Origin of the sequence: Chitinophaga japonensis (genome assembly GCF_007830125.1) — a bacterium.
GTDB classification, from domain to species: Bacteria; Bacteroidota; Bacteroidia; order Chitinophagales; family Chitinophagaceae; genus Chitinophaga; species Chitinophaga japonensis.
Window position 1 is genome coordinate 518,423 of the sequence record NZ_VLLG01000005.1, and the last position, 57,671, is coordinate 576,093.

Below are 57,671 nucleotides of genomic sequence, written 5' to 3' on the forward strand. Positions count from 1 at the left end.
TGCCAAAAAAGGCATTATACTTATAGACAGAAGCCCCGTTGAAAGTCTGCAGGTTTGCTGCAGAAGTAATGTCTTCTAATAGTAGCTCGGAAGAATAACCCATACCGGTGATAGAGCTGTAGCTAGTGGTATTCTGTTGAAATGTCGCACCAATTAATACATCTATGGAAGCACGCTTTAGTATTTTTTTATAGTTCAGTTGGGGCTCCGCTATCCAGGTGGAGATCATACCTGTAGAAAATGTTGACTGGTTTTGGCTATAAGGACGATTCTGAGGTGGATGCATACTTAAAGGCGCAGTCAATATTTCATCCGAGCGTAGGTTGGTATAACCGAAAGAGTTTCGTACATCCAGTCCAGGGAGTATCTGGTAACTTATGGTATTATTGAAGATTAAATTATTGGTTTTGTTCTTATAACGTTGTTGCAGATATGCGAGCGGGTTTCTCCAACTAGCGTCTCCATTGGGTAGCAATGCCCAGTTCAGGGAGCCATCTGAATGATATAGTTCCGGGGCATTGGGTGCCAGCGTAATTGCTATATCCGTAAGATCTGTCCCTATTAACCGGTTGTCATCCAACATATAGTTGCCGGAAAGCGTAACTTTAAACCGTTGGTTGGAAGAGCTATGACTCACATTAAAGTGCAGAGAGCCTTTCCTGTCTGCTAAATCCCCCGGAAATACTGTCGTTTCCTTTTGATACCCTACTCCCATTAAAAATTGCGTATTGGCATTACCACCACTCACACTGGCATTTGCTTTGGTGTATTCCGCGGTATTACCAATCAACACCTCCTGCCAGTCTGTATACCTGTTTTGATCATAATAGGTTAGATCTGCGTTACTTTGGTCTGATGGCGTAGTAGCATCTGGAACTGTCAGGCCGGCATTCTTATACGCTTCTTTTCTTAAATCCAAATACTGTGATGTATTTAAGAGCTTAAGTTTCTTTGGCACTACCCCCCACCCATGTTGAACATCAAAATTTACCTGAGTTTTGCCGGTCTTCCCCTTCTTTGTTGTGATCAGGATGGCGCCGTTAGCAGCCCTGCTCCCGTAAATAGCGGTAGCATCTGCGTCCTTCAATACATCTATACTTTCAATGTCAGCCGGATTTATAAAACTCAGTGGATTACCAGCCCCTGCGGGAACGTTGCCAAAGTCCTGCCCATTATCACCGGATGTACCTTGTATCAAACTAAGTGTATATAGCGTGCGGGAGGTATAGGGCACCCCATCTATCACATATAACGGATCGCCATTCTTTCTAAGACTGGTTGCCCCCTGTATCCGCACTGCGACTCCAGAACCGGGCAAACCAGTTGATTGTTCAATAATAACTCCTGGCACCCTCCCTTGTAAAGCCAACAAAGGATTACTAACCGGTTGCCTTTCAATATCTTTTGCCTTTATGGTACTGACATTACCTGTACTATATCTTCTGGTAGTGGTTCCATAAGCAATTACCACCGTTTCATCCAAATCACTCACCACCACATTCAGTTGCACCATAATCCGCTGGCCCTTTACCGCTATCTCTCTCGTTTCATAACCTACAGAACGAATGAGCATCGTTGCATTCTTGTTTACATTTGGTAAAGTAAAATTCCCCTCATTATCTGTTACAGTCCCATCATTTGTACCTTTTACCACTATTGTTGCGCCTATTAAAGGCGTACCTGCTGCGTCTGTTACTTTACCACTGATTGTTGTAGTGTTTATCGAACTATCTGTTTGATTTTTTTTTACAGGTGAATGTGGCTCTCTTTTCCGTATAATAATAACATTATCATTGAACTGAAAAGTATATCCCCTGCTTCCAAGTAATTGCTGTAAAATATGATCCACTCGTTCATTCCTTACATCCAGCGACACCTTTTCCTTTAAATCATCTACAGTTTGGCCTGTCATGAAAGGCGAAAGTCCGGTTAATCGCTTGATGATTTTAAGCACCTCATTAATGGACGTTTCCCTTACAGAAATAGAGACCGTTTTGCTGCCATTATTATCATCCTGATTCTTTGCAAAAGTTTGGGCGTTGGAAAAGTGACATAGGCATAGGCAGAAAAGGATACTTGTGGCTACAAGCCTGAAACAGGCCTGGTGCGCTAAGATTTTGGTCATTTGAACAATTTTGACGTTTGAAGATCGGAATATAACATTCACATTTTCAAAAAAACAGCATATCGAAATATGCATTATCTATAAGGGAAACGAACCTAAATTCAAAAAGTACCAGAAAAATTAACTATTTCTTTATCTACTTAACTGGCCAGGTTGGTTCCCCCTTTTCCATCTTGTTTATAATGGCAGTATACTTATCATAATAATCACCTTTGTCCCTCCCTCTCCTTCTCGCATTAACAATACCTTGTTCCCTTGCTTTTTTCTCCCATGCAATAGCTTCCGCTAACCTTCCCAACTTATATAACAAGTTGGCTTTGGTATCATATATCTGAATGTTAGGTGCGTCCCCTGTTAATTGGCACCCTTCATGGTCTAATTTGATAGCCAGATCGCTCCATAAAAGCCCTTTCTCTAACAAATCTCTATCATTGCTATTTACGAACAAGATCCAGGCATAAACGTTTAACCTCCAGGAATCAGACCGTGATCCTGTACCAGGCTTAGGCGGATATGCTTCCATCTGATTTTCTACGTATTTGACGAAATTTATATAGTCCTCTATACGCGCATAGAAACTTAATTGCGCATCCAATATCATTTTCCTGGTATCTACCTTTGTGTATTTTTTGCTGATAACATCATGCATTTTATCCCACTCAGGTGTCCGCGTCAGCGGTTGATCCCCTTTCCACAAATAGGCATCAATCTCCTCCCTGTTGATCGTCTGCGTCACCTGGAAGTCCGCCCATCCCTTATAATCTTTCACCTCATCTACCTTGCCAGGCTGTTCATAACATAATTTGAAGAACTTGTCCTTTGAATTAATCAACGTGAAATATTCTCCGATAAAATCCAGATGCTTCCTGGTACACAATTCATCCTCACTCAATTCATCAAGATAATGCTCCTTATAGTCCTTTGCCATATCCCTGGCCAGTTGTTCATCCTTTCCAATATCCCTTACTTTTTTTATCAGCTCCGGCATGGCAGTGTAATCTTTATGCCCTTGCTTGTACGCTTCCAACTGTTCATGAAACCTTGCTATAGGGTCTGTCAAAGCGGTTTTCACCATTGCAATAAAAGCGGGTACATCCTGAAATCCCAAACCACGGTGAACAAGTTCCCCTTCTGGCGAAAAGAACAAGTAGCTGGGCAAGGCCTCTACTTTATAAGTTTCACTAATAGCTTTGGCATCGGCATACCAGGATTTAACATAGGCATCATCCTTGTCCGTCTGGTCCTGCTGTACCTTTATCGCGATAAACTTATCATTTAATACTTTCCCAACGGCTTCATTAGGATAAACCTGCCGGTCCATCTGCTTGCAGGGACCGCACCAGGTAGCATACACATCCACAAAAATGTATTTGTTCTCCCTCCTGGCTTTTTCTTTTACCTGCTGCCAGGACGACAACTCTTCAAACTGAGTCCCTTGTGCATATGTAGATATACATGGAAAACCTAACCCCAGTATAACCAGGATGAAAAATCTTTTGGTCATTTGAACAAATTTGTTGTTTACAGATCGGAATAAAATATTCACATCTTTCAAAATGTATTAAGCCTTCATGTTAACATGAATGCTGTAAAAAGTAAAACGTATAAGCGAACAAAAAGTACCAATCAGGCTGGGATACACCATATTCAACATCCTATTAATCTAACCCAAATGACTCAAAAGAAATATTAGAACTGATAACTATCCCTTGTCTAGTTTGCACTACATTTGAATAAACAACGAAACCCCACATAAGCGCTGAATAAATATAATTATCATAGCCCTATGCACCCCTTTAATCAACATGTTCTTATACAAAGAATTTCTTATTTAGCTTTAGGAAATTGACAACCACAACTATCACCACTATAGTAATAATGCTGGGAGAAAGTCAAATATTAAAAATGGGGAAGCTGAAAACCATCAGAAAGAGTAGGCAATATAAGCATACATTAAAGTTTAGCTTTTTGATGCTAAAAAGCAGCATTACAGCATGAAAACCGCCAAAATTATGCTGACAGAAATAGGAATATTTACTATTATGGCTGGTATTCTTGCTTTTAAAGTTCATAGGGATCATGTCAGAGGTGTTGTCGCATATTGTCGGTCAACAGCACTCGGAACTGGTGTCTGTACAACTACCCATTTAAATCATTCATGTGTACCTACACCTAACGGCACTTGTTATTGTACTACCATACTAGGAGATCCTTGTACTATAGCAGCTACACTTATTCTCAGACAATAAATAATACGCTGGTTTCAATAAAGTATTTTATAATAGCAGCAAATAAATCGCTTTAAAAGAAGTGCCGGCCGGTATTTTCTTAAAATGATCTCACACGAAAAGAACAGACTGCAAAAATCAGCCTGTTCTTTTTTGCCATATAGCGGTATGCACCCCGCCCCATATTAATATCTGATTAACGTTTTATTCTATTACACTTTCGTAAATTCGAAGTAGCAAAAAACAAATGACAACTGTTATAGAATCAATTTGGTGAATATACTTTCGGCTCAGCTCAAGTGATCCGGAGATGATTTATGCATTTATGCAAGCTTCCTTTTCTCTCTCAATTACCATTGATAATGGATGTTGCAGCGATCATAAAAAAAATAAAAAAATATATTGCTGTTTTTATATCTTTCGCGCCAATATCCATTAGATACCCCGTTATAATACGCCAAAACAACACCGGATTGTCATAGCGAAAGAAATGTAATATGTCATGTGATTATTAGTAACCATCGTATAAACATTCGGGGGACTTATATATGCAACCAACATCTGATGAATTATTGGTGTCGGAGCTAAAAGCCGGAAGTCAATGGGCTTTTTCCGAGATTTACAACCGCTACTACACGCGGCTGCACCTGGAAGCCAATTACAAGCTGCGCGATAAAGAGGCAGCAGCAGATGCCGTGCATGATGTTTTTGCCACCATCTGGAGAAAAAAGGGAGAGCTTCCGGAACAGCTTTCCCTGAAAGGTTACCTGAGCTTTTGTATCAGGAATAAATGCATTGACATTATCAGGAGAGAGCTGCAGTTCCAGCATTATGCTAGTCAACATGAAGCAAAGGAACCCGTCGTACAGGCAGACCCTGCAGTTGCAAAAGAGCGCTCAATTGAGCTAAGAAATGCCATCGACAACCTGCCTACCGCCCAGCGCGCTGTAGTGCAACTGGTTCATAGCGGATTTAGCCACAAAGAGATTATGGCCCTAACCGGGAAATCCATCCAGACCATCAAAAACCTGCTAGGCACTGCCAAAAAGACCTTACGCGAAAAGCTGGTTCCCCATCATATCTAGTACCTTTCCTCCTGCTTTACGTTTAAAGATAACGATGGATTTCAACCCAGCCGAAATACATGACCTGACGATGGATGAAATTGCAGGGGTCATCACCAGAGAAGAAAAGGAACACCTTTACCGGGTAATCGCTGAAAACCAGGAAGCCTTTGCAATCTGGCGGGAACTGCATCACGCCCTCGGCCCTCAACAGATACAGGAGGCAAAGGAAAGTATGCGCGCTGATGACTCACTGGAGATCATCCGAGCAGTTAAACAGGATAAAAGAAAAACTTATGCCTTACGCCTTGTTGGTATAGCCGCAGCAGTGCTGCTGGTGGCCGTCGGCGCCCGCCAACTCTTTTTCCAGCCTGCTTTCAAACCTATTGAAAACAATATTGTTGCCAACGAACATAAGCAGATACAACTGAAACTATCCAATGGAAAGATCGTCAACCTGTCAAATGACGTACAGCAGGTACAGGTAGGCGACGTTACATTAACCAGCGCCAACAAAACCCTCCACTACACCGCCGGCGATCCCATAGCGGGACAAAGCACGCTTAGCGTACCTATAGGCAAAGACTACAACGTAGTATTATCCGATGGCACGGAAATACAGCTCAACTCCGCCACTACTCTTACCTTTCCCATGCAATATACTGGTAGTACACGCGAAGTGCACATCAACGGGGAAGCTTACCTGAAAGTAGCGCCTAACGGGGATAAACCTTTTATTGTGCACCTGCCGCATAGCAGTGTGCGGGTATTGGGTACCTCCTTTAATGTCAATACCTATGATTCGGGAGTAGTGAAAGTAGCCCTGGTAGAAGGAGCCATAAGCATGAAGACCGGAGAAGGCAACACCCTGCTGAAACCGGGCTATCAACTGGTCTCCACATCAGGTAAAGTGGCTGTAGTGAGCCGGTTTGATGCAGAACAGGTATTGGGCTGGCGCAAGGGTATCTACGAGTTTAACGATGCCACGCTGAAAGAGGTTTGCCGCATATTGCCGCGCTGGTATGGCGTTGATGTAGTGATGGATAATACAGCGGTAGGTAAAAGGAGCTTTATGGGAGCCATAGACCGCAACAAACCCCTAAAAGTATTCCTCGAAAACCTGAAAGCTTCCGATGACCAGGTTGACTATTATTTTGATAATAGTGGTACCTTGCACTTCAGGTAAATACCCCACAATTCCATTAATACAACCAATCACTAAAACAATGATACAGCTTACCAAAACCCTTTCCTCCCTTGCTTTAATCGGGTTGCTGCAGCTCAGCGCTCAGGCACAGGAAAACTGGCAGATGCAACCTGTGAATATACAGACCCGCTGGGCCAAAGAAGTAAATCCTGGCAATGCTTTAAAGGAATATCCACGCCCGCAGATGGTACGCAGTCAATGGCAGAACCTGAATGGCCTTTGGCAATATGCCATTACGCCCAGAGATGCGGCGGCACCCGCCAGCTATAACGGACAAATACTGGTGCCCTATCCTATTGAGTCCGCGCTGTCCGGCGTAAAAAAAACCGTACTCCCCCATCAAAACCTCTGGTATAAAAGAAATATTGCCCGCCCTGCTTTAAAGAAAGGGGAACGGGCGCTACTGCACTTGGGTGCGGTGGACTGGCAGGCCAGTGTATTCCTGAACGGTAAACCCGTTGGCGATCACACCGGCGGCTACCAGGAGTTTACCTGCGATATTACGGATGCCCTGCAGGCTGGAAATAATGAACTGACGGTAAAAGTGTACGATCCTACGGACCAGGGACCGAACCCGCACGGCAAGCAGGTACTAAGCCCCAAGGACATCTATTACACGCCCAGCACCGGCATCTGGCAAACGGTATGGATGGAAGTAGTGCCGGCTGCTGCTGTTGCAGATATCAGGCTTACGCCGGACATTGATAAAAGCGTACTGAACGTAACCGTAAAAGCACCGGAAGACTGTGAAATAGTGTTGACAGCTACCGCCGGCGGAAAAACCGTAAGCACCGCCAAAGGCATACCCGGCGCCAATATACAGCTACCGGTAAAAAACGCGAAACTGTGGTCCCCCGCCGATCCCTTTTTATATGACCTGCAGGTACAGCTCATTAAAAACAGTAAGATAATAGACGAAGTGAAAAGCTATTTCGGTATGCGGAAGGTAGCAATAAAGAAAGACGCTAATGGCTTTGACCGCATATTTTTAAACAATCACTATACCTATAATCTCGGCACGCTGGACCAGGGTTTCTGGCCGGAGGGTCTGCATACCGCTCCTACAGACGAAGCCCTGGCTTTTGATATCAAAGCCATCAAGGCAATGGGCTTTAATACCATCCGCAAGCATATCAAGGTAGAGCCGGCACGCTGGTACTATCATTGCGATAAACTGGGCATGCTGGTATGGCAGGATTTTGTAAACCCGCCCCACCATATGCCGGAAGGCGCCAGAGAGGAGTTTGAAAAGGAAGTGGCGGCCACGATGGAGCAACTGCATAATCATCCCTGTATTACCACCTGGGTGCTGTTCAATGAAAAATGGGGCGCTTATGATCAGCAGCGCCTTACAGAATGGGTAAAGCAAAAAGATCCCTCCCGGCTGATCAACGGCCATTCAGGCGAAATGTTGTGGGTAAATGAGCAACTGCGCAGCCCCTCTCCCAATGCCTGGGTGAGTGCCGATATGACAGATGTCCACTCCTACCCTGATCCTATGAACGCGCCGGCCCATCCCGGTAAGGCGCGCATCCTGGGTGAGTTTGGCGGTATCGGGGTATTTATACCGGACCACCAGTGGAACCCCATGAACGCCTGGGGATACATACAGGTGACACCGTCCAGTTTGAAAGGGAAATACACGATCATGAACCAGCACCTGCAATTGTTGGAACGGGAAGGGCTTAGCGGCTCCATTTATACCCAGCCTTTTGATGTGGAAGGTGAGCAGAACGGCCTGATGACCTATGACCGCGAAGTGATCAAAGTGCCTTTTGAAGAGCTGCGCAAGATCCATAGCCGCCTGGTAGCTGATATGGGCGCCATCCCGGCTGTTACTGCCAAAGCTGCCGATATTACGGACCCCGGCATCCAGTATAGCCGTTTATTGCAGCAATATATAGACGGTAAGAAAGATCCGGCCTTTTTGCGCAAGCTGGCCATGACCGCCCAACAGGCAGGCGATAAACCAGGAGCAAGAAGGGCTGCTGCCGGGTATATAGCCGGCCTGAAAAAGCCCTACTCCGCTGATGACCTTAGCTATATTATGCAGGTAACCGGCAGCACCCAGGACCCCGGCTTTGCCATCTTGCAGGAACATACTGATGAAATAGACCTGGCACTGGGCCAGCGCCAGGCATCCGTTAAGATGATGAACCTTATTTACCAGGATCATATCCACCCGGCCGTGTCCAGGCCTAATGCACAACCGGACTGGGAGCAACTGGCGGGCAACACCAGCAAATACGGAGCCCCGGGAGAAGAGATACTTCTGCGGGCAAAGACTATTTACTACCTGAACCGACAGGAATGGGACAGCTTTGCCAAAGCGGCCGCCGGATACGTCAGCAAATATGGCCAGTATATGAGAACCGATGAACTGAACCAGTTTGCCTGGACGGCCTTTGAACAGGTGAACGACACCTCCCTGCTGGAACCGGCGCTGGACTGGAGCCAACTTTCCTTAAAAGGCGGCGACCAGGCAGCCTACCTGGATACCTATGCCAACCTGCTGTACAAGCTGGGTAAAAAGGAAGAGGCCATCAAATACCAGGAAAAAGCGGTCAGTCTTACGGCTGATGCCTCCTTGAAGGAAAACCTGGAAAAAATGAAACGTGGGGAAAGGACCTGGAAATAAAAAATGTCCGGCTGGTACCTTTTCCGGGGCCATACGTTTAATATGTTAATCAAATGTATTTGGTACAAGATCAAATAAAACACTATATATAATGAAATGACAGTTGTGTTATCATTTTCATTTTTCACCAATAGATTCTAGCTTCCCGGGCCGCTTTCCAGCGGCTCTTTTTTAAATTGCCGAGCTATGCATCTATAAAACAGGTACCCCCATAAATCCGTTACCCTTGAAAACTACAATTCCTCTATTTCGAAACTACCGGCAAGAACCAGAAGAGTTTGATCATGAAGACTTTGTCCTTTTACTGATAAAGCAAAGGGAACGGATGACCTCCAGGAGAGAAAACGCGTTTATTAAGCGTATGCTCAAAGAAAGCGCCGAGGCCAGGCGAATCCTGTCAGAAATTGAGGAAGCCTCCACTGACGCACAGTGGACAGCTCCTCCCAGAAAAAGATTCCCTCTGTTTATAGCGGCCGGCGCCGCTTTATTGATTATTGCCGGCGCCGGTTATTTTCTCTATTCATACTATGGCCGCGCACCGGTCCAGTGGAATACTATCAAAGTAGCAAGTGGTCAGCACCAATCCGTTGAACTAGCGGATAGCACCCTGGTGCAGTTGAATGCAGCTACCACCTTCCGGTATCCGTCGCATTTTGCAGGAAACTACCGGGAGGTTTACCTGGACGGAGAGGCTTTCTTTAACGTGGCGGCCAGCCCTAAAAGACCTTTCATTGTACATACTACCCGTGCAGACATAAAAGTGCTGGGGACCCGGTTTAATGTGCGTACATACGATAGCAGCTTTAGTGCTGCCCTGGTATCGGGAGCGGTAATGATCATCACACCAGGTGGCCAGGTAGTGAAGTTACAGCCCGGCTACATGGCCTCTCTGAATACCAGTAGCCAGCAACTGCTGATTGCTTCATTTAGCAGCGATACGCTTTTAACCTGGAAGAATGGCATACATCGCTTTGAAAAGAAAACCCTGAAAGAGGTGTGCAGCATGGCGGAACGGGTTTACGGTATCAGGATACTGGTAGAGCGCAATGCGCCGGATACGCTACATTACTCGGGAGTAATAGATCGCCGGCAGCCCATAGAGACGCTAATGGAGGACCTGGCCTGTTCAGCAGGGGAAGATTATTATTTCGACCGGGAAGGGAGGTTGCATATTAAATGAAGGAGATTACTGACCAGCATCCGGCTTGAAAAAATAAGAAAAACTGAGCATAAAAAACCGCTGTAATACCTTGGTCTGTACATCTTCTATATAACTTTCCCCTACATTCCTGCTGATGCTTACATTACGATTCAGCAGATCAAATCCCTGTAGTTTGACCTGTGCCTTTTTCTGGAAAAGACTTTTGGATATAAAAGCATTTAACATAGTTACATCCTGGTTATAGCCGGCTGCCCGGCCGGTATTGAGCCAATAGTCCAGGTTGCCGCCCAGGCTGAAGCCCAGCGGCAGGTTTATGTTCCCGTTCAGCGAACAGGAATAATTGAAATAATTGGTGTTATTATCCTTTTGCAGGGCATATCGTACACCATTATAATTCACGTTTCCTGCTAATCCTATATCAAACAACTGCTTATAAGTATAATTAAAGCTGAGCCCCTGGGTAATATTGTAGTTATCCATATTGCCCTTTACGCTGTTTATGTAGTTGATGTCCCGCTTAAATCCCAGCGTCGTATTAAGGTTAATGGCGGTTTGCAGTTTTTTCAACGGGAAAGTATTCACCAGGTTGGCATTAACGTTGTAGGCGCCGTCCACATTCTGAGGCTGGCTCACCTGTCGGCCCAGGGAATCAGACCAGATGGCTTCTACTATTTTCCCTTTTGTAATAGCAGTATTGATACTGGCGGTAAAGGCATACGCAGTGGCCGGGTTAAGTGCCTTATAATCCATCACGATACTATGCAGAAAAGCCGGTTTCAGGTCCGGGTTGCCCAGCTTTATGTACAAGGGATTACTGTTGTCCGGCACAGGTTGCAATTGCGCTGCGTTGGGTGTAAGCGCTCCTCCTGAATAAGTGAAATGCAGCCGTTTGTTATTGGTGAAGGCATAATCCAGCACCACAAAGGGAGCAAAATTGGCCGTATACTGGTTTAAGCGCTCCTGCTCACTGATGTTGTAATTGTTCAAACCATTGAATTGCAAACTAAATCCCAGGTAGTAATAGTAGCTGGATTTCCGGGCATGTATATTCATACCGGCCAGGTGTACATTGGTAGTATTCTCAAAGGAATTGCTTAAGCTGTCATTCAGGCGGTCATAGATTTTTTTGGCATTGTCGTAATCGTAGGTGAGCTTATTTGACAATGTGTGATTATGCCTGTATACATATACTAATTCCAGGAAATGATCTTTAAAAAGCGGCTCCGTAAAGGAGGTGTATAACGACAAAAGATTATGACGACTGTTCATATCATTTCGCTGATCCAGCGTATCACTGTCAATGTCGCCGCCCGGTACTACAAACAGGTTGTATGACCGGTTATAACCCTCCTGCCGGCTGGTATTATATCCGTAAGTCAGGTTGCTCTTTAAAGCTCTGCCAAGCTTATGGAACTTTTTTGCGAAAGACAGGGAGGTATGGAAACTGGGCGCACTGCCGTTGCTGGTATTGCGCATTGTACCACTGTTCACCAACTGCCGATCTCCTCCCAGGCTCTCGTAAAGGCTCTCCTGAAAATTATCTGTTGCAGCATGCCTGAAGGTACTTTCCAGCGTCAGCAGATGCATACTATCGGGCCTCAATTCTGCACGGGTATCCAGGTAATGACTAGCATTGTTGTTTACGGAATAGGCATCCTGGTTATAATAAAAGCTGGTATCAGGTAACAAATTCTGCCGGGCGCTACTCCGCTCATTTTCTGTCCGGCTGTCATTTATCACATAGCTACCGCTTAGCTTAAGCTTTTCACTGATATCTTTACTGTAGTTAACACCACCGCTCCAACTCCTGGTAATACCATTCCCTCCACCGCCTGGCCCCTGCCCGCTTCCTTCCAGGAAACCTGCATTGTTCACATTGTTGGCGCCTCCCAGGATGGATAATTGCTCTCCCTCACTAAACTGGTTCAGGTTCCCGCTTCCTGCAAACCTTTCACCAGTGCCATAACCCACAGCTACCCTACCCAGGAATTTACCTTTACGGTCCCTCTTCACCGTAATATTGATAGCTTTCTCCCTTTTACCATCATCTATACCGGTGAACTGTGCCAGATCAGATTTTTTATCGATCAGTTGCACCTTATCTATCATGTCTGCCGGCAGGTTGCGGGTAGCCAGTTTGGGATCATCCCCGAAAAAAGGTTTGCCATCTACCAGTATCCGTTTTACTATTTCGCCATTTACTGTAATGGTCCCATCCGGTGCAATCTTTATGCCCGGCAACTTTTTTAGCAGCTCCTCCATCACGGCATTTTCCCTGGTTTTGTAGAATGCAGCATTAAATTCCAATGTGTCCTTTTTAATCACCATGGGAGACCGGATCTGTACGATCTCGACTGTTTTAAGATTTACCCCTGTTCCATGCAGGACGATCATACCGAGGTCCATTACGGTGTCTGTAGCCGTAACTGTTACCGCACGTAATAAAGGCTGGTAGCCCAGGTAAGTAATATACACCTGATAACTGCCGGCGCCCACACCTTCCAGCAGGAACATGCCTTTACTATCTGTAAAAGCGGATGCTGCAAGAGAAGAATCTTTTGCATATAAAAGCGCCACCGTTGCATAGGCCAGCGGCTGTCGGCTGTCTTTATCTGTTATACGCCCTTTTACCCGGACGGGTAATGGAGTCTGGGGCCATGCCTGGAGGGAGCACAGGGTAACAACGATCACGATGAGGAGGGTTTTACTCATCTGAAAAAAATAAAGTGTCCTTTAATGGTCCGTCTTGCAACGGAGTTTCTTACCGGTACTGTAAGTTAAGAAGTAAACAGGAATAAACTACTTCATGCTTTATCTTTTCTAAAAACAAAAAATTATATCCCAAATGACCACCAAAAAATATCCCAAATGATAACACCCCTCTCCCCCCGTTTTCCTAAATTCGGATATGCTCAAAAGAACCATTCCCGGCATCATAGCACTGCTGTTCATCGTGCTCTTCTTATACACCGGTATCAGTAAACTGATGGAGTATACCGTCTTCAAGGAACAAATAGCCGTCTCTCCCATACTGGCGCCCGTTGCACCCTTCATTGCCTGGGCTTTGCCCCTGGCGGAATTTGCCGTTGCCGTGCTGCTGTTCATACCCAAATGGCGGCTATGGGGGCTGTATGCGTCTTTTGCGCTTATGCTGGCCTTCACCGCCTATATTGTGGCTATCCTTAATTTCAGCGCGGAGCTGCCCTGCAGTTGCGGGGGCGTGCTGGAAGAAATGTCATGGGACCAGCACCTGGTCTTCAACATCGTTTTTACCGCCCTGGCGCTGGCAGGCGCCCTCCTGGAAAGGAAAAGGCGGAAGGACAGGATGGTGGAGGACACCGCCGCCGGCCTCAATCCCTATAACAGTTCCCCGGTGTGATCCCGTACCTTTCCTGCATTTACAGGGGGAAACCTGCGGAAAACCTGTGGTCAGGTCCTGGTGAGGTCCTGGTGCCAGCGTCCCTTTCCGGCTAAATACCGGCTGCCTTTCATCAAAACAATGCTACCATTTTTACTGATCCCTTCCTATTTTGCAGGATCACAAAAAATGCTGCATTCCACATGAACAAGATCTTACTGGGACTGGCCCTGCTCTTTGCACCGGTTTTACTGCATGCTACGGATTATGAGCTGGCATCGCCCGACAAAAAAATCACGGTCCGGGTACAGGTCACTGACAACCTGCAATGGTCCGTTACCCGCAATAATGAAACCCTCCTCCTGCCCTCGCCCATCAGCCTGGAGCTGGCCAATGGCCAGGTACTGGGACAACGCCCGGTAGTAAGAAAGCAGCAGCGCCATACCGTCAACAGCGTGATCGAAGCCGTAGTACCGGTAAAGCATAAATATATTCCCGAACAGTACAACGAGCTGCGTCTCACCTTTAAAGGCAACTACAGCGTATGCTTCCGCGCCTATAACGACGGCGTGGCCTACCGCTTTGAAACCGCGCTGGGCAAGGAGCTGACGGTGAAAAATGAAACCGTCCGCTATCAACTGCCGGGCGGCTATACCAGTTGGTGGCCCATGGAGCAGCACCCGCCCTCCCCTACCTTCCAAAGCCACTATGAATACCTGTTCAGGGACACCGCCATTGCAGCCATTGCGCCCACGCTGTATGCCGGCCTGCCCGTGTACCTCAGCACCCCCAATGGCACCAGGATAATGATCACCGAATCTGACCTGCATGACTATCCCAACCAGTTTGTATTCGGTACCGGCGGCAATGCGCTGACCGCACAATTTCCGCCGGTAATACTCCGCGACTCCCTGGTAGGCGACCGGGAAGCGAAGATCCTCGAAAATGCGGATTACATTGCCAAAACCAGCGGCGACCGGAATTTTCCCTGGCGCGCGCTGATCATCAGCCCGGATGACAAAGGCCTGCTGGAAACGGACCTCGTGTACAAACTGGCAAGGCCCAATAAAGTGGAGCACACCGGCTGGATACAACCCGGGAAAGTTGCCTGGGATTGGTGGAATGCCAACAATATCTATGGCGTGGACTTCCGCGCCGGCATCAACACTGCTACCTATAAGTATTACGTGGATTTTGCCGCCCAATACGGGCTCGAATATATTATACTGGACGAAGGCTGGACCCGCACCACCCTCGATATCCTGCACGCCACCCCGCAACTGGACATGCAGGAGCTGCTCCGCTACGCTAAAAGCAAAAACGTAGGCGTGATCCTGTGGGTGCTGTGGAACGCGCTGGACGCCCACATGGAAGAAGCGCTGGACCTTTATGCCGGTTGGGGCGTAAAAGGCATCAAGGTAGATTTTATGGTGCGCGCCGAACAATACATGGTGAACTTCTACGAGCGTACCGCGCAGGAGTGCGCCAAACGCCGGCTGCTGGTGGATTTTCACGGCGCCTTCAAACCCGTGGGCCTCAACCGCACCTATCCCAACGTGATCTCCTATGAAGGCGTGCAGGGACTGGAGAACAGCAAATGGAGCCGCAATGTAACGCCCGGGCACGATGTAACCCTGCCCTTTACCCGCATGGTGGCCGGTCCCATGGATTTTACGCCCGGCGCCATGCTCAATGCCACTGAGCGCAATTTCAACCCGGTATGGTCCGAGCCCATGAGCCAGGGCACCCGCTGCCACCAGGCCGCCATGATGGCCGTGTATGAAAGCCCCCTGCAAATGCTCTGCGACAATCCGTCCAATTACCTGGAAGAACCGGAGTACACCGGGTTCATCTCCCGCATACCTACCACCTGGGACACCACCGTAGCCCTGCACGGCAAAGCAGGCAGGTATGTAGCGGTGGCCCGCAGGAAAGGCGATACCTGGTACATTGGCGCCATGACCAACTGGGATGCGCGCAACCTGGAGCTGGACCTCAGCTTCCTCAATGGCAAAAGCTACCGGCTGGAAGCCGTGGAGGACGGCATCAATGCAGACCAGCATGCGGCCGACTACCGTTTCCGGGAAGAAAAGGTTACACCCAACGATCATATCACCATTCAAATGAGCAAAGGCGGCGGATGGCTGGGCATACTCAGCCCCGCTCCATAAAACCAACCAAATATGCAAAAACAACTGTTCAACATCCTGGCCCTGTCTGCCCTGGTAGCGGCCTGCAACAATGCCGGGCAGCACACTGCCGGCGCCGATACCACGCAAAACGCGGCTTTCCGGCGCTACGAAGAGCATTTCATAGCAGACCTCTGGAAAGTATATCCCGGCTGGGCCACGTCGGAAGGCTATCACAAATACGACAGCGTGCTGCCCATACCGGATGCGGCGGGCCTGCAGGCTGAGCTGGACTTTGTACAACGCCACCAGGACTCCCTGGCTACCTATGACACCACCAAACTGGGCGCTTCCCTGCTGATAGATTATTACCAGGTACAGAACAAGCTGGCCTCCATTAAATGGGAGATACAGGAAGCAAAAACGCAGGAATGGAATCCGTCCAACTACAACGTCAGTGCCACTTTTGCCTTCATACTAAATGAGCATTATGCGCCGCTGGATACCCGCCTGCGCAGCTTCTGCAGCAGGCTGGCCGGGGTGCCAGCCTATTACGAAGCGGCCAGGCAGCAAATAAAAGACCCCGTACCGGAGCTGACGGCCCTGGCGCAGGAGCAGAACCTGGGCGGCCTGTCCATTTTTGAAAAGGACCTGGCAGACTCCCTGGCCCAAAGCGGCCTGTCGCCCGAAGAGAAAAAGCAGTTGCTGGCACGCGCCCGTACCGCGGCAGCCGCCATACGCGGCTATGCAGCCTGGCTCAAGGCCCTGCGCCCGGAACACCCGCGCAGCTTCCGCCTGGGAAAAGAACTGTATGCCGCTAAGTTCAACTACGATATACAATCCGCCTACACCGCCGCACAGATCTACGACTCCGCGGTGGCGCGCAAAGCATGGGTGCATGGAGAAATGGTCCGCATCAGTAAACAGCTCTGGCCAAAATACTTCGGGAATGCCCCCATACCGGCCGATTCCCTGCTGCTGGTGAAAAAGGTGATAGACACGCTCTCCGTACAGCATGTAAAACCGGCGGAGTTCCAGCAGGCCATTGAACAGCAGCTACCGGCGCTCACCGCATTTATAAAAGAAAAGGACCTGCTCTACCTGGACCCGTCCAAACCGCTGAAAGTACGCAAGGAACCGGCCTACATGGCAGGCGTGGCAGGCGCTTCCATCAGCGCGCCCGGCCCCTATGACAAAGACGGTAATACCTACTATAATGTGGGCAGCCTGGAAGGATGGCCGGCGGACAGGGCGGAAAGCTACCTGCGGGAATACAACCATTACATCCTGCAGATCCTGAACATCCACGAGGCGATCCCGGGCCATTATACGCAACTGGTATATGCCAACCAATCTCCCGGCATCATCAAATCCATACTGGGCAACGGCGCCATGGTGGAAGGCTGGGCCGTGTACACGGAACAAATGATGCTGGAGAACGGTTATGGCGACAACGCCCCTGAAATGTGGCTGATGTGGTACAAATGGAACCTGCGCACGGTATGCAACACCATCCTGGACTACCGTGTGCATGTGCTGGGCATGGATAAGGAGGCGGCCATCCGGCTGCTGACACAGGAAGCCTTCCAGCAACAGGCGGAAGCCGAAGGTAAATGGAAACGGATAAGCGTAAGTAGCGTACAGCTTACCAGCTACTATACCGGCTACAAAGAGATCATTGAATTACGCCGCGCCTGGCAGGAAAAAACCGGCGACCGTTTTCAATTGAAACAGTTCCATGAAAAATTCCTCAGCTACGGCAAAGCGCCGGTGAAATACATCCGCCGGCTGATGTTGCAGTAAAAGCTATTCTTCTTTCCCCGCGGTGCTGGTATCGCGCTGCTGCAGCTCCTGCAGTACCCGGCTCAGCGCTGCGGGGTCTTTCATATAAGGCTCCAGGTTAAACAATTCTACCTTCCTGAAATCCGTGGGTGCGCTCTCGCCCTGTAATGCAATATACCCTTCCTTCAGCAGCTTGCCGTCCTGCTTCAGTGCAGGCTCAAAATGAGATACGGAGCCGCCCCCGATCTGCGGCTGGGTATAGGTCAGCACGGTGTCGCCTTCCACGATGTGCTTTACGATGGAATCGCCCAGCACCAGGGCTTCCGCCCTTACCCATGCATCGCCGTTATAGGTTTTGGAAGTGGAAGAGATACAGTGGTCGGTGATCAGCTTGCCGTTCATCACCACGTTGGTGCCGGGTGTGCAAAGATTGGCCGTGGTGCGCGGGTCTGTGCCATTGCCACCCAGGAGCTGCATTTCCAGGGAAATAGGAAAATCCTGGTGCTTGCCCATGCTGCCGGCAGACTGGCAGTGCAGCATTACGCCGTTATTGCGGATGGCCCACCCGGGGCCGCCGGGCACCTGCTCGCCGGTAAAACGGTATTCCACGGCTACCAGGTAAGCGCTGAATTTTTTCTTGTAAAAGATGTGCCCGTACTGATCGTCAAAATCCTTGTACTGATCGTACCGTATCTTCAGCAGGCCGTCCTCCACGCGGAAAGTGTTGCCGAAATTGTCGTTCAGGTCATGTTTGGCGATCTTGATATCCCAGTCTTTCAGGTCCTTGCCGTTGAACAACTGTATCCACTCACCCTTTTCCTGTACGGCAGGAGTTTGCGCGCAGGCAGATAAAGTAAGGAGGAACAGGCAGGCGTAACGTAGTCTTTTCATCATGTTGGTACGATTAGATCCGTTAAAATACAAATTATCATTTAGGAATGCTACACGTTTCCCCTTTTCTACGCCCCGTATTATTTATTCCACAATCCCAAAACCGGCGATACTCTTTTACCCATTGATAATCACCACATTACTTACCATTTACAAAAACTGCAAGGTTTTGGCGGTACCATCAGCAAATTATTCTTTTATGGATCATCCCAACACATTATTGAACGGGCATGGCCGGCCCGGCGCCACGGCGCTGTACGACAGCAGCAATGTACTGAACGTGAGCCGTGAAGGGCGCATCGCTTCCATAGTGGCCGGCTCCCTGATGGCCGGCAGCGCCTTGGGCCGGTTCAGGCATCATCCCTTCGGCAGTTTGTGCAGGCTGATGGCGGGCGGGTACCTGCTGTACCGCGGCCTGTCCGGCAACTGCCCCCTTTCCGCCATGATAGAAGAGCGCAGGAACAGGCATACCCGCTCTGTGAACATAAGGACCAGCCTGGTGATCCGCAAGCCCAGGGAGGAAGTGTACAGCAACTGGCGGCAGTTGGGCAACCTGCCCCTCTTCATGCAGCACCTGGAACGGGTGGAGGAAAAGGACAGCACGCACTCCCACTGGGTGGCCAATGGCCCCGGCGGCGTAGGCACGGTGGAATGGGAAGCCGAAATAGTAAAAGAAGAGCCCGGCCACCTGCTGGGATGGCGCTCCGTGCCCCAATCCATGATCGCTACGGCAGGACGGGTCACTTTTGAAGAGACCCCGGAAGGACATACGAGCGTAGAAGTGATGATCACCTACCGTCCGCCCGCCGGCCATGTAGGTTCCGGCCTGGCCTGGCTGCTGAACGCGGCCTTTGAGCGCATGGTGGAGGAAGACATCCAGCGCTTTAAAGCCTACCTGGAAACAGGAGAAGTAATGATGGAAGCGCCTTAAAGCAAACAAGCAATATGGATAAGAAACCTGCAACATCAACACCAAACAATAAAACGGTTCCGCAACAGCGCAAAGGGCGCCATACGCACACAGCGTTCTCCATTGTGCTGCCTTCTGCTGAAGAAAGCCGGCAGCGCTACCGCCAGGCCAAAGAACGCCTGCTGGATGTGAACCACTGGCATGAGCTAAGCGGTGCGCTGTCTGCCAACTTCACCCTGACGGACGAGGAAGGGCAGCCTGTAGACCATACTGCACAGGAAGGCGATCATATCCGTATTGACCTGCCCGACCCTGGCAGCATTGCCGGCCGGGGTTATGACTGGGTAGCGATAGAAAAGATAGAGGATAAAAGCACGGCATCCGGCAATACGGCCTATGTAGCCATAAGGGTAAGACCGGCCGGCCACCCGCAGGACCTGGAGGGCAGGGGCCAAACGGCCCATTTCTTTCACCCCAACGCTACCAGCTCCTTTGTGGTGGAAATGACCGGCAAATGCGTCCGCGCCAGCGTATATGGCAGGAACGAGCAACCCAACAAAACCTCCTCCGGCCTGTGGGACAAGCTGCGTAACAAGGTGGTGGCCATCAGCGCCCTGCTTGGCTTTTCCCGGCCGCAGTGGAAAGGACTGGTAAAGGGATTATTGAAATGATCCCTTCTACACATCATCATCATCCAGGCTATACTCGTTATTCTCTTCATCCTCGCTGCCACGGCTTTCCGCGGCATCATCATTCTCTGCGCCGGGCACGTCCAACTGTTCCGGCGGTTTCGGCTCGGATTCCTGGTCTTTCAGCCTGGTCAGCAGGTCCTTATTGCGCACGGATTCATCTTCCCCCAGGTCCATATCTTCGTCCCGCGGGCCTAAGTTATCCAGGTCGGCAGATGTAAGGTCCGCTTCCGTACCGGGTATGATCTCCGGGCTGGCATCTTCTTCTTCGGAAACCGTATCTTCCGCGAGTCCCGGATCGGGAAATTCCCCTGAAGGCGTAAAATATTCCACACTTTCCTTGGCGGTGACATCCGCCTGGGTAGGCATCATGGTCTCGTCTTCCGGTAGTTCGGGATCATCCTGCGCAGAAGTTGGGTCGTCCTGCGGCGGGGAGGCAGGCGGCTGCTGGTCAGGCTGCCGGGATGCAGGATGCTTGTTGATATTGTCAGTACGGTTGGATGAATGGCCGGTATCCGGGTTTTTCCTTTGCATAACACATGGTTTTGTATAGGTGTCACCAAAATCAGACCAGCGGGAAAACCGGCTCAAAAAAAAATCCCCTGTTCATTCCGGGAGATACCTGTGATCTCCCGGAACAACAAAGGAATCGTTAACAGTGCTGCTTGCCATCAGCTATTTTGCGACAAAGCCTCTTTCCGGAACTTATCGTAAGAGGTTTTGCTCTCATCTATCAGTTTCAATACACGTTCCCGCACATCCTCCTTTAACCCGGTCACTTCATGCTCAAAAACATGCCGCAGCTCCGCCAGGTTATCAGAGCCTTTTCCCAGCAAACGACCGATCCTGTAACGCCAGTTACCGGCCGTATACCGGATCTTTCTCCTGGTCTCCTCCCCGCTGTCGGGTGCGCAAAGCAACCCCACCACTACACCTGCCGCCACGCCGGCTAGCACGCCTGATAAAAAGTTCGTTGTGCTCATATATGTACAATTTAAAGGTTTAACAAATAGACAAAGCACCTTGTTCATAGCGGTATGGGAAGAAATTTTCAAATATCAGGCCAAAGCTAGTTTTCCAGCATTTCATCCACCAGGCGGTTAAAATCCCGTTTGAACCGTTCGTAATGCTCACCGGTGCCGGGACCGGAAAAGCCGGTATGCACTTCTTTCACGCGGCCCTGCCTGTCTACAAATATGGTGGTGGGGAACCCTTTGATAGCCGTGAGCTGCGGCAGGGTCTTTTCCGCTTTCTGTGGGTCCGATGGTGTAGCGCCTGTGATCAGTACGGGAAACTGCACATCGAAACGCCGCAGGAAGCCGGTGAGGCTTTTGCGGGACTTCTCAAAATCCGGGGTGCGCTCGTAGGCCAGCCCGATGATCTCGATGCCGCGGTGTTTATTCTTTTGATACCACTGGCTGAGGTAAGCCGTTTCGTCCATGCAGTTGGGGCACCAGGACCCCAGCAGCGTAATGATCACGACCTTGCCTGTGAAGCGTTCATCTTTAATGCTGACGGGGGTACCGTTCATGTCCGGGAAAGTAAAGTCCAGCTTTTCCTGCCCGGGCTTTACGGACGCCAGGGTGGTCTCGTCGGGCAGCGCGGCTTTATCGTCCCGGCGGGCGGTCCAGCTCTCCTTCCCGCTGCCGATGCCGGCGTAGAAAACGCCCTGCTCCAGTATGCCCCTGGCCGTGAGCCGTGCAGTAAAGTAGTAGGCGTGCGATCCGTCAAAGGTGGACAGCTTCAGCGTGTCGCCGTCCATAATGCCTTCCAGGAAACGGTAGTCGCCGGTGGCGGTCAGGAAGGTGCCGGTCACCCGGCTGCCCTGCTGCCGGAACTCGCCCACGGCAAAAGAGCTGTCTGTGCCGTCCGGGGCGGTAAACCAGGTGGCCCAGCGCCCGCTTACATTGCCTTTGGCGGGCAGGTGCTGCGCGAAGCGCTCCCGTACGCCCGGGATGGCGGTAAAGGGTATGCTCATATCCCGGTTGGCCAGGTGGCGTATCCACAGGCCCTTTACTTTCCCGTCCGGCTGCAGTGCAGCCCTGAACTCGGAATCAAAGAAAGGCATCTTTATAAAGAGGGAATCTCCTTCCAGTTGTATATCGTCCACGAGTAAACGCTCGCCTGCATTCAGCACATACAGCACCTTTTTACCGGCGCTGTCTTTCACTTCGGCGTTGAATACGATATCCGCCCCGTCCTGCCGGTGCAGGCGCGCCTGCCAGGGGCCGTCCACAAATGCCTGCTGCGCGGAAGAGGATAATGCCGGCAAAGCACCCAATGCCAGCAGGTAAAGGAATGGTCTTAATGTTATCATGCTGTCAAATGTAGTTTCTTTCTCCAAAAATCATGCTTCCTATTCTTACCAGGGTGCTGCCTTCCTGCAGGGCCAGGCGGTAGTCGCCGCTCATGCCCATGGAAAGCTCCCGGAAATGGTCCTGGCCGGCAAAATAGCTCGCTTTTACCTGTGCATGCAGGTTTTTTAGCTGCCGGAATTCTTTTTGTACCTGCGCGGCATCTTCCGTATTGGTGGCCATGCCCATCAGGCCGGCTATACGAACATGATGCTGCGGGGGCAACTGCCGCCATTCCCGGAGGAGCGTTTCCAGCCCGGCGGCGTCCAGGCCGAACTTGGTTTCCTCTTCGGCAATGTGCACCTGCAGCAGGCAGTCTATGACCCGCCCGTGCCGGGCCGCCTGTTTGCCGATCTCCTGCAGCAGTTTCAGGCTGTCTACCGCATGGATCATGCTGACGAAGGGTGCGATGTACTTTACTTTATTGGATTGCAGGTGGCCGATGAAATGCCATTCAATATCTGCAGGGAGGGCCGGCTGCTTCTGCACCAGCTCCTGCACGTAATTTTCGCCGAACACCCGCTGGCCGGCATCATACAGCGCCTGTATATCGGCTACAGGTTTGGTTTTGGAAACAGCTACCAGCCTTGCGCCATAGGGTTGCAACTGCTCCTGTAGCTGCTGGTAAACGGGTAAGTTGATAGACATGGTGCAAAAATAGAAATTCCAAACCGGGAAATTCCAAATCCCAAATCGGGAAATTCCAAAATTGATACGCATCCCCTGAACAATCTGCAAACCGCCTTTATACTGGTGTTTGTCAGCAGTTTGGAATTTGGGATTTGGGTTTTGGAATTTGGAATTTGGAATTTGGAATTTAACCCAATATTGCCCTGCTGATCACGATCCTTTGCACTTCGGAAGTGCCTTCATAGATCTGGGTGATCTTGGCATCGCGCATCAGGCGCTCCACATGGTACTCTTTTACATAGCCATAGCCGCCATGCACCTGAACAGCCTCCGTGGTCACCCACATGGCGGTTTCCGAGGCAAACACCTTGGCCATGGAGCTGGACAGCGTATAGTCCAGGTGGTTATCCTTTTCCCAGGCGGCCTTCAGGCAAAGCAGGCGGGCGGCCTCTATCTGGGTGGCCATATCCGCCAATTTGAACTGGATGGCCTGGTGCTGGCTGATCTCCTTGCCAAAGGCTTTTCTTTCCCTGGAATATTTCAGGGCCAGCTCATAAGCGCCGCTGGCAATGCCCAGCGCCTGGGAAGCAATGCCGATGCGGCCGCCGGCCAGCGTTTTCATGGCGAATTTGAACCCGAAGCCGTCCTCCCCGATGCGGTTCTCCTTCGGTACCTTCACATCCTGGAACATGATGCTGTGGGTGTCGCTGCCGCGGATGCCCAGCTTGTTCTCCTTGGCGCCTACCGTTACACCCGGCCAGCTCTTTTCCACGATAAAGGCATTGATGCCCTTGCTGCCCTTCTCCGGGTGCGTGTGGGCGATCACCAGGTAGGTGCCGGCGGAATTGCCGTTGGTGATCCAGTTCTTGGTGCCGTTCAGCAGGTAATGATCACCTTTGTCCTCCGCGGTGGTACGCTGGGAGGTGGCGTCTGATCCGGCTTCCGGCTCGCTCAGTAAAAAGGCGCCTATCACTTCCCCTTTTGCCAGGGGTACCAGGTATTTTTGTTTCTGCTCCTCGGTGCCGAAGGTTTCCAGGCCCCAGCATACCAGGGAATTGTTCACGCTCATGCATACAGAGGTAGAGGCGTCTATTTTGGATATCTCTTCCATAGCCAGCACATAGGAAATAGTGTCCAGGCCCGCGCCGCCGTAGGTTGGGCTTACCATCATGCCCAGGAAGCCCAGCTCGCCCAGTTGCTTTACCTGCTCGGCGGGAAACTTTTGCTGCTCATCACGCGCTATTACGCCGGGCAGCAGCTCATGCACGGCAAAGTCACGGGCGGCCTTCTGTATCATTAAATGCTCTTCCGAAAGTTGAAAATTCATAGTAATAATTGTTTTGATGCGGTGTTGTTAATAAGCTGATGCGCTGATATGTTAATGTGCTAATGTAGGAAAAATCGCCGCATGCATCGTCAGCACATTAAAATTCAATGTTATTTATCATTCATCCCTAAACGTTGAACAAATTCTTACAAGTGCGCAGCCTTATTGGAATTGATTCAGTATTTCCCGCCGCTTTATGCAAAGCATCGCAAACCGCGGCTTAGGCCGGTGAATTAAAAATCCAGTAGCTTGCCGGCATGAAGAACATCAAAATCATTGAGGTTAAATCGGAAATAGGGGCCGGCACCCGGGGCGCCAGCCTGGGCATAGATGCTATCAAGATTGCGGCGCTGGACTTCATGAGCAACTTTTTTGTGCACTTTCCCTCCGAAGTGATCGAAACTGAAAATAAACTGCTGTTTGAACCGATAGAATCCCCTTTTGCCAAGCGCATCAAAGGCACTTATAACCTGTATGAGCGTATCAGCAAAAGCGTGTGCGATACCGTAAAATCCAACTGGTTCCCCGTAGTGCTGTCCGGCGACCACAGCACGGCCGGGGCCACCATTGCGGGCCTGAAAATGGCGCATCCCAAATCCAAGCTGGGCGTGATCTGGATAGATGCCCATGCGGACCTCCACACCCCTTACACCACGCCTTCCGGCAACATGCACGGCATGCCCCTGGCCATTTCCATTGCGGAAGACAACCTGGAATATAAAGCGCATGAGCTGGACGAGAATACGGCCAAAACCTGGAACGCCCTGAAGCACATCGGCAAGATAGCGCCCAAGGTGCTGCCGGAAGATATCGTGTTCATTTCCCTGCGGGACTATGAGAAGGAAGAGGACCACCTGATCAAGAAATACGGTATGAAGGTGGTTACCACCGGCGAAGTGCGGCGCAAGGGCCCGGAAAACGTTTCCCGCTCCGTATTCCGCTACCTGAGCGATTGCGATTACATATATGTATCCTTTGACGTGGACAGCCTGGACGCTTCTATTTCCAGGGGCACCGGCACCCCGGTGAGCAACGGACTGCGGGAAAGGGAGGCAGAGGACCTGATCGCCAAGTTCATGCAGCACCGCAAGATCTGCTGCTTCGAGATCACGGAGGTAAACCCCACCCTGGACCGGGAAAACCTGATGGCGGAGATCGCTTTTAATATATTGCAGCGCAGCGTGAACCTGCTCCTTTTGAATTAATAATTAATAATTAAGAATACCTGTAACACCAGTGGCTCATTGAAACGCCATTGTTACGATTATTAATTATTAATTCTTAATTATTAATTACTGAATGCGCAGATAAGCAATCAGCCACCCCACCACTTCGCTATAGCTGTAAATACCTTTTTCCTGTTTGTTGGCTTTCAGGTACTGGTCGTAAATCAGTTGGGAATAATCGTCCAGCGGGCCCCGGTACGCTTTGTAGAAATCCGTCAGCACCCGGTAGTCTGCCTTTACGCCGGGCACAGCCCGCTCCCATACCTGCCGGGCCAGGGCGGTGTCCCGCCGGGAGAGCTGTCCCGTGCTGTACAGGAACATCTCGAAATGCGCGGCATAACGGAAACGCACATCCTGCGCCTGGCTGGCCGCCAGGTAGCCGATGAAGTTGGCGGTTTCTTCCGGCGCGTAGCCCAGTTGGTGCGCTATTTCATGGCAGGTAGTGAACGGCCGCATAAAAAAAGGCGTGGTGGTGTTTACCTGCGCCTCATTGGTAAAGGGATTAAGATACCCCGTGACCCCCATATAGTTCAGCCAGCGGCCAAACAGGGCCGGTTTTATGGAAGGATATTCATAATGCAGCGAGGGCCATTGCGTCTCCGCTTTGCGATAGGCCTGTATCGCCCGGCGGAATATCTGCGCGCTGTCCCGGTCAGGGGGCGTTACGCCCAGGGTATCGCCCAGGGCCGCTTTGTAGCCGTTCACCTGCTGCACCAACGTGTCTGCCAGGCGGTACAACTGGGCCGTGGTATAGGGCTTTACCTGCAGGCCCAGTTCCTTTGCAGGCGAGTGCCGGCGGTAGTTGTAGCCCCACAGCACCAGGAAGGCCAGGTATACGCTCAGCACGAAAGCCAGCCCTCTCAGCAGGTGCAGCCCAGCCTCCTGCCAGCGTGCCCGGATCATTTTATAACATAGTTTTAACAAAAAAATTACGGCGGTTACAACCCAGGCGGTATATATTAGATCGCCGACGCTGAAAGGCACTATTCCTGTTACACGTCTGAAAACAGCACTTATCCAAATATAGAACCTATGAAAGTAGAAATGAGCAAAATCATCACTTACCGCGAATAACAGCTTTAACAACAACAGGCCTAAAACTGTTATCCCTATACGGGTGGCAGTCCTTTTGATAATAGCTTTTTGTTCCATAATGAAATAACCGGTGAGAACGATGACCGATGACATATTGCTGCATGAATTGTCTGTCAAGCTGTCCGCACAATCGGGCATGAAAATACAGATTAATCACGCAGAAAGGATACACGGAGGAGATATTAATGAAACCTGGAAACTGGAAACCAATGAAGGCGCCTGGTTCCTGAAACTGAATGATGCCCGGCGCTACCCGGATATGTTTGCCAAAGAATACAGCGGCCTGGAAGCCCTGCGTAAAACCGCCGCTATTACCCTGCCGCAGCCGGTATGCCATGGCAAGGCCAACGGCCGGGCTTTCCTGGTGACCACTTTCCTGGACAAGGGCGGCGCGGTGCCGGATTTCTGGGAGAACTTTGCCGCCTCCCTGGCCAGGCTGCACCGGAATACCCAATCCCATTTCGGCTTTTATGAATCCAACTATATCGGCTCGCTGAAACAATATAACACGCCTTTCAGCAGTTGGCCCGTTTTCTATGCCTTTAACCGGCTGATGCCGCTGGCCCGGCAGGCTTTTGACCGGCACCTGCTGGACAAAACGGCCCTGGGGCAGGTGGAACAGCTCTGCAGGCGCCTGCCTTCCATATTCCCGGAAGAGCCGCCTGCCCTGCTCCATGGCGACCTGTGGTCCGGCAACTTTATGGTTGGGCCCGACGGGCGCGCCTGCATTTACGACCCGGCCGTGTACTACGGGCACCGGGAAATGGACCTGGCCATGACCCGTCTCTTCGGTGGTTTTGACAACCGTTTTTACCATGCCTACCAGGAACAGTACCCGCTGGCCACCGGCTGGCAGGCGCGCATCGGCATTTGCCAGTTGTATCCCCTGCTGGTGCATGTGCTCCTGTTTGGCGGCAGCTATGTGGATAGTGTGAAGGAAATACTGAGGGAAAACACCTGATAGCTAACAGCTACCTCTTTACCCCCTGCTCTTTCATAAATTCCAGCATGCGCTGGAAGTCCTCTTCTATGATGGGGAAAAATTTATTCATATCGGCGGATATTTCCGCATACAGGGCCGTTATCCGGGGCCGGGTGGCGGGGGTCAGCTCATCGCGGAGCACGTCCTCCATTTCCTGCATCTTGTCGCTGACCCAGGTAAGGCCCACCATGGCAAAATTGGGCTTCAACTTGTGCACCTGTATCTTCAGGCTGTCCAGGTCGCCCTTTTGCACAAAATTCTCCAGTTTGCGCACCTCCCCCCGGATGGTTTTGATGAATATCTCGAAAAGGTCTGCGGCATAGGCAATATTGTTCTCGTACAAAGCGCGCAGGTACTTTGCATTCAGCTCCTGGTGGAACTCGAAACCATGCAGGTATTGTTCTTCTTCGTCCTCCATTAATAAATCGGTTTCATCCTCATTTTCGTTCAGGTATTTATTCAGGATCTGCAATAACTGATCCGGCGTATAAGGCTTGGTCAGGATATCCGTGATGCCAATATTCCGGGCCATGGTAGCGGTGCTTTCCATAGCTACCGCCGTGGTGGCCACGATGGGCGTGGCTACATTGGGCAGCTTTTCATCGCCCCTGATCCGTTTGGTCAGCTCAAACCCGTCCATACCGGGTACGCGGATGTCCATCAGGATCAGCTCATACAACCTCGAATCCAGGAAATAAAGGGCGTCCGGGGCATTAGTGGCCAACTGGCACTGGATATTGTACTGCTCCAGCAGGCTGATAATGTAGCGCAGGTTCATAGGATTATCCTCTATCACCAGTACTTTTGCCCCCCCAAAATCGATATGCCGGCGTCTTTTGCCCATCCGTATGCCGGATTCGGCCGGCTTATTGGTGTCAATGAACGGAAGATTAAATGTAAAACAAGTTCTGAAGCCCGGTTGTTCTTCCACCAGGATATGCCCCCCCTGTCTTTCCACCAGTTGCTTCACAATGGCCAGTCCCAGGCCTGTCCCCCCGTAAATTTCGCGAATTTCCCTTTCCGCCTGCTTGTAATTCTGGAAAACCAGCTCCAGCTTGTCCTTCCGGATGCCGATACCGGTATCGCATACCCGGAAGCGCACCCATATCCGGTTCTCCTGCCAGCTTTCCAGTTCTGCAGTCAGGGCAATCTCGCCTTCTTTTGTAAATTTATCCGCATTTCCCAACAAATTCATCAGTATCTGGTTCAGCAGGGTATCGTCCCCTACCAGCAGGTGCTGCAGCCGCTCGTCTACCGTGGCGGATATTTTTACCGGCCGCTGGCCCATTTTCAGCTCAAAAGTATGCTTTAAGGACTGGATCAGCTCGCCCAGGTTAAATTCCCGCTGGTTTACCTGCAATTCCCCGGCCTCTATGCGCGACAGGTCCAGTATATCGGTGATCAGCCCCAGCAGGATGCCGGAGGAATGTTTCAGGGTTTTTACATATTCCTCCTGCCGGGCGTCCAGGCTGGTCTCTTCCAGCAGGTGCGACATGCCGATGATGGCATTGAGGGGCGTGCGTATCTCGTGGCTCATGTTGGCCAGGAAATCCTTCTGGGCGCGCTGGGCCTCCTCCGCCTCCTGCCGGGCCCGCTCCAGCTCCTGCTGCATCACCCGGTGCCGGGTAACGTCCACGATCTGCCATACGCTGCCTTTGAAAACGCCGTTCTCCAGCAGGGGCATGTAGCTTACCTCCCGGATACGCCCGTCCGTAAATGGAATGGCCCAGCCGAAAAAGGGTTTTTTACGGCGGCGCAGCTCCTTCATTTTGGCCTCGAAGGCCTCCGGCTCCTTTACATGCCGGCGGAAGAACCGGATCACGGCTGTAAAGGGCTGGTTAACCACGTGCGCCCCTTCCGGCCCCAGGTCAAATGCATTGATAATAACAGGATTAGCCCATATAAAGCGGTGTTTGGGATCGGTGAGGAAGATACCCGCGTTGGTGTGCTGCAGCAATACTGACAAAGGCAGGGAAAATACGGCCGCCACATCCGTAATTGGCATATCGGCGTCCATAGATGGCATATTCCGGTGTCCCATTCTAACTTTGGCCTTCATGGTATTATTTTGCTGGAATGGGGTATTTGGTAAGGACTTCATAGCGATAGATGCTGCGCGCCGTGTGATACCCTCCGGCAACATTGATAATCAACAAATTTAGTAAATTTTTACATTTACGAATATTTTAGTTACCTTTGCATCCCTCTAAAAGTGGAGGACTGAAATTAATATGAAACGCGCCTTAGTTCTTTCTTAAAAGTAAATAACTTTGCGCGAGTTTCATCTGGTCGCTGAAATTTTAAATTATTTTTCAGATGAAGCAACTCCGAGAATTTGATATAGCCTTTGTAGGACTGAAGCCCGGAGTACATACCTTTCAGTACCAAATTACGGATAGTTTTTTTGAAAATTACGGTCCGCAGGATTTTAGTAACGCACAGGCAACGGTAAAACTGCAATTTGACAAGAAGAGCAGCTTTTTCCTGCTAAAATTCGAGATAGGCGGTACTGTTACCGTAACTTGCGACCGCTGCGGGGAGCCTTTTGAGCTGCAACTATGGGATGATTTTGACCAGGTAGTGAAACTGGTGGAAAACCCGGAAGAGCTGGAAGGCGATGAGGACCCGGATGTAACGTATATATCGAAGACAGAGTCCCATTTGAATGTGGCAGACTGGGTCTACGAGTTCATCAACCTCAGCATTCCCATGCAGCGCATCCACCCGGACGACGCAAACGGTAAGAGCGGTTGTAATCCGAAAGTGCTGGAAATGCTGGAAAAAATGAACCAGCAGGAAGGCGAAAAAAAGAACCCGATCTGGAAAGATCTGGACAAATTCAGAGATAACTAAACACGAACAATTAAAAATTAAATACAATGCCAAATCCTAAACGCAGACATTCTCAGCAAAGATCAGCGAAGAGAAGAACGCATTACAAGGCGGTAGCGGATACGTTAAGCACCGACAGCGCAACCGGGGAAGTGCATCTGAGGCACCGTGCTCACTGGGTAGAGAACAAGCTGTACTACAAAGGCAAGGTAGTGCTGGAAAAACAGGGCAGCACGAAATAATCCGACGATTTTACTTTGATGTCAAAGCCAGCATAATTACGAATTACCAATTGCGAACTACGTCTGGTGCAGGGGTGGAATGTATTTTATACGTTAAGCCTTTGCATGCCGCCTAATTTGTAAATGGTAGTTCGTAATTTTATATATCTACTACCCTATAAGACAAATTAAAGTTACATGCGAATCGGGCTTGATATGATGGGAGGCGATTTTGCCCCCCTGGAAGCAGTAAAAGGAGTAAAATTATTTTTGGCAAATGGCGCGGCAGATGTACACCTGGTGCTGATCGGAGATGAGCAGGCGGTGCAGCCCCTGCTGGCAGATGCCCGGATAGACCCGTCCAACTATACCTTGATCCATGCATCCCAGGTAATCGGTATGCATGAGCACCCAACCAAAGCACTGAAAGAAAAACAGCAATCCTCCATTGCCATCGGCTTTCATCTCTTACAGAGCGGTAAAATTGATGCTTTCATCAGCGCGGGCAACACCGGCGCCATGATGGTAGGCACCTTTTATTCCATAAAAGCCATCGAGGGCGTGCAAAGGCCCACGATCAGCACCCCCATCCCCCGGGAAGACGGCAGCTATGGCCTCCTGCTGGATGTGGGCATTAACGCGGACTGCAAGCCGGAAAACCTGGTGCAGTTTGCCGTGCTGGGCTCGTTGTACGCCAAGTATATCCTCCGCCGCGACAATCCCACCGTGGGATTGCTGAACATCGGGGAGGAAGAAGGCAAGGGCAACCTGCTGGCACAGGCCACCTATCCCCTGCTGAAGGAGCACCCGCTGCTGAACTTCGTGGGCAACGTGGAAGGCCGCGACATCTTCGATCCCCGCGCCGACGTGATCGTGTGCGAGGGCTTTACCGGCAACGTAGTGCTTAAAATGGCGGAGTCCTTCCATGATATCGCGGTAAGACGCAACATTAAAGACGAATACCTGGAGCAGTTTGATTTTGAAAGCTACGGCGGCACCCCCGTGCTGGGCGTGTCCCACCCGGTGATCATCGGCCACGGCATTTCAAAAGGCATTGCTTTCAAGAATATGATCGTACTGGCGCAGCAGATGATCGCCAGCAAGCTGCCGGATCATATCCGGGAAAGCTTTGTGAAGCAATAACGTTTTTCATATGGCGGGCAGCCAGTGCTGCCCGCCACATCTTTTATGGCTTGTTGCCGGTTCTGGCTACTTTATAATTACCGCTCTCTTCATCTTTTTCCAGGGTATATCCATCCGCCAGCTCGAGCGTCCAGCCATCACCGGTTATTTTCTTACCATCAGCGCCTGTAGGATTGGTAACCAGTATCCGGTCCCAGCCCGGAGCTACCAGCGCGCCGCCCTCCACCGTCAGGATACCCCAGGCATCCGTCACCCTGATATTCGGATATACCGATCCCTTATCTTCTAATGGCACAATGTTCCGGGGATCGAATGAAATGCTCACTTTCTCGAACTGTATTTCACAGTGCGGCTGCTCAATAAACCTGCGGCGGTAGCCGGCCACCAGCTTTTTCCGCTTCTCCTCCCTGATGGCTTCCTCTTTCATGATCGTTTCCCCGTTATAGTTCCCTGCTATACTTTCCGTCACCGTTTCCAGGTCTGCCGGCACACGGATATTAAAAGCGTCCATAAAATATGCTGTCAGGTCGGTGCTTGTGGTAATTTCCTTATTCCAGTCCCTGTTCCTCTTATAAAGCAGGTAGCCATACACCGGGATGGTATAGTAGGCAAATGAACGGACAAATGTAGGGTTGCCGAAAAATTTGTCGATACCGTTTATAAAATGCGCTGCGGCCTGCTTTTTATCCCTGCCACTAATAATCTCGCCGGTGAATTCCGCAATGCCCTCGTTCAGCTCCAGCAGATTTTCCGTCGTATCTGCGCCGCTATAAAGGAGGCGGCGGTACTTCCTGAACGCCAGCGCATTACGCAGGTGCTCCTGCTGCTCCTGGCTGGTGGGTGAGCCCACCGCTTTTTTCAGCGCCTCCAGTTCCAGCCGCAGGTAGATCCTGCCGCTCTCCTTGTCAAGATGATTATTTTCGGCGTTATGAAGCGTAAATCCCAGGGAAGGCTGTGCCTTATGAAATAATTCGTGGGCCAGCAGATTGATCCTGACCTCCTTATCCCGGGGAAGCGGGAGCATGATCATGGCCCACTTTTTCCCGCTCCAGTTGATGGCGGTATTTGCGATGTTCTCCGTATCCGGTAAAATTCCCACGTAGATATCACCAGCGGGCTTTAAAACACCTCCTGTGTCCGGCTCATTTGCAAAAAGCTCCCGGGTCCGGGGCTCCACGAAAAGCATGGCCCCATATAAGTTCCTGTTCCAGAGCGCCTGGTATTCTTCTGCTGCTAACCTGATCTCGTTAAAATAAAAGGGAATGCTATCCCGGAAAGATGATGCCTGTTTTTGCCCGGCTACCTGCAGTGTAATCCCCCAAAAAGCGATCACTGAAATTAATTGTTTCATGGTTGAATTGTTTACGTGTATACTTTCGCGTTTTACATAAGCATTTTTTATCCCGGCGTGGGAAATACCGGGATGGCATATTGCCAACTTCTGCAGCAACGGCTATCAGTATAGGTCAGTATCTTTCGGGAGTATATATGTAAGGTAATAAAAATATTTATTAGCTAAAAAACAATCAATGCAGCTACTGGCCGGCGGCCGGGTATAACGGCAGCTTCACATAAAAAGTGGTGCCGGCATTCAGCCGGGTCTCAAACCAGATCTCCCCGCGCGCCTGCTCCACAATGTTCTTGCACATGGCCAGTCCCAGGCCGGTGCCGGAGTTCTTGGTGGTAAAATTGGGCACAAAGATCCTGGACTGTATCTCGGGGGAAATGCCCTCGCCGTTGTCCTGCACGCTCACGATCACCCATTGCCGGTCTGCTGCGGCTTCCATCCGCATCACGATATGGCCGGTCCTGTTCTCCGGGATAGCCTGGATAGCGTTTTGCAGCAGGTTGGTGAACAGGCGGTTCATCTGGGTTTTATCCGCATAGATGCGGAACTGCTCCAAAGGCTCGTTATACACGATCTCGCAGCCCGGCTGCCCCTGGTACAGCGCGTGCAGGGAGTGCAGCACTTCATTCAGGGACATCTCCTCGTTTACGGCCTCGCCTATACGGGAAAAGGCGGAAAAATCCGATGCGATATTGGACAGATGCTCTATCTGCTCCACCAGGGTATGCGCCACGTTGTTGGTCAACTGCTTTACATTGGGGCTGTCGTTGTCTATAGCCCGCTGCAGGTACTGGATGCTCAGCTTCATGGGCGTGAGCGGGTTCTTGATCTCGTGGGCCACCTGCCGGGCCATTTCACGCCAGGCCCCTTCCCTTTCGCTCTTGGCCAGCCGGGCGGCGCTCACTTCCAGCTTGCGCACCATTTTATTGTATTCCTTTACCAGCGCGCCGATCTCGTCGTCCTTGTCCCATTCTATCTCATCATTGCGCTGGCCCAGGCTTACATGGCGCAGCTTTTCCGTTACCAGCGAGAAGGACCGGGTAATGGAGTTGGTAATGATCAGGGCCAGCATGCCGGCTATCAGGAAAATGAAAGCGTTGAAATTGATCAGCGCTACCAGGAAGTTGGAGATCTGCTGGTTCAGCTCCGTTTGCGTGGCGAAATAGGGAATATTGAGGTAGGCAGACACGCCCCCGGTGGTGTCGCGCAGGGGCGCGTAGCCGGAAAAATACTGCATGCTGCCTATCTTTTCCTTCTGTATATACTGTATCCGGTTCAGCCGGAACATGTGGAAATAGGCTTCCGGGTCCATTTTGCGGGACAGCAGCCCTTTTTCCGTCATCAGCGGCTGGGTGCTCACCTGCAGGTTCCCGTCGCGGTCGTAGATATTGATATCCAGCGCCCGGTCCTCCGCAATATCGCTCATGGACGCCTGCAGGCCGGCCTGGAAAATGGGATCGTACAGGTCTTCCAGCGCATCGAAATTGCGCTGGGAGTAAAATTCCTTTTCCACGTCGTGGGCCACCTCGCTCATGGTCTTGCTGAGGCGCTCACGGTTCTCCGTTTCCGAGCGGTCTATAAAGAACAGGATCGTGGTCACCCCCAGTATGATGAAGGCAAACACCACCACGAAAATGATGGTGCCGTGCACCTTCTTGCGGATGCTTACGTCCACCAGGGAGCGCAGGGGCCCTATGCGCATGCGCGCCTTGATCAGCAGGTCCAGCAGTTGGTAGATCACAATGATGAGCAGGAACAGGCAGAACATCCAGGCAAAGAGGGTAATGAACTCTATGAAGTTGCGGCTGTCCTTTACCACCATCACTATTTTGTCGCGGGAGGCTTTATAGATCAGGATAGAGTGGCCGTTCATTTTCCGCACCGTTACATCCGCCGTTGGTATGTCGGCAGGATAAAGCCGGATGGGAAAGGCAAAATCATTGTTATTATTGACCAGTACGCCCTTATTATAAATGGCGTAGGAATAGGCGGTGGAAGATTCCTTTTCCGGGTCATTGATCTCCCCGTCCACCAGCAGCTCCGGGTACAGCTTCTGCGGATTCACCACTGCCGGGGTCAGCTCGTATACCAGGGCGCCGATGACCAGGCTGTCCCTGTAGATCACCTTGTGGCCGATATAACTGTAGTCGTTGAAGCTGCGTTCCTTATAATAAAGGTCGCTTTCCGCCCCTACCCTGCCCGACCGCTTCAGCACCTGCATGTTCAGGGAATGGAAACTGGTGGTATCCGCCGGGAATATGGGCACCCCGTTGTCGTCCAGAAAATAGAAAGTAACATTGAACCGGCTCAGGTAACCTTTGAAGTATTTCTGCACCAGGCCGTTCTCCACTTTTTCCCGGGGCAACTGGCTGCCGCTGCGGTGATCATTGAGGAAATAGAACACCTGCAGGTCATCTTCCAGGTTCCGGTTCACATCATTGAGCAGCATTTCCAGGTAGGGGTCCCGCTGCTTGGAGAGGTCTGCAGCCAGCCGCTCCCGCAGGGTGAGCTCCTTTTTATTATTGTAATATACCAGTACGGCAGAGGTGGTAATGGTGAGCAGCACCAGCCAGAAAACAAAAGGCGCCGTACCCAGCGTGTCCTTGAACCCGTAGGTGAACCGGTCCAGCAGCACCACGTAGAGCAGCAGCCATACCACCATGGCTATGAAATAGGGCAGCTCCGGGTTGTGCAGGCGGAACAGCAGCCACACCACGCCTACCGCCGCCAGGAATATGTATTTGGTACGATGGTGAAATTGCGTGAGCTCGTTCAGCAGGGAATTGATGATCTGCGAAAAGAACAGGAAGCTGAAGGCGATAAAGCCCAGTATGATAAAGCCGATAACACTGTATTCATTGAGGCTGAAGGGATTGGTCACGTCAAAGGATATCCGGGAGTCTATCACCAGGCTCTGTATCAGCTCGGAGAGGAACTGCCCTACAATGTACATCACCAGGCTGGACAGGGCGATGACCAGCCATAGCTGCCATTTCCGGGTAGGCGCCGGGGCGTTGATGGCCTTTACATGCTCCCGGAAGAACAGCAGCAGCCAGAAGGTGAGCAGCACATTCAGCAGCAGGTCGCCCAGGGAAGGGAAAATATCGTTCCGGGCATAAATATAAGGCGTAAAGATATTGAGCGCCCGCAGGTTGAACGGAAAGGGATACACGTAGCTCAGCACCCGGAGCGACAGCACCATGAACAGCAGGAAAAGGAAACCCACCAGCGGACTTTTATGCCGCGCCAGCAGGGTGGCAAAAAGGTTGATGAATATCAGCACGCAGATACAGCCCAGCACCCGCAGGATCACGCTGAGCAGGTTGGGCGGGCGGGCATTGAGCGCCGGGTCATAGTGCAGGTAGAACAGGATGATATCCTTGTGGTTGAGCACCGGTATGCCCGGCGGGCGCAGGTGAATGGCGTATTCCCGGCCCAGGACGGGCTTATCGTAAAAGTGGTCTACCAGGTAATCATTGCTGATGCTGTATTCCAGCATCACGGGTATCAGCCCTACCAGGTAGCGCTGGTGGCCGGCCGGCGAGGGCAGGGGGCGGCAGATCACTTCGTAGTACCCGTTGTTCAGCTTTGCAAAGCCGGAACCTTCCCGCAGGGGCATATTGTCTTCCGGCTGCACCAGGTTGTTGCTCCAGAATACCAGCCAGCGGCCGGCAGCGCTGCTGTCATAGGCAAATACATAGTAATCCTTCTTTTGCAGCTTGTGCAGCTCTTCTTCGCTGTAGGTGCGCCGGAACAGGTGGTTCATCAGCAGCGTATCCTCCGCCACGGCGTTGAACGACAGCTCCCGCCGGTGCAGGCTTTTCTCCAGGCTGCGCTTAACTCCCTGCGGCGAGGAGTAGTAGGACCAGTAGTTACTGAATAAAAAAGCGAAGGTGAATAACCAGGCGGCAATGATCAGCAGGTACCCGTGCCGCAGGAAGAAGATCCGTATTTCCTTAATATCCAGCATCCGGTTCATTCTTTTTCTTTCACCTGCTCCCACATTCCATCCATCTCTGCCAGGGTCATTTCAGAGAGCTGGCGGCCCTGCTCCCGGGCCATGGCCTCCATCTGCTGGAAACGGCGGGTGAATTTCTTGTTGGTGCGCTCCAGCGCATTCTCGGCGTCCACTTTCAGGAAACGGGAGTAGTTGACCAGGGAGAACAGCAGGTCCCCGAACTCCGCCTCTATATCATCGGGGCGGCCGGCTTCCACTACTTCCTCCAGTTCCTGCAGCTCTTCCTGCACCTTATGGTATACCTGTTGGGTATTGTCCCATTCAAAGCCTACCTGTTTGGCCTTTTCCTGCAGGCGCATGGCCTTTACCAGGGCGGGCAGGGATACGGGCACGCCGCTGAGCACGGAGGTTTTGCCTTCTTTCAGCTTCAGCTTTTCCCAGTTCTGCTTTACCTGCTCCTCGTTCTCCACCTGCACATCTCCATAGATATGCGGGTGGCGGTGGATGAGCTTGTTGCAGATGCCGCTGATCACATCCTGTATGGTGAACTGCTGCTGTTCAGCGCCTATCTTTGCATAGAAAACGATATGCAGCAGGAGGTCGCCCAGCTCTTCTTTAATGGCCTTCCAGTCGTTGTCCGTAATGGCATCCGCCAGCTCGTACATTTCCTCGATGGTGAGCTGCCGCAATGACTGCAGGGTCTGTTTCCGGTCCCAGGGGCATTTTTCCCGCAGGTCGTCCATGATCTGCAGCAAGCGGTCGAAGGAGGCGTTCGTTTGCGTTTCCATGGGCTAAAAATAGGAAATAAAGTGAATGTGCAAATGTGCGGATATGCAGATGTGCAGATGGATAGGAGCTGTTAACAACTTTCCGTTGCCAAAAATGCCAATTTAATTACATTTGCGCCCGGCCCGGCATAAGGGCCATATTTATTCATTATTCATTATTCATTGTTAATTAATTCGATGAACACCAAACACATCGCGCTCATTTCAACAGAATTAGGTATCTCGGCCAGGCAGGCGGAGAATACCATGAACTTGTTGGCAGAAGGTGCTACCGTACCTTTTATCAGCCGCTACCGGAAAGAGGTGACCGGGAGCCTGGATGAAGTGCAGATCAGCCGGATTGAAGACCTCAAAAAGCGTTACCAGGAGGTGGATGAACGCCGGGAGTTCATCATCAAGACCATTACGGAACAGGAAAAAATGACGCCCGAGCTGCTGGAAAAACTGGAAGGCACCTGGAACCTGACGGGACTGGAGGACATTTACCTGCCCTACAAGCCCAAACGCAAAACCCGCGCTACGGTGGCTATTGAAAAGGGACTGGAGCCGCTGGCCAAAGCCATCTTTGAGCAGGAGGAAGCCACACCGGACGCCCTGGCCGAACAATATGTAAATGACAAAGTGGCTTCTGCCGACGAGGCGTTGAAAGGCGCCCGCGACATCATTGCCGAGTGGATCAACGAGAACGCCGAGCTGCGCGACAAGCTGCGCAAACTCTTTACCCATACTGCCGTGCTCACCTCCAAAGTGGTGGAAGGCAAGGAAGCCGAAGGCAACAAGTACAAGGATTATTTTGATTTCAAAGAAGAGCTGCCCGCCATCCCCTCCCACCGCGTGCTGGCCATCCTGCGCGGCGAAGCAGAAGGCTTCCTCTACGCCACCATCGCACCGGCGGAAGAAGAAGCAGTGGACATTATCAGCAAGCAGTTCATAAAAGGCAGCAATGCCAGCAGCGGGCACATGAGCAAGGCCGTAACGGATGCGTATAAACGCCTGTTGCGCCCCTCCCTCGAGAACGAGTTCCGCTCCCTGGCCAAGGAGAAAGCGGACACAGAAGCCATTGACGTGTTTGCCGAGAACCTGCGGCAGTTGCTGCTGGCCGCTCCCCTGGGCCCCAAGCCGGTGATCGCCATTGACCCCGGCTACCGCACCGGTTGTAAGGTGGTAGCGTTGGACGAACAGGGCAATATGCTGGACCATGACGTGATCTTCCCCCTGGAAAAGAATTATAAACGCGACGATGCCGAAGCCCTGCTGAAAAAATGGGCAAAGCAATATAACACCGCCGCTATTGCCGTGGGCAACGGCACCGCCGGCCGCGAAACGGAAGAATTTGTGAAGAAGATCGACTTCGGCGCCAAGATCACCGTGTTCATGGTCAATGAAAGCGGGGCCTCCGTATACTCCGCCTCCGAGGTAGCGAGGGAGGAATTCCCGGACCACGACGTAACCGTGCGCGGCGCCGTATCCATCGGCCGCCGGCTCATAGATCCGCTGGCGGAACTGGTGAAGATAGATCCCAAGTCCATTGGCGTAGGCCAGTACCAGCACGACGTGAACCAGTCGCACCTGAAACAGGGCTTGGACCGCGTAGTGGTGAGCTGCGTGAACATGGTAGGCGTGAACCTGAATACGGCCTCCAAGCACCTGCTGGCTTACATTTCCGGCCTGGGGCCCTCCCTGGCGGAGAACATCGTAAAGTACCGCAGGGAGAACGGGGCTTTCCGCAACCGGGCCGCGCTGAAAAAAGTGCCCCGCCTTGGCGACAAGGCTTTTGAGCAGTGCGCCGGCTTTTTGCGCATCGAGAACGGCGACAACCCGCTGGACAACTCCGCCGTGCACCCGGAAAGGTATGCCCTGATAGAAGCCATGGCCGCCCAGCAGCAATGTACCGTACCCGACCTGATGGGCAAGGAAGACCTGCGCAAAAAGATAGACCTGAAGCAATACGTGAGCGAAGAAGTAGGCCTGCTGACCCTGGAGGACATCATGAAGGAGCTGGACAAGCCCAGCCGCGATCCCCGCGACGAGATCTCCATCTTTGAGTACGCGGAAGGCATCCACAAGATCGAGGACGTGAAGCCCGGCATGACGCTGCCCGGCGTAGTGACCAACATTACCGCCTTCGGCGCTTTCGTGGACATTGGCGTGAAACAGGACGGCCTGGTGCACATCTCCCACCTGTCCAACAAGTTTGTGAGCAATCCCAACGAGGTGGTGAAGCTGAACCAGAAAGTAACAGTCACCGTGCTGGAAGTAGACCCGGCCCGCAAGCGCATTTCCCTGTCCATGAAGGACAACGAAGCGCCTGCCGGCGGCGGAGGCGGCGGCCAGCGCAGGGAAAGAAGGGACAAACCGGCCAACAAGCAGGCAGCGCCCCTGAATGATTTCCAGGCCAAGCTGATGGAGCTGAAGAAGAAGTTCAATTAATAATTCACTCTACAGCGATCAGCGGCTCATATCTCCTGTCGGGATAATGGGCGGACAGTACGCCGTTGCTCACATACGCATCTACCTGCTGTTGGGTGAGCGTAGTGGGCAGGTTGCCGTTGGTAGTGCCGTAAAAGCAGTAGGTGCCGGCATGTGGCTGGCAATAGCGCAGGTTATAACTGGCGCCCGGTATGCGGGTGTAAGTGCCGTCGCTTTGCGGATCAATATAGATCCAGGGCGTAACACGGGCGCCGGCAACGGCAGCCATAATGCCTGTGGCCAGCGCCAGCAGGAACAGGAATGGGCGGATCGGTTTCATGGTGTAACATTTTAAGGAAACCCAAGTTAGCCGATCCCACTGCAATAGCACAGCAGCCTGCTTCAGGGGCGCCTTGCAAATTTCTGCTGCCATTCCTTCAGGGGCTGGGGCGCGGCCGTATCCCCCTTTTCAGCATAGATCTTCACCTTGCCGTCAATGGCGATACCGGCATAGATGATATCGCGGTTCATATCAATGGCCAGGGCAGCTTCATCGGAAGCACAATGATGGGGCCTGCAGCCCTCGTTAAAAAGGATGCCGCCTTCCACCTCTATGGGGGGCGCCACCTGGTACCGGCGCATAAAGGCTGCCGTATCCCTGCCCAGCAGGTCCCGGAAACGCTGTTTCAGGGGCGCTTTCTCCAGCAAATCCACTTCTCCTGCATAGCGGCCGGTATAATCCTCAAAACGGCTCCAGGAGGTAACTTCATTGGTAATAACGGTGTCACTGGCCGGGATCATGGTATCTGCGGAAGGCGCGTTGCTTGCTTTTTCCGGGGTATGCGTTCTTTCTTTCCTGGCAACAGGTTGTTCGCATGCCCACATGTGCACACAGGTGGCCAGCAGTGAAGGCAGGAGCTTTCTCATAGTCATGGTTACAATACTCATTATAAATGTCATTAATCAGCCGCCTGCCGTAAACGGCCGGCTACTCGCCTTTAAAGGCCGGCGCACGCTTTTCCAGAAAAGCCTGCATGCCTTCTTTCTGGTCTTCGGATGCGAATAAGAGGTAAAAATTCCTGCGCTCAAAGTGCAGCCCCTCTTCCAGGGAGCTGTCAAACGCTTTGAGCACCGCCTCTTTGGCCATTTTTACAGCCAGGGGGCTCATTACGGCTACTTCTTTCGCCAGCTTCACCGCTTCTTCGAGGTAGAGCGCTACGGGCGTTACCCGGTTGATCAGGCCTGCGGCCAGCGCTTCTTCCGCGGTAATAAAGCGGCCGGTCAGCACCATTTCCATGGCCCTGGCCTTCCCGATAGCCCGGGTAAGGCGTTGGGTGCCGCCTGCACCGGGCATTACGCCGATCTTTATTTCCGGCTGTCCGAAACGGGCCGTTTCGCTGGCTACGATCATGTCACACAGCATGGCCAGCTCGCATCCCCCGCCCAGGGCAAAGCCGCTGACGGCTGCGATCAGGGGTTTCTTTGTTTTTTTGATAGCGTCCCAGGTGCTGAACTGGTCCGTGTTGTACATGTCAATGGCGCTCTTGCCCGCCATTTGTGTAATGTCCGCCCCTGCTGCAAATGCTTTTTCATTGCCACTTAAAACCACCGCCCGTACCTGGGGATCGGCGTCCAGCGCCTTCAGGGCGTCTTTCAGTTCCGACATCAATTGCAGGTTCAGTGCATTCAGTGCTTCGGGGCGGTTCAATTGAATATGGGCAACATGGGTTGCCACCTGTTGGTGTATGATCAGGAATTCCGGTTGCATTACTAAATTTACAGAATTACGGCAAATAGCAGCAATACAAAAAAGGCAAACACGAACGCAAAAGAAATGCCATAAACAAACATCAGCACCGTCCCTTTCCAGAGCGAACGCAGGAATGACTGCCCGTAAGCGTTTCGCAGCGCAAACACCAGGTACCCGAAGATCAGCAGCAGCCCGTAGCCGGTAAAGGTATCCGAGTCGCTGAACCAGTGGTCCAGCAGCAGCGCCAGCATCAGCACGATGAACGCAAAGCAGTGCAGGTGCAGGGAAAAAATGGCATGGTCCGTATAATACCAGCGTTTCCAGTTATAGATCCCCTTCAGGAACAGCGCAAACAGCGGCAGCAGCACAAACATCAGCTTGGGGCCGTGGTGCTTGATAGCTTCCCAGAAGCTGCCTTCCTCGTAATGTTCTTTCATATCCAGCGTCCGCCGCCTGAGCCGGCGCTCCAGGGCGCCGTCCCGCTTGTCTGCCGGCAACTGCTGCTGCACGGAATCATATTCATGCAGGGTACGGTATCTGCCTTTTGCACCCGGCAGGCCCGTTACCACGATCAGGGAATCCTTACGGTGCACGCCCCCCTCATCCAGCACTTTCTGCAGGGTATCGTCCACGGCGGTAAGTGCATCCAGCACCACCGGCACCGGGTCCCCTCCTTTTTCTATGGACACTTTATTGTGCCCGCCCTCCCCGTGCCCCTGTCCGTTCGGGATCATTGCCAGGAGCAGGAAAAAGATAAAGGAGATAAAAATATACAGCTTGATGGGATTCACATAAGCGGCCCTGCGCCCGGCGATATACTCTTTGGTAAGACGGCCCGGCCTGAAGAGCAGGTACTTCAGGGTGGTCAGGAACTGCGAATCGTAGTGCAGCACATCCCCCACAAAATGTTTAACGAGATGCCCGAAAGATTCATGCGTTACGGCGTTCTCCTGGCCGCAATGCGTGCAATATCTTTCCGGAACTTCCGTTCCACAGTTCAGGCAGTGCTTATCCTGCCGCAAAGGTTGTGTTTTCAAGCGATCATTGGGTTAGGGGCTTAAAAATAGCAAAACTATTTTCATATGTTATTACTTTTGTCACCGTTTATACAAATTATGCGATCTCTCTTCAAGCTACAAGGCAAACGTTATTTACCGGTCCTGCTCCTGCTCCTGGCGGCAGAAAGAGGCGCCGCGCAATATTACTACCAGGATATTTACAGTACCGGGCAAACCGGCAGGAACATGGCCCTGCTGAAAGCGCAGCATGTGCGCACGCAGTTGGTGCAAAGCCTGGACGCCCGCATGGAAACAGACAATGATTTCAGGTGCCAGCGCCTGCTGTCGGCCGATTACCGGCAGATGCGCTCCATAACGCAATCCCGCGCTACCGGACTTTCTGTAATGACCTCCACCTTCTCTTCCCGGGGACTGCTGACCAAAACCGTGGACAGTACAGCAAGCAGCCTTACCACCATACAGTACCGCTATGACCCGGAAGGAAGGCTCACGGAGGTACGCTCGGTATCCAAAGCACAGGGAATGGACAATCCCTTCCGCGTTACCGAAACCCGCCACTACAGCTATAACGGGCAGGGCCACCTGGAACGCATGGTATACCGGAAAAGCATGGGCGGGGCGGATTCCACCCTGGTGTTGTTCAAAACAGACACTGCGGGCCGGGTGACGGAAGAACAGGCCTACGGCAAAAACCTGTACAGCCCCCGCATCTATTATAATTATGACCAGCAGGGGCAACTCACGGATGTGCTGCGCTACCACCCGGGCAGGAAACGCATGCTGCCTGACTATATGTTCGAGTACGATGCGCAGCAGCGCCTGGTGCAGATGACCACCGTCAATGCCGAAAGATCAGATTATACGATCTGGCGGTACCATTACAGCGACAACGGGCTGCCGGAGCGCGAGGAATGCTACGGCAAAGGCAAGGAGCTGCTGGGCATGATCCGGTATAAGTATGAATTTAACTGATGTGCGCACCGCACATTACTTCACTTCCGCCAGGTACTTGTGCACGAAGCTGATGGCCATGGAGCCCTCCCCTACGGCGGCCGCCACGCGGTTCATGGCGCCTGCGCGCACATCGCCGGCGGCAAAGATGCCGGGACAACTGGTTTCCAGCAGGTAGGGATCGCGGGACTGCTTCCATATCTTGCCAAAGTGCTCATAGTTCTTCAACTGGCGGCCGGTTTCAATAAATCCTTTCTCATCCCGCAGGATATCGGGTGTGATCCAGTCCGTAAAGGGCCTGGCGCCGATGAATATATAGAGCGCGTCTGCCGGCTCGGTTTGTTTTTCCCCGGTTTCCAGGTTAAGCAACACCAACTGCTCCAGCCGGTCTGATCCCATGGCTTCCGCAATTTCCGTTTTGGGCCTTATGTGGATATTCGGGGTGCCCTTTATCTGTTCTATCAGGTAGGCGGACATGGTGCTGGAAAGATCTTCCTTCCGGATCAGGATGTGCACATTGCGGGCAAATTTGGAAAGGTACATGGCGGCCTGGCCGGCGGAGTTGCCCCCACCTACGATGAACACTTCCTTGTCCTTGCAGGCGGCTGCTTCCGTCATGGCCGCGCCATAATAGATGCCGGCGCCGGTAAAATCCGCAATACCTTTGGTTTCCAGCTTGCGGTAATCCACCCCGGTAGTGATGATCACGCTGCGGGTATTCACTTCCGTATCATCTTCCAGGATAATTTTCTTGTAGCCGTCTTTCTGGCGGATATCCTTTACAGATTGTGGCGTAATGAATTCCGTGCCCAGGCGGGTAGCCTGCGTAATGGCGCGGCGGGTAAGGTCTGCCCCGCTCAGGCCGGTAGGAAAACCCAGGTAGTTCTCTATGCGGGAGCTGGTGCCGGCCTGTCCGCCCGGCGCCCGCCTTTCCACCAGCAGGGTCTTCAGGCCTTCGGAAGCGCCGTATACGCCGGCCGCCAGTCCGGCCGGGCCGGCGCCTATGATCACCACATCATACACGTCATGTTTGATCTGGGGGTTCAGCCCTACCTTGCCGGCAATATCCATAATGGAGGGATTGGCAAGACAAGCCCCGTCCTCGAAGAACACCACGGGCATGTCTTTCAGTCCCAGTCCGTTCAACTGCAGGAGGCGCGGGCCTTCTTCGGTAGCCTGCACATCCAGCCACTGGTAGGGGATCAGGTTGCCGGCCAGGAAATCCTTTACTGCATGGGACTGCTGGGAGAACTGGTAGCCTACTACTTTTATGCCTTTGAACGCCGGGCGGTAAATGTGCTGCCAGTCGTCCAGCAGGTCGTCGATAACCGGATACAGCTTTTCTTCCGGCGGGCCCCAGGGCTTTACGAGGTAGTAATCCAACTGCACGGAGTTAATGGCGCGGATCGCGGCATCGGTGTCGGAATAAGCGGTAAGCAGCACGCGGCGGGCTTCCGGGTAGAACTGTTTTGTTTTTTCGAGAAAGTCCACTCCTTCCATTTCAGGCATACGCTGGTCTGAGATGAACATGGCGATGGTCTCGCCCTTGTTCTTCAGCTCCCGGAGGCTGTCCAGCGCTTCATTCACCACGGTGGTGCTGATGATCTTGTAGCTGTCGCGGTACTGGCTTCTGAGATCCCGCACAATAGCGCGCAGCACCTGCGCATCATCATCTATACAGAGGATTAAAGGTAGTTCCATCTTTTTTCAAAAGAGTTGAAAATTAAAAATTAATAATTAATAATACCAGTAACAATTGTGTGATGTTGAAACACCAGTGTGACGATTATTAATTATTAATTATTCACTATTCATTATTAATTGGCAGTGCAACGGTGAACTGTGTACGTCCGGGGGCGGACTGCACCTTTACCGTACCGCGGTGCCGCCGCACGATCTGGGATACGATGTCCAGCCCCAGCCCGGTGCCTTTGCCTATTTCCTTGGTGGTAAAGAAGGGATCGAATATCCTGGAGCGGATATCCTCCGGTATGCCAGCTCCGTTGTCTGTTACGGACACCAGCACACAGTCATGGTCTTTTTCCGTTCGTATTTCCAGCACTCCTTTTTTGGCAGGTTCCATGGCGTCCAGGGCATTGTCGATCAGGTTGGTCCATACCTGGTTCAGCGCGCCGATATAAGCTTTTACAGGCGGCAGGCTGGTGTCAAAGTGCTGCACGACTTCTATATTGCCTTTGCGCAGGCGGTGCTGCAGGATGGTGAGCGTGTTCTTTATGCCGCTGTGAATATCGGTCAGTTGCTTGTCCTGCCCCTGGTCCATATGGGTAAAGTTCTTGACGGAGCTTACCAGTGTGGCTATACGCCGGGAGGCTTCCTCGATATCGGTCACCATTCTTTCCGTGATCAGGTTGCTGTTGATCCAGTTGAACACCGGCGAAATGTGCGCCTGCGGGATATGCTGCATGAACTCGTCCAGGTCTGCAGCGGTAAAGCCAAAGTCCACGAAGTTCTCGGCGATCTCCTCCCGGTTCTCTATCTCGTACTGGTCCAGCCAATCCAGCAGCTCCTCCTCCTTTTCCGAGCGTTCCATCATGGACAGCGCGGGCCTGGCTTCCTGGCTAAGGATGGCAAACAATTTATTATTTACAATATCCACATCCGCCGGGCTCATTTGTATGGCCGTGAGCTTCCTGAAGGTATCCGGCACCAGTTGCAGGTGCTGCTTTAAGGACACGGCCCCGCGCACCACGGCGGCTGCGGGATTGTTCAGCTCATGCGCCAGGCCGGCGGAGAGCTTGCCCAGCGCCATCATTTTTTCGCTCTGTAACTGCAGGGAAGTGTATTCCCGCACGCGGTCCGTCATGATATGCACCAGCGCCTGCGTGAGCTCATAGTGCGCACGGATCAGTTGCGGCATTTTTTCTGAAGGCAGCAGCATGAGCTGCGTATCTTCCAGGGCCATTCCGTAGGCAACGGATGTTTTCAGGCGGGAGAAAGGCAGGTACCCCGTAATGCTTTTCGGCGCCCATATGCCCAACTCCTGCCCGTCCCTCTGCTGCAGGTAGGCTTTTATGCGGCCGGACACTACCACCAGGGTGCCCCGTATCCGCTCGCCCGGCCGGAACAAGGCCTCCTCTGCCGGGAGCACAAAATGCTCGCTGTTATCGATCCACCACTGAAGCTGATCAGCAGGAACATCCTTGATGGCTTCAATGGACTGAAGCCAGTCTACAGTAACTTTATCCATGAAAATGCGGTGCTTTGATAGGCTAAAGTTAGTTAATTTTGCGACTTGACAGGATTCATCAGCATCATGAGCAAGGACACAGCAAGATTGGATATAAACGGATCGATCCGGTATTTTTTATCGACAGCAGGCCAGGCGCCGCAAAGCTTTGGCATTGACAAGTACGGGGAGCTGCCCCCCTCACACGATTTCGCCATACTGAGCAACGAAGGCGGCGTGAAAAGCAGCCAACCCATCAGGACAGATCATTTCGCACTGATACTGTGCATACGGGGGCACTGCTCCAAAACAGTGGGGCCGCATACTTTCCAGGTAATACCGCAGTCCATACACATCGTTTCTCCCCGGGACCTTCACTCCTTTGAAAACGCATCCGACGACCTGCTGCTGTACATGATATTGTTCAGGGACGCCTTTATTGCCAATACCTTCATCAAGGAGCATATCCTGGATGCGCTGCTGGAGCTTCCTTCCGAGCATCCGCCTGTTTACCACCTGGATGACAACGAGTTTAAGGTGATACGGGGGCTGTTTAAAAAGATAGCGCAGGAATACCAGCGCGCGCACCTGTTTTACCTGCAGGTAGTACGGCTGCTGGTGGTGGAGCTGCTCTTCGAGGTCAACCGCAGCCATGAAAGGGCCCTGCAGCAGACCGTGGGACGCACGGGACGTAAGTTCCAGTTGGTGGCCGCCTTTAAAAAGCTGGTGGAGGAACATTTTCACACCGTGCGCACCGTACAGCAGTATGCAGACATGCTGCATGTTTCCGCCAACCACCTGGGCGAGCAGGTAAAAGAGGAAACGGGAGAGAACGCGCTGACCATCATCCACAAGCGCATTTTCCTGGAGGCGCAGTACCTGCTGCGCACCTCCTCCTGCAGCATCAAGGAAATTGCGGAGCAGCTCAGCTTTGACACCAGCTCCCACTTCAGCCGTTTTTTCAAGCACTTTGCGGGCCTCAGCCCTTCCGCCTATAAAGCGGATAACAAGTAATGCGCCCCGGGAAAAAGCATACCGTAAAATTGGTCCTTTAAACCAGCTTATTGGCGTTGATGACGCGCTTGTCCGGCACTAATTTTGTACAATCTGATCCAAGCAGCTACAAAAAGAAAAAGACAGACAGATAAGTAAGCATTAAAACCAATAGACGATGAAAAAGACAATTAAGACAGGCATGCTGGGACTAGCGCTGTTAACGGGAGTTGCATTCACCACGCAAGCCCAAACCACGGACCACCCATCTTCCAATGACAAAGACGGCCGGTGCCCGGCCATTCTTTTAAGCGTAGGGCCCGAAGCCAATTTACCCCTGGGCGATTTCAAGGACGTATATGACTGGAGCATCGGCGGCTCTGTACAGGGCGACTTCGCGATCCTGAAGAGAGACCTGTACGCCACGGTAAATGCCGGCTACGCCAATTTTTTTGCCAAGGATGATGTGATGGGCATTTCTCCCAATGACCTGCAGATCATTCCCGTGAAGGCCGGTTTAAAGTATTACCCGGTCAGCAATTTTTATGTACAGGCACAGGCTGGCGCCGCCTTTCTTGCCAACAAGAGCGATGTAGGGGCTGACAAATCTGCCGTGTTTGCGTACACGCCGCAGGTGGGCTACCTGTTTCACCTGGGCAATGGCAGCCACCTGGATGCCGGTATCAAGTTTGAGGGCTATTCCAAATTTGCCGACGGCGGGAAATCCAATAATTTCCTGGGGCTGCGGGTAGCCTATGCATTTGGACTATAACAGGTTAAGGGAATAACCAGCAACACCGCCCCCGGCCATGCCGGGGGTTTTTAGTAAAAATTGGACATAAAAAGTTGGTAATTTCCAAACAATAGCTATCTTTGCAATCCCAACAAAAACAGGGCTTAGTAATTGTGCAGTAATGAGTTGGGATGGTTCTTTTTAAATTATTCCCGCGGAAGTAGCTCATTTGGTAGAGCACGACCTTGCCAAGGTCGGGGTGGCCGGTTCGAGCCCGGTCTTCCGCTCATAGTGAAGGTTCCAAACCGTACTGCGGTTTGGAATTTTTGTTTAAAGTTCTTCCGGAATCGGTTATCTTTAGCAGGTTTCGGGGTACACCCGGGTGGTGGAACTGGTAGACACGCGGGACTTAAAATCCCGTGCCCAGCAATGGGCGTGTGGGTTCAACTCCCATCCCGGGTACAGATGTAAAAGAGGGTGTCTCAAAAAGAGGCGCCCTTTTTAGTTATATGGCGCTGAAGTGTGGCTATTTTCAAATAATTTAAGATACGCTTCAAAAACGGAAATACGATTCCGTTTAAACCCTGTCCTTTCCCTTCAGAATATTCAATTTTTCAAACTCTTTTATTAACCGGTGTACAGTGGAAATATCGACATCAGGAGCACCTGCCACCTCGGCCATATCAACGATTGGTTTGCTATAGAGATTTCTCCAGATCATTCATCAAAACTGGCAAATCCTCATGATGAAGAGAAATGAATGTAGCTTATATGTTCCTCTTACACCCTGTAATAGATTTTATGAGTTTCTTTTAGTAGCCGGTTATAGGTGTGTTTACAGGATTCCATCTTCTCCCGTCAGATATTATTTGGATACAGGCGTAAATGTTTCCATGGTCACGGAACGGTCCCGCAGCACTAACGTATCGGTGGATGCCACGTGCATGTCAGGCAGGCTCACTTCATAACTTAGATAAATGGCGTCACGGTCTTCGTTACCCCAGCTTTTCTTTTCGCCCTTTTTTACAAATGCACCACTCCCCTGCGCCGTAAAATTGCCCGTGGCTGCAGATACGGTGCATTTACCGGCATCATCAAAACGAAGCAGCAAAGTGCAGTTGATATTCCTCCCATCCTTATCCTTGAATACAACGGGGAACTCAACTTCGCTCATGGAGCGCGTGTGCAGCTTGTTCACCTCATCGTTCTCAACAAATGGCTGATGCCTTACAATGGCCTGGTTAACGCTGCCTGTTACGATATCTTTTCCCCGGCGCAGGTAATTGCCATGCCAGGGATTAACATATTTAACGGCATACAGGATGAAGTCCTTCCCGGAAAGAATGGAGTCCGCATTTGTAACGCCGGTGATCCGTAATGGAATGACGTAGGTGTTCCTGATCGCTCCGGGGTCAGCAAAAAATGCGTCCGCCAGTTGCACCTCAACCCCGCCGGCCAGGCTGCCTTCCGGGATAACGATCCTGTTTGCGGCAAGCGAGTAATAATGAGGGGGCATGGCAATAATTTCATCCTTGCCAACACCGAATAATAATCCATTCCCCAGTAAAGAATTGTCCACGGCTACCTCAACGCTCACATCTTTTTTGCTATGGTAAACGCCCCCGGTGGTGGCCATGATCCGGCATTTATGCTGGTTATCTAGCTGCGTATCAAAAATATCCTCACCCAGCGTAATGGTCCTGACGGGGTATTGATAGGCAAAGTAAACGGTCTGGTATTCATAATCCGGGAAATCCCGGCTTTTATTGCAGGATGCAAACACAATCAGTAACACTATTGGTATTAGAATACACTTCTTCATTTGTTCAATAATTTTATAGTAAAGATTTACTGCCAGCCTCTATTTTGCTGTAAGGCGCCATATTTCAGCTTTTCCATGTAAGGTATAGGGCCATAGGTCATATAATCCTGGTACACCCTGTCCTCTACGGGAATGACTGAATGATTGCCATTCCGGATGCGCACGCCCATTGCCGGTTCATTCAGCCGGGCCTTCCACCGCCGCAGGTCCCAAAAGCGGAACCCTTCGAAGCACAGCTCCAGGCGGCGCTCATTTCTTACCAGGTCTCTCATGGCTTCCTTGCTGGCTTTTGCGGCTTCCAGGTATGGGTCGCCGTTCGTGCTTCCCACTCCTGCCCTGTTGCGGATAGCCTTAATCACGTCATACGCGGAAAAACTGTTCTCTCCCCTGCCGGTGGGGCCCCAGGCTTCATTGGCAGCTTCTGCATAGATGAGGAATATCTCCGTGTACCTGATATGCGGCTTGTAATGCCTTTGATTGTTGGCTGATGTAGGATTGAGGTTCACATCCTGGCGGAGCAGCTTGCGCAGGTAGTACCCCGTTCGCGTAGATGTTTCCACCTTGTTCAGCGCATCATTGGTGGGGCCGTCTGCAGCGGTATTAATGACGGTATTGTTAGGCCCCGCAGTCCCCCCGTTCACCAGTACAAATAGCTTCAGGCGGGGGTCCCTGCCTGCATAAGGCGCAGCGGGATCATAGCCGCTGGCAGGGTCTGAAATGGGAAGCCCGTTTGCCATCGGGAAGGCGTTCACCAGGTTCTGCGTAGGATTAATACGGCCGTTCCCGAAAAGTGTAGGCGGAAAATTTGCCTGCTCCAGGTCCCTGTTATCCCCGTAGTTGTTTCTCCACAATATTTCCGGGGGATTAGCGCCGTCTGCCAGCCCTGCAATTTCGGCAGCGCTTGAATACCATGTCAGCCCGTTGGCAGCCAGCGCGCCCAGGCCTCCTTTAAGATTCAGCACTTCAGCGGCATAGTTGGCGGCGTTTGCCCAGGCGGCGCCGTTCCCCGTTCCATAAGCCGGGCTGGCGGCCAGCAAAGCTGCCTTTGCCTTGATCGCTTTTGCTATACGGGCTGTGAACAAACCCCTGAAAGCCGCGCCGAATACCCGGTTGTATTGTTCCGCAGTGATCGATCCGTATTTGGGAGGTATCTGCGCGGCGCTGATGTTCTCATAGTCCAGCGGCAGCAGCGCCACTGCAGTGTCCAGGTCTTTATAAACCTGTTTAATGCACTCTTCAAACGTAGCCCTGGGCTTGTTGAAGTCCGCATTGGCGTCCTGGGGCTCAAGCAGGATGGGCACCCCCAGCAGTGATCCGCTTTCCGCCACTCCCGCATGCGCCTGCAGCAGGTAATACAGGAACATTCCCCTAAGGCCGTAGGCTTCCCCTTTAATACGGGTAGCAAACAATTTGCTGATGGCTTCATCCGCGGCCCACCTTACCTTGTCAACCTCCGCCAGCGTAATGTTCAGGTATTGAATGGCAGCATAGCTGTTTGTCCACTGGCTCAGGGGATCATTACTGGATGTCCATTGTCCCAATGCCATTTTTAAAAAAACGTTGGTCTGGTCATTGGTGACGGCATCATCCGTGGCCACATCGCTGAATGACCAGGAGTTGGTAGGAATGCGCGTATACCCGTTCAGCAGGATGCCGTACGGGAACCTGGCATCGCTGGGGTGGTATGCGTCAGGGTCCAGTTGGCGGTTGTTCTCCATGGCCGGGTCAATGAGGTCTTTACAACCGGACAGTATAAAGACAGCAGCCAGGAGCGTTAATATTACCTTATTCATTTTCTCTTTTTTTTAAAATAAAGCCCTTACACCCAGGTTATAGAAACGGGTTTGCGGGGCACTTCCAATGTTCAGTTCCATTATTTCCCGTTCGGCTGACATGGTCAGCAAGTTAGCGCCGCTGACGTAAATACCCAGCTCACGGACAAAAGCGCTGCGCTTAACAAACCGGCCCAGGTCATATGACAACTGGACCTTTGCCAGGTCAAAGCGGTTGGTGCTATACAGCCAGAAATCCGAAGAGCGGAAGTTATTGTCACTGTTGAAAGTTGTCAGCCTGGGGTATTTAGCGGTGTTCTTCGTGGCTGCCGTCCAGCGATCGCGGACAACAACCGAATACTTGTCTTCGCCATCCACCCAGAAATAGGCATTGTTCTTCATTGCATAAGCGCCAAAGCGGCCTGTTCCAAGGGCAAAGAACGAGAGGTCTTTCCATTTTGCCGACAGGTGAACGCCCAGCGTCAAAGGAGCGCCAGACCAGCCGCCTCTTCCCAGGTAAATTTCGTCCCTGTTATCGATAACACCATCCCCGTTCTGGTCCTTATACTTGATATCCCCAGGCTTAACCTGGCCAAAGGATTGTAACGGCGAGCCCTCAACATCCGCCTGGTCCCTGAAAAAACCCTGGCTTTGCAGCCCCCAGATGGCATCCAGCGGTTTTCCCTGCCGGCGCTGATAGCTATCTTCGTATATTTCTGCCCGTTTTGACGCTTTGGTTTTGTAATAGGTTCCGGTTATCCCCAATGTCCAGCCGACTTTCCCGATATGGCTGTTCATGGTTATGCCGAGATCAAAACCGGCGCGCCTGTCGTTATTATAATTTACATAAGGAATAAAGGAAGATACCGGCCAGCCGGTAGTAAAATAGGATGGGAACAAAACAGCCGCCTGGATGATATTGCCGCTCACCTCATTTACAAAGGCGGTAGCGTTCACCTTCAGCAGCTTATTGAAGAATGCTCCTTCAACACCAACGTTTACCTCTTTTCTTTTAGGGAAGGTCATGTTGGGATTGTCTCCCCGCCGGGATTCCGTAGACTGGATACCGCTGCCGTCTTTCCATCCATACCATGAGCCCTGGCCCGTATAAAAGCCCTGGTACAGGTAATAATCCGTTATGTCCAGGTCCGTATGCAATATACCTGCAGATGCGGTCAGCTTCAGCTCATCAACGGCCGCAACATTCGACAGGAAGGGCTCTTCACTGAGCCTCCATGCCAGGGAAAGCGTGGGCGAAAAAGCCTGCCGGTTGCCTTCAGGCAGCCTGGCGGAATGTATGATGGCGCCGCTGAAATCCACATAATATTTATTCCTGAAATTATACCCGAGCTGAAGGCCCAGGTTGGCGTTGCTGGTTTTATGGTAAAGAGCTGATTCAGACTGCTGGAACCCGTTCACTATCAGCATGGCTGAAATGCGGTGCAGGCTGCCTATTGTATTTACATAATTGAACTGCCCGGAAGCGGCAATGGTTTGCCGGTACCAACTGTTGCTTACGTTCTGTACGCCGGAAGCGGCATCCTGCCCGTACTTTGTAAGGCTGCTGATAATATCCGCCCCGGGATCACTGTTCCAGGCGGGCTCATATACCGCGTAGGTATTGTTGTACGAAAGGTTGTAAGAGGTGGAATAATCCACCGCCAGCGAAGAACGGAATGTGAGCCCTTTCAACACATTCCGCAAATCCGCGCCAACACCGGTATTGAACTGGAACTGCCGGCTGGTGTAACGGTTATAGCCGCCGGCGTAGATGGCTGCAAAAGGATTGGTCTGGTCCAGTTGGGAGCCGCCCAGCAGGTATTTCCCATCAATAATATGATTGCTGTTCTTTACCAGCAACTGTGAAGCCTCATCATCCCCCTCAATCATGCCCAGGGGAATCAGCGGCGAAAACCGGTTCGGGCGCAGTGTAGCGGCGCTGCCCCAGTAGTCCGTATTCACTCCGCGGCCGGTATAGAAGATGGCCGTGGCATCCACGTTGCAGGTGATATAGTCGTTCAGGTTAATATCGATATTACCACGGATGTTAAAACGCCCTGACCTGTCATTCCTTTTGGCTTCACCAAAGTTCAGCAGCGAGCCTGCTGTCCAATAGCCTATATTGGTGTAGTAACGGGCTTTCTCATTGCCCCCGGATATTTCAGCGGTGGCATCATAGCGGTTGTACATTTTCCTGAGGTATTCCCGGGAGTAATAATCCACATTGGGATAGCGGTAAGGATTTTCCCCGGAGGCGTGGTTATAAATGGTCTCATCGCTGTACAATGCTGTGAGCCCGTCATTGAGCCGGGCTTCATTGTAGAGCGTCATATATTCCGCGGAGCCCAGGTACTCTGGAAAGCGCTTAGGCACATTCACACCGGTGTTCACCCTTACATTCATCCTGGTATTGCCGGCCCGCCCTCTTTTGGTGGTCACATATATAACGCCCTTGGCCGCCCTGCTGCCGTACAGCGCCACAGCCCCCACTCCTTTCAGGAAGGATATCTGCGCTATTTCCGTAGGCATCACGTTCCCTATTTCGCGGGGAACGCCATCCACCAGCAGCAGGTAACCGCCCATTCCCCAAAGGCTGTTGCCATTGTAACCGGGAGCCAGGGCTTCCATGCCATCCAGGCTGTTGGTAATATAGTTCTCCTTCATGAGCTCCGCTACATTTACCGCAGACACTCCTCCAGGCAGCTCTTTCTCATCCACCTTACGGAAGGCCACCTGCACATCCATATCGTTCCCTGCGGTGTCCTGCGCGTGCAGTTCCCTTTGCCCAAGGCACACTATCGCACATAACAGTATTGCTATTTTTATGTATCTCATTATTATCACTTTTTATATGGATGTTGATGTTACCAGCCCGGGTTCTGGGGAAACTCCAGGTACATATTGGCGTCTGCATTTTTCAAAGGCAGCCAGTAATGTTTCTGTGAGAACTTGCGCTCCAGGATGACCGTCTCGCGGAGGTTGTTCACCCTGTTGGCCGTAGGATCAACAGTATTGAATGTGCCTGCACGGTCAAACTCAACGGACTTCTTCAGGGTATAAGGGCTTTCAATCAATAACAGCCAGCGGCGGAGGTCATTGAAACGGTGCCCTTCAAACGCCAGCTCTACCGCGCGCTCGCGCCTTACCTCGCTCATAAAGGCATCCAGGGAGCCAAGGAACCGGGCCGCCACATGACCAACACCGGCCCGGTCGCGGATAAGGTTGATGGCATCCACCGCGGTCTTCCCATAGGCCGGCGATTTACCGGTAGCAGCACCATACCCCTGTGCGGCAGCTTCCGCATACATCAGGTACACATCCGCCAGGCGCATATAAGGCAGGTGAATATTCAGGCTTTTATCATAGCTATAGCCATTGTCATATTTATTAGCCGTTCTCGGGATGAATTTATACAACAGGTAGCCCGTGCGACTTCCCGTGCTGATATCGCGGTAGCTGCCGCCGGTATAAAGGTTGGCGTAACGGTTGGCTTCATCAGTGGTGGCGCCCTGCACGCATTTCACGCCGTCAAACACGATATCGTTGTAGAAGCGCGGGTCCCGGCCTTTCCAGGGATAGGCGGGATCATAGCCGGATTCCGCATCCGCTTTCGTAATATCCGGGATAGGCAACCCGTTTGCCATGCCATAGTAGTCAACATAATTGGCCGTGGGCAGGAACTTCACATCGCCGCCTTCCAGCACCGGCGCCGGCTGGTATTGCTTGCTGGTTCCCCAGTTGGAGCCGTTTGCACCATAATATGGCCCGCGGAAAATAGCTTCAGTGCCGCCCGGTATCGCCCAGTTCTGGCCACTGGTATAAAAATTAGTATAGTACCTTGAAAATTCCACCAGGCTATAGGGCGCTTCCCCGCTTTCACACAACTGCAGCAATTCCGCAAAGGCATCGGCGGCCTTCTTGCAATACTCGGTATTGTAGGATCTGCTTCCGGTGGATACATAGTTCATCAGGGGGCTGCCTGCCCACAGGTAATTCTTGCCCAGGTACCCCAGCGCCATGATCTTGTTGATGCGCAACTGGTTCTTGCCCAGTGTTCTTTTGCCTGCGGTGGTATTGTCCCAGTTTGCCGGCAGCAGGTTAGCCGCCTCCCGGAAATCCTGCGCAGCTTTGTCCGCACACTCATGGTAACCGAGACGCGGCAATGTCAGCTTCTGGTCTCCCGGGAGCACGTGGTCAATATAGGGAAGGCCGCCGAAGAACTGCATGAACATAAAGTGGAACCAGCCCCTGAAGAACAGCAACTGTCCTTTGACAAGGTCCTTTTCCTCCTGGGTGGCATCGGTTAATTTGTCCATGTTCTCCAGCCCCAGGTTGGCTTTCCTGATACCGTACCAGCCCAGCTTCCACAGTGATTTCGCAAACCGGTCATCGTTGGTGGAAGTGTTGTTCCTGTCCATCCAGCCGGCCTGCCAGCCGTCAAACTGTGATTGCCATCCCCAGAAATCACCATTGTCGATCTTTACTATAAAATGGAAATCGCGGGCGGTAGATTGTATCTCATCCTCCCCCCAGTTCCAGGAGTTGGTCCAGTAAGCATTCGTGAAATCAGGGATGCAGTGGTACAGCTCTTCCGTGAAGCCCTGGAAATTGGTGAAGTTCTTGAAAGCTTCTTCTTCAGATACAATGGATTCGGCCGCCCTGTCAAGATACTTTTTACAGGATACCAGTCTTGCCGCAATTGAGATCACTATAGTGACGAGTAAAATTCTTACATACATTTTCATGGTAAACAGCTTAGAAAGTAATGTTAGCGCCCAGGTTATAACGTTTCACTGTGGGGTACGCGCCCTGCGAAGCCCAGCCGGTGCCCGCGAAGTTGGATTCCCTGTCGTCCGGCATCTTTGTCCAGGTGTAAAGGTTATTCCCGTTCAGGTAAATCCGCAGCCCGGCAAGCCCCAGGCTTTTAATGAACCTGCCGTCGAACGAA

At 51.7% G+C, this 57,671-nt stretch carries 43 protein-coding genes and 2 tRNA genes (2 of these 45 running past the window's edge); 20 read left to right on the forward strand and 25 right to left on the reverse strand.

Annotated elements, in window-relative coordinates:
- On the reverse strand, positions 1-2,125 hold the 5' portion of the coding sequence (locus LX66_RS23475; protein ID WP_158642735.1) for a SusC/RagA family TonB-linked outer membrane protein. It extends 1,289 nt beyond the left edge of the window; the window shows 2,125 of its 3,414 coding nt (coding positions 1-2,125); it begins with the start codon at positions 2,123-2,125; its stop codon lies beyond the left edge, outside the window.
- 136 nt (positions 2,126-2,261) lie between these two features.
- A complete protein-coding gene (locus LX66_RS23480) occupies positions 2,262-3,629 on the reverse strand; it encodes a thioredoxin family protein (RefSeq protein WP_145717981.1) in 1,368 nt (455 codons plus the stop codon).
- Between the two features lie 1,272 nt (positions 3,630-4,901).
- Between LX66_RS23480 and LX66_RS23485 the strand changes: the two genes are divergently transcribed.
- From LX66_RS23485 to LX66_RS23500, 4 genes are all read left to right on the forward strand, one after another.
- Positions 4,902-5,438, forward strand: coding sequence for an RNA polymerase sigma factor (locus LX66_RS23485; RefSeq protein ID WP_145717983.1), 537 nt, complete (start codon positions 4,902-4,904; stop codon positions 5,436-5,438).
- Between the two features lie 34 nt (positions 5,439-5,472).
- Positions 5,473-6,603 carry a FecR family protein gene (locus tag LX66_RS23490; RefSeq protein WP_145717985.1) on the forward strand — a complete coding sequence of 377 codons (1,131 nt, stop codon included), beginning with the start codon at positions 5,473-5,475 and terminating at the stop codon, positions 6,601-6,603.
- Positions 6,604-6,643: 40 nt separating this feature from the next.
- Complete coding sequence (locus LX66_RS23495) at positions 6,644-9,262, forward strand: sugar-binding domain-containing protein (protein ID WP_145717987.1); 2,619 nt, start codon at positions 6,644-6,646, stop codon at positions 9,260-9,262.
- A 361-nt stretch (positions 9,263-9,623) separates the two neighbouring features.
- A complete protein-coding gene (locus tag LX66_RS23500) occupies positions 9,624-10,442 on the forward strand; it encodes a FecR family protein (protein ID WP_158642736.1) in 819 nt (272 codons plus the stop codon).
- A 6-nt stretch (positions 10,443-10,448) separates the two neighbouring features.
- On the opposite strand, the gene LX66_RS23505 is transcribed toward LX66_RS23500, so the two are convergent.
- Positions 10,449-13,136, reverse strand: a complete 2,688-nt coding sequence (locus LX66_RS23505; protein WP_145717995.1) for a TonB-dependent receptor — start codon at positions 13,134-13,136, stop codon at positions 10,449-10,451.
- Between the two features lie 196 nt (positions 13,137-13,332).
- On the opposite strand from LX66_RS23505, the gene LX66_RS23510 reads away from it, so the two are divergent.
- From LX66_RS23510 to LX66_RS23520, 3 genes are all read left to right on the forward strand, one after another.
- On the forward strand, positions 13,333-13,803 hold the full coding sequence (locus LX66_RS23510; RefSeq protein WP_145717997.1) for a MauE/DoxX family redox-associated membrane protein: 471 nt from the start codon (positions 13,333-13,335) through the stop codon (positions 13,801-13,803).
- 182 nt (positions 13,804-13,985) lie between these two features.
- Positions 13,986-15,953, forward strand: a complete 1,968-nt coding sequence (locus tag LX66_RS23515; RefSeq protein WP_145717999.1) for a glycoside hydrolase family 97 protein — start codon at positions 13,986-13,988, stop codon at positions 15,951-15,953.
- Positions 15,954-15,965: 12 nt separating this feature from the next.
- Positions 15,966-17,714: a DUF885 domain-containing protein gene (locus LX66_RS23520; RefSeq protein WP_145718001.1), complete on the forward strand. Its 1,749-nt coding sequence runs from the start codon at positions 15,966-15,968 to the stop codon at positions 17,712-17,714.
- A gap of 3 nt (positions 17,715-17,717) precedes the next feature.
- Here LX66_RS23520 and LX66_RS23525 read toward each other — a convergent pair whose 3' ends face one another.
- Positions 17,718-18,587 carry a 3-keto-disaccharide hydrolase gene (locus LX66_RS23525; protein ID WP_244620491.1) on the reverse strand — a complete coding sequence of 290 codons (870 nt, stop codon included), beginning with the start codon at positions 18,585-18,587 and terminating at the stop codon, positions 17,718-17,720.
- A gap of 196 nt (positions 18,588-18,783) precedes the next feature.
- Here LX66_RS23525 and LX66_RS23530 point away from each other — a divergent pair, with 196 nt between their 5' ends.
- Both LX66_RS23530 and LX66_RS23535 read left to right on the forward strand, forming a co-directional pair.
- Entirely contained in the window at positions 18,784-19,515 is a 732-nt protein-coding gene (locus LX66_RS23530) for an SRPBCC family protein (protein WP_158642737.1), read from the forward strand.
- 14 nt (positions 19,516-19,529) lie between these two features.
- Positions 19,530-20,165, forward strand: a complete 636-nt coding sequence (locus tag LX66_RS23535; RefSeq protein ID WP_145718005.1) for a hypothetical protein — start codon at positions 19,530-19,532, stop codon at positions 20,163-20,165.
- Positions 20,166-20,171: 6 nt separating this feature from the next.
- Here LX66_RS23535 and LX66_RS23540 read toward each other — a convergent pair whose 3' ends face one another.
- From LX66_RS23540 to LX66_RS23560, 5 genes are all read right to left on the reverse strand, one after another.
- On the reverse strand, positions 20,172-20,717 hold the full coding sequence (locus LX66_RS23540) for a hypothetical protein (protein ID WP_145718006.1): 546 nt from the start codon (positions 20,715-20,717) through the stop codon (positions 20,172-20,174).
- Between the two features lie 137 nt (positions 20,718-20,854).
- A complete protein-coding gene (locus tag LX66_RS23545) occupies positions 20,855-21,166 on the reverse strand; it encodes a YtxH domain-containing protein (RefSeq protein ID WP_158642738.1) in 312 nt (103 codons plus the stop codon).
- Between the two features lie 86 nt (positions 21,167-21,252).
- Complete coding sequence (locus LX66_RS23550) at positions 21,253-22,500, reverse strand: TlpA disulfide reductase family protein (protein ID WP_145718008.1); 1,248 nt, start codon at positions 22,498-22,500, stop codon at positions 21,253-21,255.
- Positions 22,501-22,504: 4 nt separating this feature from the next.
- Positions 22,505-23,185 (reverse strand): YggS family pyridoxal phosphate-dependent enzyme, encoded by a 681-nt coding sequence (locus LX66_RS23555; protein WP_145718009.1) that lies wholly within the window; start codon positions 23,183-23,185, stop codon positions 22,505-22,507.
- Positions 23,186-23,354: 169 nt separating this feature from the next.
- Positions 23,355-24,494: an acyl-CoA dehydrogenase gene (locus LX66_RS23560; protein WP_145718010.1), complete on the reverse strand. Its 1,140-nt coding sequence runs from the start codon at positions 24,492-24,494 to the stop codon at positions 23,355-23,357.
- Between the two features lie 257 nt (positions 24,495-24,751).
- Here LX66_RS23560 and LX66_RS23565 point away from each other — a divergent pair, with 257 nt between their 5' ends.
- Positions 24,752-25,699: an arginase gene (locus LX66_RS23565; RefSeq protein WP_145718012.1), complete on the forward strand. Its 948-nt coding sequence runs from the start codon at positions 24,752-24,754 to the stop codon at positions 25,697-25,699.
- An 87-nt stretch (positions 25,700-25,786) separates the two neighbouring features.
- Here the strand turns inward: LX66_RS23565 and LX66_RS23570 are convergent, their stop codons facing one another.
- Positions 25,787-26,953, reverse strand: coding sequence for a DUF3810 domain-containing protein (locus LX66_RS23570; RefSeq protein ID WP_145718014.1), 1,167 nt, complete (start codon positions 26,951-26,953; stop codon positions 25,787-25,789).
- On the opposite strand from LX66_RS23570, the gene LX66_RS23575 reads away from it, so the two are divergent.
- Positions 26,895-27,776: a fructosamine kinase family protein gene (locus tag LX66_RS23575; protein WP_145718017.1), complete on the forward strand. Its 882-nt coding sequence runs from the start codon at positions 26,895-26,897 to the stop codon at positions 27,774-27,776. The two genes, LX66_RS23570 and LX66_RS23575, sit on opposite strands and share 59 nt — an antisense overlap.
- A 10-nt stretch (positions 27,777-27,786) precedes the next feature.
- Here the strand turns inward: LX66_RS23575 and LX66_RS23580 are convergent, their stop codons facing one another.
- A complete protein-coding gene (locus LX66_RS23580; RefSeq protein ID WP_158642740.1) occupies positions 27,787-29,856 on the reverse strand; it encodes an ATP-binding protein in 2,070 nt (689 codons plus the stop codon).
- Positions 29,857-30,113: 257 nt separating this feature from the next.
- On the opposite strand from LX66_RS23580, the gene LX66_RS23585 reads away from it, so the two are divergent.
- The 3 genes from LX66_RS23585 to plsX all read left to right on the forward strand — a co-directional run bounded on the left by LX66_RS23585 (position 30,114) and on the right by plsX (position 31,993).
- On the forward strand, positions 30,114-30,650 hold the full coding sequence (locus LX66_RS23585; RefSeq protein WP_145718020.1) for a YceD family protein: 537 nt from the start codon (positions 30,114-30,116) through the stop codon (positions 30,648-30,650).
- Positions 30,651-30,676: 26 nt separating this feature from the next.
- Complete coding sequence (gene rpmF / locus LX66_RS23590) at positions 30,677-30,871, forward strand: 50S ribosomal protein L32 (RefSeq protein ID WP_145718022.1); 195 nt, start codon at positions 30,677-30,679, stop codon at positions 30,869-30,871.
- A gap of 177 nt (positions 30,872-31,048) precedes the next feature.
- Positions 31,049-31,993, forward strand: coding sequence for a phosphate acyltransferase PlsX (plsX, locus tag LX66_RS23595; RefSeq protein ID WP_145718023.1), 945 nt, complete (start codon positions 31,049-31,051; stop codon positions 31,991-31,993).
- A gap of 43 nt (positions 31,994-32,036) precedes the next feature.
- On the opposite strand, the gene LX66_RS23600 is transcribed toward plsX, so the two are convergent.
- From LX66_RS23600 to mazG, 3 genes are all read right to left on the reverse strand, one after another.
- Entirely contained in the window at positions 32,037-33,344 is a 1,308-nt protein-coding gene (locus tag LX66_RS23600; RefSeq protein ID WP_145718025.1) for a hypothetical protein, read from the reverse strand.
- Between the two features lie 184 nt (positions 33,345-33,528).
- Positions 33,529-37,320 carry a sensor histidine kinase gene (locus LX66_RS23605; RefSeq protein ID WP_145718027.1) on the reverse strand — a complete coding sequence of 1,264 codons (3,792 nt, stop codon included), beginning with the start codon at positions 37,318-37,320 and terminating at the stop codon, positions 33,529-33,531.
- The gene (gene mazG, locus LX66_RS23610; RefSeq protein WP_145718028.1) at positions 37,317-38,087 is read right to left on the reverse strand and encodes a nucleoside triphosphate pyrophosphohydrolase; all 771 of its coding nucleotides are present in this window, start codon (positions 38,085-38,087) and stop codon (positions 37,317-37,319) included. The genes LX66_RS23605 and mazG overlap by 4 nt, the downstream gene beginning before the upstream one ends.
- Before the next feature lie 177 nt (positions 38,088-38,264).
- On the opposite strand from mazG, the gene LX66_RS23615 reads away from it, so the two are divergent.
- Positions 38,265-40,517 (forward strand): Tex family protein, encoded by a 2,253-nt coding sequence (locus LX66_RS23615; protein ID WP_145718030.1) that lies wholly within the window; start codon positions 38,265-38,267, stop codon positions 40,515-40,517.
- 4 nt (positions 40,518-40,521) lie between these two features.
- Here LX66_RS23615 and LX66_RS23620 read toward each other — a convergent pair whose 3' ends face one another.
- The 4 genes from LX66_RS23620 to LX66_RS23635 form a co-directional block, all read right to left on the reverse strand.
- Complete coding sequence (locus LX66_RS23620; RefSeq protein WP_145718032.1) at positions 40,522-40,836, reverse strand: hypothetical protein; 315 nt, start codon at positions 40,834-40,836, stop codon at positions 40,522-40,524.
- 62 nt (positions 40,837-40,898) lie between these two features.
- On the reverse strand, positions 40,899-41,423 hold the full coding sequence (locus LX66_RS23625; protein ID WP_145718034.1) for a hypothetical protein: 525 nt from the start codon (positions 41,421-41,423) through the stop codon (positions 40,899-40,901).
- A 61-nt stretch (positions 41,424-41,484) separates the two neighbouring features.
- Positions 41,485-42,264: an enoyl-CoA hydratase-related protein gene (locus tag LX66_RS23630; protein ID WP_145718036.1), complete on the reverse strand. Its 780-nt coding sequence runs from the start codon at positions 42,262-42,264 to the stop codon at positions 41,485-41,487.
- 8 nt (positions 42,265-42,272) lie between these two features.
- Entirely contained in the window at positions 42,273-43,283 is a 1,011-nt protein-coding gene (locus tag LX66_RS23635; protein WP_145718038.1) for a DUF3667 domain-containing protein, read from the reverse strand.
- Positions 43,284-43,361: 78 nt separating this feature from the next.
- Here LX66_RS23635 and LX66_RS23640 point away from each other — a divergent pair, with 78 nt between their 5' ends.
- Entirely contained in the window at positions 43,362-44,237 is an 876-nt protein-coding gene (locus LX66_RS23640) for an RHS repeat domain-containing protein (protein ID WP_145718040.1), read from the forward strand.
- A gap of 15 nt (positions 44,238-44,252) precedes the next feature.
- Here LX66_RS23640 and LX66_RS23645 read toward each other — a convergent pair whose 3' ends face one another.
- Positions 44,253-45,917: an FAD-dependent oxidoreductase gene (locus tag LX66_RS23645; RefSeq protein ID WP_145718042.1), complete on the reverse strand. Its 1,665-nt coding sequence runs from the start codon at positions 45,915-45,917 to the stop codon at positions 44,253-44,255.
- A 106-nt stretch (positions 45,918-46,023) separates the two neighbouring features.
- A complete protein-coding gene (locus LX66_RS23650; protein ID WP_145718044.1) occupies positions 46,024-47,424 on the reverse strand; it encodes a sensor histidine kinase in 1,401 nt (466 codons plus the stop codon).
- 45 nt (positions 47,425-47,469) lie between these two features.
- Between LX66_RS23650 and LX66_RS23655 the strand changes: the two genes are divergently transcribed.
- From LX66_RS23655 to LX66_RS23670, 4 genes are all read left to right on the forward strand, one after another.
- The gene (locus LX66_RS23655; RefSeq protein WP_145718046.1) at positions 47,470-48,417 is read left to right on the forward strand and encodes a helix-turn-helix domain-containing protein; all 948 of its coding nucleotides are present in this window, start codon (positions 47,470-47,472) and stop codon (positions 48,415-48,417) included.
- 157 nt (positions 48,418-48,574) lie between these two features.
- Entirely contained in the window at positions 48,575-49,168 is a 594-nt protein-coding gene (locus LX66_RS23660) for a hypothetical protein (RefSeq protein ID WP_145718048.1), read from the forward strand.
- 175 nt (positions 49,169-49,343) lie between these two features.
- Positions 49,344-49,416: transfer RNA gene (locus LX66_RS23665), tRNA-Gly, on the forward strand.
- Positions 49,417-49,505: 89 nt separating this feature from the next.
- Positions 49,506-49,591 (forward strand) — tRNA-Leu (locus LX66_RS23670).
- A 403-nt stretch (positions 49,592-49,994) separates the two neighbouring features.
- Here LX66_RS23670 and LX66_RS23675 read toward each other — a convergent pair.
- The 5 genes in view from LX66_RS23675 to LX66_RS23695 are tightly spaced (at most 29 nt apart) and all read right to left on the reverse strand, a layout consistent with a single transcriptional unit that may run on beyond the window.
- Positions 49,995-50,951, reverse strand: a complete 957-nt coding sequence (locus LX66_RS23675) for a DUF5627 domain-containing protein (protein WP_145718049.1) — start codon at positions 50,949-50,951, stop codon at positions 49,995-49,997.
- 26 nt (positions 50,952-50,977) lie between these two features.
- The gene (locus LX66_RS23680) at positions 50,978-52,744 is read right to left on the reverse strand and encodes a RagB/SusD family nutrient uptake outer membrane protein (RefSeq protein WP_145718051.1); all 1,767 of its coding nucleotides are present in this window, start codon (positions 52,742-52,744) and stop codon (positions 50,978-50,980) included.
- Between the two features lie 12 nt (positions 52,745-52,756).
- Positions 52,757-55,558: a SusC/RagA family TonB-linked outer membrane protein gene (locus LX66_RS23685; RefSeq protein ID WP_145718053.1), complete on the reverse strand. Its 2,802-nt coding sequence runs from the start codon at positions 55,556-55,558 to the stop codon at positions 52,757-52,759.
- 29 nt (positions 55,559-55,587) lie between these two features.
- Complete coding sequence (locus LX66_RS23690) at positions 55,588-57,468, reverse strand: RagB/SusD family nutrient uptake outer membrane protein (protein WP_145718055.1); 1,881 nt, start codon at positions 57,466-57,468, stop codon at positions 55,588-55,590.
- Between the two features lie 10 nt (positions 57,469-57,478).
- Positions 57,479-57,671 carry the 3' end of a SusC/RagA family TonB-linked outer membrane protein gene (locus tag LX66_RS23695; RefSeq protein ID WP_145718057.1) on the reverse strand. The gene runs 3,221 nt beyond the window's last position, so only the last 193 of its 3,414 coding nucleotides appear in the window; the start codon falls outside the window, past its right edge; its stop codon occupies positions 57,479-57,481.

Coding starts and splice junctions, on each gene's coding strand:
- LX66_RS23480 (WP_145717981.1), bottom strand. CDS start 3,629: ATGACCAAAAGATTTTTCATCCTGGTTATACTGGGGTTAGGTTTTCCA.
- LX66_RS23485 (WP_145717983.1), top strand. CDS start 4,902: ATGCAACCAACATCTGATGAATTATTGGTGTCGGAGCTAAAAGCCGGA.
- LX66_RS23490 (WP_145717985.1), top strand. CDS start 5,473: ATGGATTTCAACCCAGCCGAAATACATGACCTGACGATGGATGAAATT.
- LX66_RS23495 (WP_145717987.1), top strand. CDS start 6,644: ATGATACAGCTTACCAAAACCCTTTCCTCCCTTGCTTTAATCGGGTTG.
- LX66_RS23500 (WP_158642736.1), top strand. CDS start 9,624: ATGCTCAAAGAAAGCGCCGAGGCCAGGCGAATCCTGTCAGAAATTGAG.
- LX66_RS23505 (WP_145717995.1), bottom strand. CDS start 13,136: ATGAGTAAAACCCTCCTCATCGTGATCGTTGTTACCCTGTGCTCCCTC.
- LX66_RS23510 (WP_145717997.1), top strand. CDS start 13,333: ATGCTCAAAAGAACCATTCCCGGCATCATAGCACTGCTGTTCATCGTG.
- LX66_RS23515 (WP_145717999.1), top strand. CDS start 13,986: ATGAACAAGATCTTACTGGGACTGGCCCTGCTCTTTGCACCGGTTTTA.
- LX66_RS23520 (WP_145718001.1), top strand. CDS start 15,966: ATGCAAAAACAACTGTTCAACATCCTGGCCCTGTCTGCCCTGGTAGCG.
- LX66_RS23525 (WP_244620491.1), bottom strand. CDS start 18,587: ATGATGAAAAGACTACGTTACGCCTGCCTGTTCCTCCTTACTTTATCT.
- LX66_RS23530 (WP_158642737.1), top strand. CDS start 18,784: ATGGATCATCCCAACACATTATTGAACGGGCATGGCCGGCCCGGCGCC.
- LX66_RS23535 (WP_145718005.1), top strand. CDS start 19,530: ATGGATAAGAAACCTGCAACATCAACACCAAACAATAAAACGGTTCCG.
- LX66_RS23540 (WP_145718006.1), bottom strand. CDS start 20,717: ATGCAAAGGAAAAACCCGGATACCGGCCATTCATCCAACCGTACTGAC.
- LX66_RS23545 (WP_158642738.1), bottom strand. CDS start 21,166: ATGAGCACAACGAACTTTTTATCAGGCGTGCTAGCCGGCGTGGCGGCA.
- LX66_RS23550 (WP_145718008.1), bottom strand. CDS start 22,500: ATGATAACATTAAGACCATTCCTTTACCTGCTGGCATTGGGTGCTTTG.
- LX66_RS23555 (WP_145718009.1), bottom strand. CDS start 23,185: ATGTCTATCAACTTACCCGTTTACCAGCAGCTACAGGAGCAGTTGCAA.
- LX66_RS23560 (WP_145718010.1), bottom strand. CDS start 24,494: ATGAATTTTCAACTTTCGGAAGAGCATTTAATGATACAGAAGGCCGCC.
- LX66_RS23565 (WP_145718012.1), top strand. CDS start 24,752: ATGAAGAACATCAAAATCATTGAGGTTAAATCGGAAATAGGGGCCGGC.
- LX66_RS23575 (WP_145718017.1), top strand. CDS start 26,895: ATGACCGATGACATATTGCTGCATGAATTGTCTGTCAAGCTGTCCGCA.
- LX66_RS23570 (WP_145718014.1), bottom strand. CDS start 26,953: ATGCCCGATTGTGCGGACAGCTTGACAGACAATTCATGCAGCAATATG.
- LX66_RS23580 (WP_158642740.1), bottom strand. CDS start 29,856: ATGAAGGCCAAAGTTAGAATGGGACACCGGAATATGCCATCTATGGAC.
- LX66_RS23585 (WP_145718020.1), top strand. CDS start 30,114: ATGAAGCAACTCCGAGAATTTGATATAGCCTTTGTAGGACTGAAGCCC.
- rpmF (WP_145718022.1), top strand. CDS start 30,677: ATGCCAAATCCTAAACGCAGACATTCTCAGCAAAGATCAGCGAAGAGA.
- plsX (WP_145718023.1), top strand. CDS start 31,049: ATGCGAATCGGGCTTGATATGATGGGAGGCGATTTTGCCCCCCTGGAA.
- LX66_RS23600 (WP_145718025.1), bottom strand. CDS start 33,344: ATGAAACAATTAATTTCAGTGATCGCTTTTTGGGGGATTACACTGCAG.
- LX66_RS23605 (WP_145718027.1), bottom strand. CDS start 37,320: ATGAACCGGATGCTGGATATTAAGGAAATACGGATCTTCTTCCTGCGG.
- mazG (WP_145718028.1), bottom strand. CDS start 38,087: ATGGAAACGCAAACGAACGCCTCCTTCGACCGCTTGCTGCAGATCATG.
- LX66_RS23615 (WP_145718030.1), top strand. CDS start 38,265: ATGAACACCAAACACATCGCGCTCATTTCAACAGAATTAGGTATCTCG.
- LX66_RS23620 (WP_145718032.1), bottom strand. CDS start 40,836: ATGAAACCGATCCGCCCATTCCTGTTCCTGCTGGCGCTGGCCACAGGC.
- LX66_RS23625 (WP_145718034.1), bottom strand. CDS start 41,423: ATGAGAAAGCTCCTGCCTTCACTGCTGGCCACCTGTGTGCACATGTGG.
- LX66_RS23630 (WP_145718036.1), bottom strand. CDS start 42,264: ATGCAACCGGAATTCCTGATCATACACCAACAGGTGGCAACCCATGTT.
- LX66_RS23640 (WP_145718040.1), top strand. CDS start 43,362: ATGCGATCTCTCTTCAAGCTACAAGGCAAACGTTATTTACCGGTCCTG.
- LX66_RS23645 (WP_145718042.1), bottom strand. CDS start 45,917: ATGGAACTACCTTTAATCCTCTGTATAGATGATGATGCGCAGGTGCTG.
- LX66_RS23650 (WP_145718044.1), bottom strand. CDS start 47,424: ATGGATAAAGTTACTGTAGACTGGCTTCAGTCCATTGAAGCCATCAAG.
- LX66_RS23660 (WP_145718048.1), top strand. CDS start 48,575: ATGAAAAAGACAATTAAGACAGGCATGCTGGGACTAGCGCTGTTAACG.
- LX66_RS23675 (WP_145718049.1), bottom strand. CDS start 50,951: ATGAAGAAGTGTATTCTAATACCAATAGTGTTACTGATTGTGTTTGCA.
- LX66_RS23680 (WP_145718051.1), bottom strand. CDS start 52,744: ATGAATAAGGTAATATTAACGCTCCTGGCTGCTGTCTTTATACTGTCC.
- LX66_RS23685 (WP_145718053.1), bottom strand. CDS start 55,558: ATGAGATACATAAAAATAGCAATACTGTTATGTGCGATAGTGTGCCTT.
- LX66_RS23690 (WP_145718055.1), bottom strand. CDS start 57,468: ATGAAAATGTATGTAAGAATTTTACTCGTCACTATAGTGATCTCAATT.